This window comes from Deferribacter thermophilus (genome assembly GCF_049472675.1).
GTDB lineage: Bacteria > Chrysiogenota > Deferribacteres > Deferribacterales > Deferribacteraceae > Deferribacter > Deferribacter thermophilus.
Genome location: NZ_JAPNXM010000011.1, coordinates 1 through 57,671 on the forward strand (window position 1 = coordinate 1; position 57,671 = coordinate 57,671).

Consider the following 57,671-nt stretch of genomic DNA (forward strand, 5'->3'; position numbering starts at 1 on the left):
GAAGTTAAGCCCTCCAGCGCCGAGAATACTGCGGGAAGGTAACCCGTGGGAAGGTAGGTCGCCGCCAGAGCTTTTTTTTTATTTAAATACAGTTGCTTTATTTCTTCCTGTCTTCTTTGATTGATAAAGTGCTTCATCTGCTCTCTTATATAATGTTTCTTCTGTATCTTTACTTTTAATTTTTGTGACTCCAATACTTATTGTTACTTTACCTACTTTTTCAAATGTGTAATTCTCAGTAATAACTCTTATTTTTTCAGCAACTTGTGTTGCATCATTGATTTTTGTATTTGTTAATATAATAGCGAATTCTTCTCCACCTATTCTGAAAAGATGATCTGTTGCCCTTATTGAACTTTTTATGATAGAAGATAATTTTTTTAAAACTAAATCACCAGTATCGTGTCCATATGTATCATTAATTTTTTTAAAGAAATCGATATCAAAAAGTAGTAAACAACTATTAATATTGTATCTTTTAACTTTTTCTATTTCATTTTTAATTACAGTTTTAAAATATCTCCTATTGTATGTTTGAGTTAATTCGTCATATATTGCCTTTTTCATTAAATCACTGATTTCTTTTTCTTGTTCAGTAATGTCGTCTATAATACAGATTAATCCATCAATTTTTCCAAATTCATCAAAGTAAAGAGATTTATCTATTTTATATATTTTAGTTTTAAAATTTTCATTTCGTATAGTGATAGTTGATGAATCTTTTAATGAAGCAGATAAACCAATTTTTTTTACATTTTCTAAATCTTTATAAATTTCTATGAATATTTTATTTAAAACACCATTTTTTATCATATAAAAATATTTGTCAATTAATTCATCTTTTTTTACATTGAATGTTTTTTCGAAACTGCTGTTTAAAGCTTTTATCTTTTGATTAATAGAAATTATAATAATGGGTTTAGGAATAAGGTTTAATAGAAAGTTTTCTTTGTTAATGAATGAATTAATCAAAGTTGTATTTTTTTTTCTTAACGAGAGTATAATTAAAAATTCTAAAAAAATAAACATAATCAATAGAATTACTACCAATAACATAAAACAATTTTACTTAATTAGACTTAAAAATCAAATATTAGTTGACTATTTTAAATATTTTTATAAATTATGACTGATGAGTCAGTCAGAAGGTAACACATTAGACAAAATTATTGAAGCTGCTATTAAGATATTTGCTCAAAAGGGGTTCTGGAAAACTAAAGTTTCTGATATTGTTCGTGAGGCTGGTGTGGCACAAGGCACATTTTATCTATATTTCAAAAGTAAAGAAGACTGTTTTTATGACCTTTTAAGTTATTTGCATGAAAATATGATAAAAAAATTATTAGAGTGCTGTAATGAAGAAGATAAAAGGAAATGTTTGTCAACATATTGTAAAGTTTTCATAGAATATATTTATGAGTATAAAATGTTATCAAAGGTATTTTTGTTTGAAGCTTTAAGTAGCGGTGAAAGGTTTAAGGATCTATATTTTTCTTTTAGAAGTAGACTTAAAAATATTATTGCTGATTCGATGGGCTTACATTTTGATGATCCTAAAGTTATTTTATTAACTGGATTTTTAAAAGAGCTTATAGTTTACTATATAATTTATAAAGATTACAGCCTTGATAAAATATATCGCTTGCTTGATGAAGGTTTAAAAATAATATTAGGGGAAGAGATATGAATGTTATCTACCTGATAATATTAATATTAATTGTTTCTATCAATAGCTTTGCGATATCAATAGAAAATGCAGTTATTAAGGCATTGGAAAATAATTATGCACTCAAATATAAATCAAAATTAGTTGAGAGTAAGAAATTTGAATATGAGGCTTCAAAGGCTAATAGGTATCCATCTTTTATTTTTGATGGGAAATATACTTTGTTAGATGATAAAAAAACAGAGCCTTTTAATACCCCTTTTGGTGCACAAGATATTACAATTTTAGAAAAAGAATATTTTGAAATATTTACTGGTTTTAGGCTGAATTTATATACTGGTGGACTTGTAACTTCTTCAATTGAAGCTAAATCACATGAGCAAAAAATTGAAAAATTTAAATTTTTAGAAGAAAAAAATGAATTGATTTTTAAAACCAAAAAGGCTTACCTTGATATTTTGAAGTTATATTCTCATAAAAATGTACTAGAAGAGTATTTAAAAAGCCTAAATAAACACTTGAGTGATATAAAGATAATGTATGAACAGGGAATTGTTCCATATATTGATATTTTACAGACAGAAGTGAAAGTAGAAGAAGTTAAACAAAAAACAATAGATATTGAAAATAAGATTGATGTAGCAAAGTTTAATTTGGCAACATTGATGGGTGTTGATGATATCTCTTTTAATGTTGAAGATATTAATAACAATTTGATATTTAATTTGAATTTAGAAAATCTACTACGAATAGCAGAGGAAAATAGAGCTATTTTAAAGTCTTTTGATGAAAATATATTTTTAATTGATTCTCTCAAAGGTGTAACTAAGTCAGGTTTCTTGCCAAAAATATATATACAAGGCGGTTATCAATATTCAAATAGTGTAGATGAAGTTGAACCAAAGGGTAATTTTCTTATTCAAGTTGGAATTAATTATACTCTTGAATGGAGTAAACCTTTTTATGAGACAAAGGCTAAGAATTCTATGAAATATGCTTTAATAAAATATAAAAATGATACAAAGTTAAAAATATTTTTAGAGGTTCAAAATGCATATAAATCATTTGAAACAGCTAAGAAAAATTTAGAGCTAGCAAAGACACAAGAAAAAAAGGCTAAAGAATACTTTAGAATTATTGATCTAAAATATAAGGAAGGGCTGGCAAGTAACACTGATTTGCTTGATGCAAATGCTATGTTAGTTGAAGCTCAGATGAATATTAAGAATGCTCATTATGATATGTTAGAAAAATATTTTGCTCTTGAAAAAGCTATAGGTAAAGAATTGAGGTGATAAAATGGGGAAAAAGAAAAAGATTGTTTTAATTTTATTAATTGTTGGTTTAATTGTTTTTGCTTATTTTGCATATAATTACTTAACATTCATAAGAGATTACGCAACATCAGATGCTGTTTTCATAAGAAGTGATAAGATAACTAATGTAAGTTTTAAAAGAGTGGCAGGTAAAATTATAAAAATGTATAAAAAAGAAGGGGATTTTGTAAAAAAAGGTGAGGTAATTGCTGAAATAGATCCTATAGATTATCAATTAAAATATGATCAAGTTGCCAAAAAGATCGAGTCTTTAAAAAGTAAACGAGAACAGTTAAATATACAAATGTTAAAAGTTAAAGGTGAGCTTGATTTAAAGAAAAATATTGCTGAGAAAAAAATAAATTATTTAGACGATGAGATAAAATCCCTAAAATATTCTATCGCTGAATTAAATCAAAATATTAAACAGTTAAAAAGGGATTATAATAGATTTAAAAGTCTCTATGAAGCAAAGGCGGTATCAAAAAGGAAATTTGAAGATATTGAAACAAATCTTTTAGCACTTCAGAAAAAGAAGAAATCTTTGTTAAGCAAATTGGAAGGGCTTAAGAAACAAAAAAGTGTAGCTGAAGATGAGTTGAAAATAGTATATGTGGAATATAAAAATATTGATGAGCTTAAAAAAAGTATAGAGTCGTTGGATAGTGAAATTGCTGCAACAAAGAACCAACTTCAAGATTTAAAAAACTTAATCGATTATTGTAAATTAAGAGCCCCTTTTGACGGTAAAATTGGTAAAAAGTTTGTGGAAGTTGGCAGTGTTATTAAAAGCGGTTTTCCTATATATTCGATAGTGGATACGAGAAGTTTGTATGTGGAGGTTCTTTTAGAAGAGACAAAATTAAAAGGGGTAAAAGCAGGTTGTGAAGCAGAATTTTCGGTTGATTCTTATCCAGACATAAAATTTAAAGGCGAAGTAGAAGAGGTATATCCTGCTTCTGCAGCTACATACGCACTTGTACCTAGAGATATATCAGCTGGGGAATTTACTAAGGTTGCTCAGAGAATACCTGTAAGAGTAGCTATAAAAGAGGGTGATCTTTCTATTTTAAAAGTAGGTATGGGAGGAGAAATTAAAATAAAAAGAGTAAATTAATAATGATGGTAGAAAAAGATCCTTTGTATAAAAAAATAGATAATACAACCCGTATCCTCATTACATTTGTTGTAATGACTGGAACTTTTATGGCTATACTTGATACCACCATTGTTGATGTTGTAGTGCCCAAGATGATGGCTCCCTTAAAAACTGATTTGTATGGAGTACAATGGGTTATTACATCATACATGGCAGCTGCCGCTACTGGTTTATTATTAATTGAATCGTTAGTTAAGGTTTTTGGATTAAAAAATCTATTTTTAATTGGTGTGAGTTTATTTACTGTTTCTAGTGCAACATGTGGTTCTGCGACTGATTTACCACAGATGATAATATCAAGGTCTTTTCAAGGGTTAGGTGAGGCATTTATTGTTGCAACGGCTCAAACAATAATGTTTTCTATTTTTCCTCCAGAGAAAAAAGGGATTGCAATGGGGATTTTTGGAACTGGGGTAAGTTTTGCTCCAGCTCTTGGGCCTACAGCAGGTGGATATTTGACAGAACATTTCAACTGGAGATATGTATTTTATGTGAATCTGCCTGTAGGTTTGATGGTTGTAGTATTAGGTATATTAATTTTACCTAAGATTTTAGAGAAAAAAGAGAAACTTAAATTTAATTTTTTTAGTTATGCTTTTTTTGCAATATTTACAATACCTTTACTTATAATGCTGTCAAAAGGTCAGCAAGAAGGGTGGTTTCAATCCTCTTATATAGTTAAGTTGTTATTTTTGTCAATTTTAGGTTTGTTTTTATTTACAATATCAGAAATTGTAGGAAAGATTAAATTGATAGATTATGATATATTTAAAATAAAAGAGTACAGAGTTGCAGTTCTTATTTATGCTTTGACTCTTGGTTTGTCAATTTACCAATTGTTTTACCTTTTACCACTGTATTATGAAAATTTGAAGGGTTATACTACTTTGCAGACAGGTTTACATATGCTTGGTTTTGCCATTTTTATTGGACTTACCTCTTTTATCGCTGGAGTTTTATCTGATAAATATGGTGAGAAAAATATTTTGGTTGTTAATGCATTTTTATATATTACTACTTCTATTTTCTTAATGCCAAAATTAAATTATTATACTCCATCTATTAAAACAATATTGCTAACAATACCCCTTGGTTTTTCTCTTGGAACATTTTTTGCTCCAATATCTACTTTGGCTATGAGAAAGCTTGGTCCAAAAACTCAAATGGGGGTTAGCTTTTTACATTACATTCGTTTTATGGGCGGTTCTTTTGGAACTGCTATAGCGACCAACACATTACAATCAAAAATAAACTTTCATTATGATGAGATATCTGCAATACAAAATTATAGCTATGTAAATAATTATCTCAACACTGCAAAGCTATTCTTATCTCAGACTATGAATGAGCAGTTGGCCGCTATTAAATCCTATGCACTTTTGGGGAAAGTTCAATATCTAATGAGTGCTTCACACGCTTTTCAAGATACTTTCAGACATGCTGGATATTTTGGTATTGTTGGTCTTTCATTTTTGATATTTTTATTTGTTAATAATAAGAAAGAAGATAATAATAGTTAATCATTTGGTAATAACGTTTAGAACAATCCCAGAAAATACTAAGATAATCGCTATAAAATGATAAAAGAAGAATTGTTCTCCAAGTAGTAGAATTGACATTATGGTTCCAAAAACGGGCATGAGATGTATGAAGTTTCCACCTTTGTTAGCTCCAACTTCTTTAATACCTCTATTCCAGCAAATAAAAGCTAGTACAGAAGCAAAAATACCAACATATAATATAACAAAAATATTTTTTATATTTACTTCAAAAGATTTGTTTGAAAATAGATAAATAGGGAATAAAAATAGAAGACCGATAAATATAATAGTTTCTAAAAAAACTAATGGGTGTAGATCGTTATCTAAATTTTTTAATAAGACGGAATATAAAGCCCAACTTAGAGCTGCTATTAAGACTAAGATATCACCTGGATTAATTTTGAGAGTAATAAGGGAGTTTAAATCCCCTTTTGTAATGATTATTATGACTCCAATTAGTGAGATTATAGCTCCTAAAATTTGTAGTTTCTTTGCTATTAGTTTATGAATGAAGAAAGAGATTATAAAGATTAAAATTGGGACAAATGAGTTGATAAGTAAAGCATTTATTGCAGTGGTATAATGCATTGCTTTGTATATTAGAGTGTTAAATAATGTGACACCTAAGAAACCAAATGCCGCTAAAAGTTTAATATTTTTTTGGATTAGATGTTTTTGTTGATAAATTTTATTCGCAGTAAATGGTAATAAAATAATAAAAGCAACCACCCATCGCCAGAAAACCAAAGCAACAGGTGGTATAGATGCTGATATCCATTTGCCAATTACAAAGTTTCCAGCCCAAAATAATGCACTTAAACTTAGTAATATATAGGCCATCTACCGTGCTGATTCTACATACTCAACAATTTTTTCTGCCAAAGTTTTAACAGTGTGCTCAAACTTATCTGTATCTTTTTCAAGAAGTGTCATTCTAAAACCTGGCAATGGTGTAAAAAATGAAGTAAGTGGTACAACACAGATACCGGTAGAAGCCAAAAGATAATAAACAAACCTTTTATCATTTTCTATAGGTTCACTTGTTATCTTTTCAACATATTCTTTAACAGCATTGTTTTCAATAGGTAGAGTTTGTTTATTGTTGAGAACAGCTTCTATAAAAACTACGGACATATAAAATGCTCCGTTTGTCCTGTTGACAACAATATATGGGACATCTTTCAATATGTTATATGCGATATTGGATAGTTTTTCATAATGTCTGAGTCTTTCGTTTAAATAACTTTTATATTCAGGATGGCCTAATATCCTAGGGATTGCTTTTTGAGGAAAAGTAGTAGAGCAGACCTCTGCCATTTTTTGTTGTAAGATTGCATTTATATATCTTTCGAAAGCAATATCGTTTTTAATATTGTATACTTCAATCCATCCACATCTAGCACCTGGCCAAGGGACTTCTTTTGAAATACCCTTCATACTCATACCTGGGACATCACCTATTACTTCAGCAAGGGACACAGTCTCTTTACCGTTGTAAACCATATTATTATAAATCTCATCGAAAACTAAAAATAAATTATACTGTTTTGCTATATTAACAATCTTTTCTAATGTTTCTTTATCGTATACATAACCTGTGGGGTTGTCAGGATTAATCACAAGTATTCCAACAATTGATTTATGACTTTTTACTTTCCTTTCAAGCTCGTTTATATCAGGTGCCCAGTTATTGTAAGGATTCATTCTATATGTATTTGGTGGGAAAGATGCATGTAATACTTCTGCCAAAAGATGGGTAGAGTAGGTAGGTTCTGGCATTATAATCCTTGCATCAACCCTAATAGCGCTATAACTTCTTGCGATAGCATCACCTAAGCCATTAAAAAAAATGATGTCCTCTTTTGTAATTTGAGCTCCACCCTTTTTATTATTTAATTCTGCTAAAAATTCTCTTGTTTCATCTACACCTTTTGTTGGGCTGTAACCAAATGTTGAATCATCATCTATTATTTCTTTAAGAATCTCTTTTATCCATTCAGGTAGTTTTTCACCTTTTAGGATAGGATCCCCAATATTTTCCCAATATATTTCCATTCCATTTTCTTTTAATTTATTGGCAATATTTACGATATTTCTTATTTCATAAGTTAAACCGTTACCACTTTTTGCGATATCAAATCTCATAGTAAACCCCTTTGGTGTTTGTTTAAATTTTACTTTATTTATTCATTTTTAAAAATTTTACAAGAGTAAATTTTTTCTTTATATTCATAATATGCCATTGTTCTACCTCTTTTCTCCATTAAGATGTTAAATCTTAGTAATTTTTCGTTGAGTTTCTTTTTTAATTTTTTTCTTTCTTCTTCATCAAAGCAGTATTCTAATAAGTCTTCAATATTTTTTATTTCTTTTTGTAAATGAAGTTCTTCTGGAAGTATATTTGCGTTTTTTAAAATTTTGTATGCTGCTCTTAATTCTTCTGGAATCATGCTTAAATCCTCTATTTCTATCTTTTGACCTTTACATGAGAGATTATCAAGTTCACCTTTTTCAATGGCTTCTTTAATCTTTTGCTCTGCTAAAAATGTAATAGCGTCCATTAATTGCTCCTGATGATTTCTTTTATTATAAAACTTTTGTTCTCATATTGAAGATTAATAATATTTTTTTCATCGTGTAAAGTATAAGAAGATTTTATTAAGTCAAAGAGTTTTTTTATTAACAAATATATCAGTTTTTTATTTTCTGGTTTTAAGTAATTTTTTGCTACAAGCATGAAATTTTGGTAAATGTAAAAATAGTTTAAAATAAACAATAATAGGTTAAAAATAAACCATAAGTACATTATCGAAACTATAATTGTAGAGATAGAGCCGTATAAAAGATTGTAAATTGATTTATTAACGATTAAAAAGTATAATTTGCTAGTAATGATAATGGATAAAAGAGAAAATAAAGATGCTAAAATTAATAAATAAAATTTTATATTTTTTCTCAATATAAAGTATAAAAGTAAAATAATTATAACCCAGCTGATAATATAATAAAATATTTTAAATTGGAAAAATACATCGACCTTTAGATTAAGAAAATTGCTTAAATATTTTAGTAAAAAGGTTGAGAGTAATTTTATTGCAGTAAACAAAACTATGATTAAAACAAGTATAACTGATGAAAATAAAGGGAGTGCAAATTTGGTTTTTGATCTATGTTTGTTTATATTAAAGATGTAATGTATTGAATTGTATAAACCTTTTATGAAAGTATTTGAAAAAATTATGACCATTATAAAGCTTATACTACCATAACTTATAGCTATATTTTTAAAATTCGAAACGGAAATGCCTAAAAGTTTTATTAAATTTCCACTTATAAAATTATTTAATTCATTAATAAATGTTTGATAAAGTGTTGAGTTGATAAATAGTGCGTTTAAAATTATTAGTGTTATTAATATAGTTGGGAATATAGAAAGTATGAAATATAGAGCTAAAGATGAAGCATGAATTGATAATCGTTTTTGTTTAAAGCGTTGAAAAGCAAAAACCAATGTAAAGAGAGATTTCAATGTAAACTCCTTGAAAACTAAAACATTTTTTTACTAAATCGTTATTGATTTTTAGCATATTTCATTATAAAAATAAAGTGGGATATAGTTTATGATTAGAAAGTTTTTTAAAAAATTTAGATATAATAAAACAAATTCTAAAAATGACCCACTTGCCGTATATATAAAGAATCTTATTTCCAGTGTTAACAATGAAAAAATTTTTAATATGAAAATTGATGAGGCTAAATATTGTGTTATTGACACAGAAACAACTGGCTTAGATCTTAAGACTGCAAAATTAATTAATATTGCAGCTGTGAAAGTGGTTGGTTTTAAAATAGTTGACTTTTATGATGTTTTTATAAATCCAGGTATTTCCATTCCAGAAGATTCAATCAAATGGCACGGAATTACAGATGACATTGTAAAAGATAAACCGACTGCTGCTGAAATTTTACCAGATTTTTTAAAATTCATTAAAGACTCTGTGATTGTGGGGCATCATGTAAATTTTGATCTGGAAATGCTTAATAAAGAGCTTAGAGAAAATTTTAACTCTGAAATTAAAAATATATGGATTGATACAATGTTTGTTTATTCAAAAAATATTTTGTGTAGAGATGATCATGTAAGTCTCGATTTTTTGCTTGAAAAATACAATGTTAAATGTATTGGAAGACATACTGCTTTAGGTGATGCTTTAGCAACTGCTGAGGTTTTTAATAAGCTTGTTGTTAAGCTCAAAGATAAATTTAGAACAGTTAGTGACTTGTACAGATCACAATTTATAGATCCCATTACATAGTATTAATTTTCTATTAATAGTTTCTTTATGTCGTTTTCATCAAAGGGCGGTACATAAATAGTTTTATAATTATTATAAATAACGAACCCTTCTGGTGTATTTTTTGGTTTTTTAACATATTTCCTCTTTGTATAATCGATGGGTACTTTAAGTTCGTTTTTATATTTTGAGTAGTGCGCAACAATTCTTGCAGCAGTGATAATATCCTCATCGGTTATTTCTCCAGTTGCTCTCATGATCAAATGAGCAGATGGTATCTCATGTGCATGAAACCAGTAATCATCTGGGTTTGCAAGTTTGAATAAAATAAACTGATTAGATTTACTGTTTTTTCCCACATAAAAGATAGTGTTACCTTTTTTTAGAATCAGATATTTTGGAGCACTTTCATGCTTAATATTTTTCTTGGTTTTATTAAATAATGAGGAGTATATTTCTTCAATGAAATTTTCATCGTCAGATTCTATGTTAAATATCATTTCATTATAAAAGTTATTCAAATCTATTAAATTATTTATTCTTTCTTCTATTATTGGTATTGATCGTTTTAATTTTTCGGCTTTATTATAAAGCTTATTAATTTTGTCAATAATATTGATATTCTCATCTATAATATAATCTATTTCTTCTATACCATTTTCTGTGTACTTTTTTAATTTAACTTCCCCTTTTTTATCTTTCAAAATGTTTAGATTATTTTTTAATAAATCAGCTTCCTCTTTGTATTTGCTAAAATTATATGCAAGCTTTAAATCCTCTTTTAGCTTTTTTATCAGATTTTCATTTTTTTTAATCTGTTTTTCATAATATTTTGTGATTTTTAATTTTTTTGGATATATAGAATCATTGTTCGATTTTTCTAATAAAAAGTCATATAATTTTTCAATTGGTATCAATTTATGGTAATCTGGAATTTCAAAAGGGATTAATCTTCCGTTTTTATCAATGTAAAAGTATTTACTTTTTAGACTTTCCAAAATTAGTTGTTTTGTTTTATAACAATCGTTATTGTTTATTTTTAATAGATTATAAGCGTGTTTTTCTGTAATGCTATAAAATCCTTCAAAATTTTCAAATTTACAATTTTCACTAGTTGTAAGGTTAAATTTTTTGTTGCTTTTGAAAGGGGTATATAATTTACCATTAGATAATTCTCTGTCAGTATCTATATTGTTGTTATTCCAACAAAAAATTATACGACCATTTTCGTTTGTGATTATTACATTACTCATTTTTCCAACTAATTCAAAGATTATTTTGTATTTTATCAATTTACCACTTGGTTTTCTTTTTAATAGTGTTAAGTAAAATGCTCTATCAAAGCCTTTTTGCTTTATTTCTTTGATGCTAGAATTTGAAAGATATTCTATTCTATTTGTTAGTTTAAATTTTTTATCGGTTAATTGTAATGGTATTGGATTGTTTAAATCGATTATTAGTTGCTTTAACTTAGTAGAAGAATAAATATTGAGAATAAACTGGTCTTTGCTGTATTCGCAGCTGTTAATGCGAGACTTTAGAAGTATTTCATTGTAGTTATATAATAGTTTATAGAGAGTTAGACCATCCATTTATTTGTTATTTAAAAATCGCTCAAAGGCTTTTTTATCGTTTGCTTTTAAATAAGCCTCTTCAGGTGAAACAATTTTTTGCATTACTAAATCCATAATAGCTTGATCCATAAGCTGCATACCTTCCCCTTTGCCAGTCTGAATTACAGAGGGGATTTGAAATGTTTTACCTTCTCTAATAAGATTAGCAACAGCACTATTTACAAATAAAATTTCCAGTGCAGCAACTCTACCTGACTTATCAATTCTTTTTAAGAGCTGCTGAGCTACAACACCCTTTAGTGATTCTGATAGCATAGTTCTTATTTGTGCTTGTTGGCCAGATGGAAAAGCATCAATAATTCTGTCAACAGTTTTTGCTGCTGAGTTTGTATGAAGTGTTCCAAACACAAGGTGCCCAGTCTCTGCAGCAGTGATAGCTAATTCTATAGTCTCTAAATCCCTCATTTCTCCAACAAGTATTACATCGGGATCTTCTCTTAATGCTGCTCTTAGGGCAGAAGCAAATGATTCAGTATGATTACCAACTTCTCGTTGGTTAATGAGGCAACCTTTATTTTCATGAACGAATTCTATAGGGTCTTCAATTGTGAGTATATGGTCATGCCTGTTTCTGTTTATATAGTCTATTATTGCGGCTAAAGTGGTTGATTTCCCACTACCTGTAGGCCCAGTAACTAATACTAAACCTCTTGATAATTGAGCAAACTTTAAAATTTGTGGTGGTAATCCCAAATCTTCTACAGATAATATTTTAGCAGGTATTTGTCTGAAAACTGCACCAATCCCCCGTTTTTGAAAAAAGTAGTTAGCTCTAAATCGGGCAAGCCCTTTTATCTCATAAGCAAAATCCAAATCTTTTTTTTCTAAAAACTCTTTTTTAGCTTTTTCGTCTATAATTTCAAAAAGTAATGTTCTAAGTAATTCATCAGTAAGTGTTTGATATTTTATTTCGACTAACTCTCCATGTACCCTCATTAATGGTTTGCAACCTGCACTTAGATGTAGGTCACTTCCACCTTGTTCAATCATAAATTTGAAAAAAGCATCAATTTTTGCCATTCTTCTCATCCATTAACTTTATTAATTCTTTTTTATTTATAAAGGTTGAAAGATGAAAAGAATTATAACCTAAATTATTACATTTTTCACATCCGTTTCCATTACACTGGCACTTTTCTGGGATAAAACCATCGAAGTAAAATTCATTTTCAAAATTTATAAAATCAGGTGTTGTAATTAATGATATATTTGTAATGTTGGGAACTTCATTTAAACAGTAATGTGTATATCCAGGTATTATTGTATCAGATTTTAATAAATTATTCTTTTTGTCAAAAATGTTAGACTTATAAATAATAGATAAATCTTTCAAAACTAAACCGAACTTTGAAACGACTAAAATCTGATTGGTTTCATAGCTGTCGCTTACATTTTCTGTAGAAATTGGGTAAACTGATAAAAGTTGTTTGTTATTATTTTCTAAATAGTTATAAATTGTTGAATAACCTAATTCGAAGAAGGAGTTATTAACTTCGTCTACTAAATCACCTTGGAAAGAAAATTCGTCATATTTTTTTTGTATACCGCAGCCATAAATAAAAATTGATATTTTATTATTGTTTTTAAGAAAGTCTATTCTATAGAAGAATGTGTCGTTTAACTTTGTAATAAGGGTTTTTAGATGTAGTAAAATCTCAGATTTTGAGTCAAAAATTTTATTTAAAATTTCTTTAATTTTTTTACCATTTGCTACAGAAATAGATATCTCTTTATTTGTGTATCTCTTTAACTCAGAAATAAGCTCTTCTCTAAATGGATCATCTGTAACTATTTTTATTTCAGTTTCAGTTTCATATAAAGGTATAAAATTGTTTTTTATTAAAAGCTCTGAAGGGAAGGTTTTTATATATTGTACATCAAGCTCTTTTTCATTTAATATTACAAAAGGAAGGCTTAACTGCTTGCTCAGAACATATTCTATGTCATCATCAGTAATTTTCCCTAATTCTACTAAAGCCTCACCTAACCTAATCTTTTTCTTTTTTTGATATTCTAAACCCTCTTGAAGGTCTTTTTCTGTGATTAATTTATATTCTAGTAATAATTCACCAATATTTTTTCTATTCATCAAAATCACCAAGCTCTTCAGATATTTTGTCTAATTCGATATTATAAAAAAGGTTTATATCAGATAAAAATGATTCTATAGTTTCATTATAATTTTGTTCGATTAATTGAATATGTTTTTTTAGTTTATTTTTGCTTACATTATAAAAGCTTGCAATTGTGTTTAATGTGAAATCAGAGTCTGATATACTTATAGTGGTAAAATATTCACATATTGCTGCTAACATAGTACTATTATTAATAGGGTAGTGATTATCTTGTAAAATTTTTATAAGATCTAACCCTTTTTCAATTTCAAAATTAAAATAGCCTCTTATGCACATATTTTCTGTTAGTAAAGTGCCTGCTTTTACAAATGTTAAGTCATGAATATTTCTTAAAAAAGGGATAAGTAATGTTTTTTTTATCTCTTTTATGTTTAGTTCAATATCAGAAAACTCCTCATAAGCATCAATTAAAACAAAACTTTCTGGATATCTATTTAAGCCGTTTAAGATAATTTTTTTAGCTATATCAAATTGTTTATTTAAAATATATCCATAAGCATAATCAACAAAAAGCTGTTCATCTACAGAGTTTGTTGATAGCAGTTTTTCGAAAATAATTTTTGAATGAGTGATATCACCTATAAATGAATAACAAGAAATCAAAAGTTTTAAAATTTCTGTGCGATTAGGGGATATTTTAAGATGTTTTTTCATTAAATTTATTGCTTCAAAAAATCTATTTTCAATAATTAGTATATTTCCAAGATTTACTAATGAATTTATGTTATTGATATTGTATTTTAATGAAATGTTGTAGTATCTTTTTGAGAGGGGATAATTCCCAGTTTGATAATTGATAATTCCCAATAGCTCATATATTTTTGATTTTTCATTAATAGGTAATGATTCATCCTTAAGATAAGCTTTTAGTAACTTTTCAGCATGTGGATAATTTTCACTGTTTAAAAGTTTGTTTATCTTATTACTGTAAAAATATTTAACCTTTGTATTCATAAAAACCCTTATTTAATTTTATGTTATTATATTTATTTATCGTTTGTTGTCTATATTTTTATTTGTTAAATATAAAAGTTGTTTAATAAGTGATATGTTTAACATGATTTAATGGTTTTAAAATAAATGATTGCTCATTATAAATATATTATATTTGAGTTAACTTATTGATAGTGTAATAAATCTTGATTATCATAAAATTATACATCAAATTTTTCTTGACACTTATTTTTTTTTATTTATATTTAAAAATGATATTTTAAGGACCCTCCTCCCCCCTCCTTAAAATATATGTTTTGCCAGCCTTTTGGCTGGCTTTTTTATTTGATATTTTTATAAAATAAATTTATAATATGTGTTATGTATAAGACTAATTTTTTTGTTTATAGAGTTTGTGTAAATACGATAGCGATTGGTTTCGCAGCTATTATATTTAAACATATTGTAGTAAGTTCCTTTTTGTCTCTTTTTTTGGGCGCATTGTTATTAACTTTTCTTAATTTGGTATTGAAACCTATAATTTTAATATTAACTTTACCTATACAAATTTTATCTTTTGGTTTATTTTATATTATTACAAATGCATTTATGTTAAAACTTACATCTGCTATTACTGATGGATTTTACATTGATGGTTTTTGGGCTGCTGTAGGTGGGAGTATTGTGGTAGGAGTTGTTAATTTTATTTTTGATATTTTTGCTACAAATACAGATATAAGGTTTTTCGAATGGAAATAACAGAAATTAAAGAGGATTTGGAAAAGTTTGAAAATCTTATAAAAATGTATAATTTTGAGTTTCAAAATTATTTTTTAGGCCATATGAAATTTCCCCCAGTGGTAAGAGAAAGAGAAATAAATAAAATTATTAAAAAGTATAATATTAATCAGATAACAAATGCCACTTTAAGATTTAGATTTAACAATTTAGTTGCAAGGTTTTTGGTGTATCGAGAAAAATGGAATAAAAAATTAATGGAGCAAGAGGGGGTTAAAAAACCGCCTACAAAAATATACAACAAAACGACATATATACATGACAGAGAGTATGATATTGAAAAAGAAATTGAAAAAGAGCTTGCAAAACTGCCAGATTCTTATAATAAAGAAAAAATTAAATCTGCTATCAAGCAGAAAATTAATAGTTTAAAAAGCAAAAGGATTGAAAATATTGAAGTTAAAATAAAAGATGTTAATGGGAAGCCAAAACTGTTAATAAGGCAAAAGAAATGAAAAAGAAATTATATAGAATAACTTTTTTGAATGATAGAAAAGAGATAATGACTATTCATGCCAGTAATGTTAATACTTCATCTTTTTTAGGGTTAATTGAAGTATCAGATATCGTATTTCTTGATACATCAGAAATACTTTTTACCCCTAATGATGATAAGGTAAAAAATGAATTTAAAGATGTAGAAAGGACTTTTATCCCCATTAACTACATTGTTAGAATAGATGAAATTATTCTTGAAAAAGAAACTCCTGTAATTAGACTTTATAAAAATGATTCATGAAAATTATAGAAAGATATATTCTCAAAGAATTAGTTCCTGTTTACACTTTAGGTAATATTTTCTTTATATTCCTATTATTGTTAGATAAAATTGTTGATTTATCAGAATTGGTGCTATCTAAAAGCGTGCCATTTTTTTTTATTATTGAGCTGATAGTTGCTTATTTACCATCATTTTTGATTATAACTTTACCAACATCTGCACTGCTATCATCTCTTATTGTATATGGTAGGCTGTCAGACGATTCAGAATTGATAGCAATGAAATCACTTTCTGCGAAAAAGTTTAGCTTATATTTCCCTGCTTTATCATTAGGAATTATATCTTTTGTTTTCGCTATTGTAATTAGTTTGTATTTAATGCCAAAAGGGAATGATTTTGCTATCAAAAAATTATTAGATATTTCAAAATTTGTTTCAATAAATGATTTTAAAGAAAATGAACTGTATACTGAGATACCTGGATTTGTTCTATTTACAGAAAATAAGCTAGATAAAAATAGGTTTAAAAATCTTATCATTATTAATAAAAAAGAAAATATTATTATTAATGCTAAAGATGGTGAAATACTCAACTCTGCTGAAGGTAGTCTGATCTTTGATTTGCACAATGGGGTTTTGGTTAGAGTTGGGAAGGAGACCCCTTCTAAAGTGGAGTTTAAAAACTTTGCTGTAAATATTCCTGTTTCTTCATTTAAAAATATTAAAGTAAGAGATGAAAGGGTAATGGATATAAAAAGTTTGGTAAAAAATTTAATAAAAGATAAAATATATCAATTTGAATTATCTAAGAGATTCTCAATACCTTTTGCTTCTATAATAATGGCTTTATTTGGTGCAGTACTTGGTTCTTTTTTTCACAGAGGGGGAAAAGCTTTCGGACTGACTTTGTCAATTGTTATTGTCTTAATTTATAATACAATATTAATTTTTTCACAAAATATGCTAAATGTGATTAACCCTTATGTTTCTGCCTGGGTAGCAAATATAATTTTTTCATTTATGTTGATATATTTTTACAGAAGGGTATAGTATGAAGAAATTTCATAAATATGTTTTAAAAAATTATCTATATTATTTATTGATAATTCTAATTTTTTCGCTTATTATTTATACGATATTTCAGCTAGTTCAGCATACAAAATACATTTCAAGGTATAATACACCATTTTTGAATATATTAATTTTTGATTTGATGAAGATACCTTATTCAATTTATCAGGTGTTTCCTGTGGCGGCATCAGCAGCTTTAGTAGCTACAATGTTAAAATTGATTAAAAATAATGAGTTAATTGCATATTTGAGCTTAGGTGGTAGGTTAAAAAATCTTGCTATATTATTTTTATCAATCAACCTCTTTTTTACAATTGTGCTAATATATTATTCTGATGCAATAAACCCAAAGATACAGAAAATAAGAGCACGATATAAAGAAGAAAAAATTTTTTTTGAAAAGTATATAGAAAAGGCTTCTTTTACAGATTTTTACTTTAAAGATGGTGATAAAATAATAGGTATAGATTTGATTGATTATGACAAAAAGGAGTTGTTTGGAATAAATATTTTTCAATTAAATCAAAATAGAGTTATTGGATTAGCAAGTGCTAAAATAGGAAAATATATTGGTGATAATAAATGGTTATTATTTGATTATAAATATTTTGATTTATTAGATATTCCTACAATTAAAGAAAATTTGAATAAATATATTTTTAGGAACGATACGCTGACTAAATTTATAAAAGTTAAACCGGACAATCCAAAGGAGCTTAGTTTTAAAAATCTTAGAAAAGTTATAAAAATTTATGAATCTAAAAGGCTTTCAACAGATAGTTTTAAGTTAATCTATTATAATAAACTTGCAAATCCTCTGATTATTTTGGTTTTAACAATACTTTTGTTACCTGTTACTATTGTAATTTCTAGAAGTTATCAATACCTAAAGATTGCGGTAAAATCATTGACGGTCGTAATAGTTTTTTGGATTTTTTACTCTATTTTATATTCAATTGGAAAAAATGGGGTGATAGATCCTTTTGTTGCAAATTTTGGTGCGCATTTTATAGGTATACTGGTAGGGTTTTATATGATTTTCTTGAAAGAAAGATGGTTGTAGTTTAGTAATGTTAAACAATAGATGGTTAGAAACTAAAAAATATTTGATTTTTTCTTAAAATAACATAATAATTGTTTTATTAAAATATCGGAGGTATTAATGCCAAAGGTAATTATTGATATTGAAAGGTGTAAAGGGTGTGGACTTTGTATCAGTGTATGTCCTAAAGAAGTTCTTAGATATTCAGGGAAATTTAACATTTATGGATATGATTATGCTGAGTGTATTGATGAATCTAAGTGTATATTATGTAGAAGTTGCGCTCTAATTTGCCCTGATGTTTGTTTTACTTTATTAAAAGAAGAAAAGGTTAAGGAGTAATAAACATGAGTGAAAAAGTATTGATGAAGGGGAATGAAGCTATTGCTGAAGCTGCTGTGAGAGCTGGTCTTGTGGGGTATTTTGGATACCCAATTACTCCTCAAAATGAAGTTACGGCATATATGTCTTGGCGAATGCCAGAGTTAGGTAGAGTGTTTGTTCAAGCTGAAAGTGAGTTAGCTGCTATAAATATGGTATATGGTGCTGGTGCTACTGGGGTTCGTGTTATGACAACATCATCAAGTCCTGGTATAGCTTTAATGCAAGAAGGGATATCTTATATGTGCGGTGCAGAAATACCCGCTGTAATAGTTAATATTGCAAGAGGTGGCCCAGGTCTTGGAAATATAGGCCCTAGCCAAGGAGATTATAATCAAGCTACCCGCGGCGGTGGTAATGGAGATTATAAATTATTAGTTTATGCCCCTCATACTGTGCAAGAAGCTATTGATTTAGTATATAAATCTTTTGATAAAGCAGAAAAATATAGGAACCCTGTTCTTATACTTGGTGATGGTGCTTTGGGGCAGATGGCAGAGGCTGTAATTTTGCCAGAGATGAAAGAGATTGAAGATAAAGATAAAGGTTGGGAACTTAATGGGGCAAAAGGGAGAGCTCCAAGATCAATAAAATCATTAAGATTAGCTGAAGGCAAATTAAAAGAGCATAATTGGCATTTAAAAAGAAAATATGAAGAAATGGAAGCAAACGAAGTTGAATATGAATATATTGAAGATGAGTATGAGGTGTTGATTGTTGCATTTGGAACTGCTGCCAGAGTAGCTAAATCAGCTGTAAAACAACTTAATAGTGAAGGTGTAAAAGCGGGTTTATTTAGACCAATAACATTATATCCTTACCCATATACTTTCTTAAAAGATGCTGCAAAGAAAGCAAAAAAGGTGTTGGTTGCTGAAATGAATACTGGACAGATGTTGTTTGATGTCAGGTTGTCTGTATGTGATGATTCAAAAATTGAATTTTTAGGAAAACCTGGTGGAGAGGTATTTTCACCAGATGAAATTATAGAAAAAGTAAAAACGATGGTAGGTGTGTAGGATGAAAGTTGTATATGAAAAACCTAAAAGCTTATTATATAATAAAACCATATATTGCCCTGGTTGTAATCATGGGATTATTCACAGATTGGTGGCTGAATCTATTGATGAGTTAGGTGTTAGGGAGAGCACGGTTGGTGTTGCTCCAGTTGGTTGTGCCGTTTTATTATATGACTATTTTAATTTTGATATAGTTGAAGCCCCACATGGAAGAGCCCCAGCTATGGCAACGGCGATGAAAAGGGTTAGACCTAATTTAACTGTTTTTACATATCAAGGGGATGGTGATTTGGCTTCAATTGGTATGGCTGAAATAATGCATGCAGCAAATAGAGGTGATAGTTTAACTGTGGTTTTTGTGAATAATGCAAATTATGGAATGACTGGTGGGCAGATGGCACCAACCACATTGCCAGGTCAAAAAACAACTACTACCCCTATGGGGCGTATTGAAAAACAACATGGTTTCCCTTTTAGGATGGCAGAAATTATTGGGGGGCTTCCTGCGGTTGCTTTTTCTTGTAGAGTTTCTGTGACTAATCCTAAAAATATTATGAAAGCTAAAAAGGCTATAAAAAAAGCTTTTGAAAATCAGCTTAATGATAAAGGGTTTTCTTTTGTTGAGGTATTATCCACATGCCCTACAAACTGGGGCATGAGCCCAGTTGATGCTCTAAAGTGGGTGGATGATGTGATGACAGCTTATTATCCATTGGGGGTTTTTAAAGATATTGATAATGAGGTGCAAAAATGACATTTGATTGTATTATGGCTGGATTTGGTGGACAGGGTATATTGAGTGCTGGGATGATTCTTGCGCAGATGGCTGTTAAAAAGGGGCTGAATGTAACCTGGTGGCCATCTTATGGGGCTGAGCAAAGAGGAGGCACAGCAAACTGTACTGTTGTTATCTCAGATGAGGAAATTGGTTCTCCCATTGTAACAAAACCTAATAATGGGTTTATAATGAATCGTCCATCATTAGATAAATTTCAGCCAAGATTTAATAGTGGAGCAAATGTGATTGTTGATGTATCTTTAGTTGATAAAAAGCTATTGGTTAGAGATGATATTAATTTTTTTGGAATAGAAGCAACGGAGATAGCTAATAGTTTGGGTAATACAAAGGTAGCAAATATGGTTATGATAGGTGCTTTGTTATCAGTTTCCAAGTTATTTGAATTAAATGATGCAGAAGATGCTCTGTATTATGCTATTCCTGAAAAATATCACTCTTTACTACCTATTAATAGAGATGCTCTGAAAACTGGGTATGTGGAGGTTAAAAAAATATAGGGTAGAGTTATGATAAAGAGGTTGAAAGCTAAAGTTTTTGGAAGAGTCCAAGGGGTCGGATATAGGGCTTTTGTATATGATAAAGCCCTGTATCTTAATTTGAAAGGTTATGTTAAAAACTTACCTGATGGTACTGTTGAAGTTGATGTAGAAGGTGAAGAGGACAGTTTATTAAAACTATTAGATTATTTAAAAGTTGGGCCACCACTTTCAAATGTTACAAATGTTGATTATGAATTTGTAGATGAATTAGTAAATTATTCAGAATTTAAGATACGTTATTAATCTTTTTTTATTCATCTTAAGAAAATGTATTGGAGGTTATTGTGTTAGATATTTTATACTCTGAGTATGATTATGCCAAGAAATACATAGATAATTTGATCGAGTTATATAAAGAGGGGAATACAGTCCCATTTATAGCAAGATATAGAAAAGAAAAAACGGGTGGGATGGATGAAAATGTTATTAGAGAGATATTAGAAAGATACGAATATTTGGTAAAATTAGAGGAAAGAAAATCAGAGGTTATAAGGTTAATAGCTGAAAAAAATAAATTAACAGATGAATTAAAGGATAAAATAAATAAAGCAAAGAGCTTGAAAGAGGTAGAAGATTTATATGCTCCTTATAAAAGTAAAAGGAAAACTAAAGCTGATATTGCAAAAGAGATGGGGTTAGAACCTTTATCTATTTTTATTAAGCATGAGAAAGATGAAAACAAAATTATAGAAAAAGCAAAAGAATTTATATGTGAGAATATAGCTGATGAGCATGATGCCATATTAAAGGCAATGGATATTTTGATTGAAGAGATTGGTCATGATATTGAAATAAAGAATCGCTTAAGAGAGTATTTGTGGAATGAATCAAACTTAAGAAGTGTAGTAAAAAATGATTATTTAAATGAAAGAACTAATTATGAAGATTATTATAATTTTTCAGAAAATATTAAAACTATCCCACCACATAGGATTTTTGCAATTTTTAGAGGTGAAAAGGAAGGAGTTTTAAGAGTAAAGTTAGAAGTAAATGAGGATTTGTGTGAAAATATAATAAAAAGTAAATTAATATCTGAAAATATTGAGGTAAATCGTTTCGTAGAAGAGTCTTATAAAAAAAGCTTAAGAAAGGTTTTACTCCCCTCTTTAGAGTTAGAAATTCGAAAGGAATTAAAAGAAAAAGCTGAAGTTCAGGCAATAAAAATTTTTGCTGAAAACCTTAGAAAACTTTTATTGACTCCACCAGTAAAAGGTAAAAAGATTATGGGTATAGATCCTGCTTTTAGGACAGGGTGTAAATATGCATGTATAGATGAAACAGGCAAGTTATTGAGTTATGGAGTAATTTATCCAGTTGAGCCTCAAAATGATTATGAAAACAGCAAAAAAACTGTTTTAGATGAAATTAATAAACATAAAATTGATATAATAGCCATCGGCAATGGAACTGCAAGCAGAGAAACGGAAGAGTTTATATCAAAGGTTATAGAAGAAGAAAATCTAAAAGTAGTATATACTATAATAAATGAAGCAGGTGCAAGTGTATATTCAGCTAGCAAAATTGCAAACAAAGAATTTCCTGATTTAGATCTAACTATCAGAGGAGCAATATCTATTGCAAGAAGGGTTTTAGACCCTTTATCCGAGTTAGTCAAAATCGATCCAAAGTCTATTGGTGTTGGGATGTATCAACATGATGTTAATGAAAAAAAACTTTCTGAGAAACTTTATGATGTGGTTGAAGATGTGGTAAATCAAGTTGGAGTTAATCTAAACACTGCAAGTGTGTCTTTACTTAAGTATGTTTCAGGTATAAATGAGAAAATTGCTGAGTCAATTGTGTCCTATCGTGAAAAAAACGGCAAATTTAAAAAGAGAAGTGAGCTTTTAAATGTTGATGGAATAGGGGATAAAGTTTTTGAACAAGCCGCTGGATTTTTGAAGATTTATGATGGTGAAGAACCCTTAGATTCCTTATTTATTCATCCAGAAAATTATGAAAATGTATATAAACTTTTAAGTGTATTAAATCTTTCTATAGAAAATAAACATCTAATTAGACTTGCTTTAAAGGGGAAAAGCTTGGATTATTTAAGTGAAAAATGTGGAATAGGAAAATTAACATTGGAAGATATCATAGAAGATTTTGAAAAACCAGATAGAGATATTAGGGATAATGTTGATCCTTTGATTTTTAGACAATCGATTATAAATATAGACAATTTGACTGAAGGTGTAAAAGTAAAAGGGAAAGTTACAAATGTAACTGATTTTGGAGCTTTTGTAGATATTGGGCTTAAAAATGATGCCTTAATACATATATCAGAACTTGCAAACAGGTTTATTAAACACCCATTAGAGGTTGTTAATGTTGGCGATAACGTAGTTGCTACTGTAATAAAGGTGGATAAAGAAAGGAATAGGGTTTCTTTATCTCTTAAAAAATAATATTAATAAGGTTTGTAAAATCAGTTGATAAAGTGCTTGACAAAATTAAAAGATGAATATATTAAATAACGCCTGAAACAAGCGGGTGTAGCTCAGCTGGTAGAGCGTGACCTTGCCAAGGTTGAGGTCGCGGGTTCGAGTCCCGTCACCCGCTTTTTTTTATTTTCAAAATAATCCCCTTATTTTTATCTAAATACACCTTTTTGTTCACTAATTTAATAATTACTATTGTCTATTTCATTATTTTAGTGCATATAATTTTTGATTATGGTGTAATTATTAGAAATGATAGAGGAGTTCTACCTAATTAAAAAAGAGTAAAGGTAGGTATTATAACATTCTTATGATGTTGAAAATTTTAGTTGTACGATAACTATAAGTGATAAAAAACAAAAAGGGGGATTATGTATGAAAAATGATTTATTGTTAAGAGTTCTAAATGCTGAAAAGGTAGAAAGGCAACCAATATGGCTGATGAGGCAAGCAGGCAGGTATATGAAGGAATATAGAGATGTTAGAAGTAAAGTTACCTTTTTGGAGCTTTGCAAAACACCAGAGCTTGCTTGTGAAGTAACCCTACAGCCTATTAGGGCATTTGGACTTGATGCCGCTATAGTTTTTTCAGATATTTTAATACCGATTGAACCTATGGGTGTTGAGCTGGATTTTAATCCTGCACCTGTGATAGCTAATCCAATAAGAAGCAAAGCGGATGCGGAAAAGTTAACGGTTGTAGATCCTTATAAAGATTTAAATTTTGTTATTGAAACTGTTAAGTTGTTAGTAAGTAAGCTGGATGTTCCGTTAATCGGTTTTTCTGGTGCCCCATTTACATTGGCTTGTTATATGGTGGAGGGGAAAGGTTCTAAAAACTTTGATGTAATAAAAACATTCATGAGAAATGATGAAGATGGTTATAGAATTTTGATGGAGAAATTATCAGATAGTACTATCAAATACCTACAAGCACAAATTGATAATGGTTGCCCTGTAGTACAGATTTTTGATACATGGGCAGGTGTGTTGTCTCCTTATGATTATGAAAAATATGTTTTCCCTTATGTGGATTACATAATAAATAACTTGAAAAATGCAAAAGTAATATACTTTGCAAAAAATGGAGCCACTTTTTTTAATTCATTGAAAAAATTAAAATGTGATGCTCTTGGGGTCGATTGGAGCGTTACTTTAGAAGATTATGCAAAATTAACAGATGATAAGTTTGTTTTACAAGGGAATATGGATCCAACTTTACTATTTGCATCAAAGTATAAAATAAGGGAAATGGCTAAGACTATAATAAATGAAGGGAAAAATATAAAAGGGCACATTTTTAATTTAGGGCATGGTATTTTACCACAAACTCCTGTAGAAAATGTGGAATTTTTAGTGAAATATGTAAAGGGGGAAGTTGAGTGATGGATTTGCTCTATGTAATGTATATGGGAGGCCCTGATAATATTGATGGTATAGAAGAATTTTTATATAATCTATTCTCTGATAGGGATATTATTGATTTTAAAATCGGGAGCCTGCAAAAGTATTTAGCCAAAATAATTGCAAAAAGTAGGAGTAAAAAGATTGCCCCAGAATATATAAAAATGGGGGGCGGTTCTCCACAGGTTAAGTATTTGCTAAGTTTATTAGAAAAGGTAAAGATTTATTATAAAGGGATAACTAAACGAGAATTAGAAACTGAAATCGGGATGTGTTATTATAAACCTTATATTGAGGAAACTGCCAACAAACTTCAATATGGGGATTATGAAAATATTTATATTATGACTATGTACCCTCAATACTCTTATACTACAAGTGGAGTTTGTTTTAAAAGGTTGTTTCATGTTACAAATATAAAACCGATTAACAAGAGTTATAAGGTAATCCCTTTTTGGCATTTGAGTGAAGAATATAATAAGTGTATAGTTAAAAGAATAAAATCGGCATCTGAAAGGTTAGGTGTTAAGTTAGAAAATTGTCATCTGCTTTATTCTGCTCATTCTTTGCCAGAGTATACATTATCTAAAGGGGATGTTTATGTGGAACAATTAAAAGCACAGATTGACCTAATAAGCAGTATGCTTGGCAGTGTAAAAAGTTATGAGCTTGCATTTCAAAGTAGAACTGGCCCGATAAAGTGGTTGGGGCCAGAAACGAAAACAGTTATAGAGTCTTATGTTGAAAAGAGGGTTGATAATATAATAGTTGTTCCTATATCCTTTGTTTCTGATCATATAGAGACATTGATTGAGCTTGATGAACAATATATTAAATTTGCTAAAAAGAACGGTTTGAATATAGAAAGAATAGAGAGTCTAAACGATTCTGATGACTTTGCAAAAGCTGTAGTTAATATTATTAGGGGGTAGTTTTGGAAAAAGTTATTTCCTTTTTTAGAATGATAAAGATTGAGCATACACTGTTTGCTCTCCCTTTTGCATTTACAGGAGCCATAATAGCTGCAGATGGTATCCCTTCTATTGATAAAATCTTTTGGATAGCTGTTGCAATGCTTGGTGCGAGATCTGGCGCAATGGGTTTTAACCGTGTAGCTGATGCCGAAATAGATGCAAAAAATCCAAGGACAGCAAATCGTGAAATACCTGCCGGGAAAATAAGTAAAAAAGAAGCAATTGTTTATATAATAATATCCTTTTTACTGTATTTTTTAGCTGCTTACAAATTAAACCCTTTATGTTTTAAACTATCCCCAATTCCTGTTATAATTTTTATTTTATACTCATATACAAAAAGATTCACTTTTTTATGTCATCTAATTTTAGGTGTTGCTTTAGGGCTTGCTCCAATGGGCGCATGGGTAGCAATTACAGGAAATATCGATTTTAGGATTGTTTTGCTTGGTGTAGGTGTTATGTTTTGGGTTGCAGGTTTTGATCTGATTTATGCTATTCAGGATATAGATTTTGATAGAGAGCATAACCTTTTTTCAATTCCAAGATTTATAGGGGTAAAGAATAGTATTTATCTTGCAAGAGCTTTTCATTTAATTGCTTTTGTTTTGTTTTTATACGCAAAATTTATTTTTAATCTTGGTGTTTTATATTTAGTCGGTGTTATTTTATGCGGTTTGTTTATGATTTATGAACACTCCATTATAAAGCCAAACGATTTATCAAAGTTAGATATGGCATTTTTTAATCTCAATGCATACATTAGTCTTACGATATTTGTGTTTACATTTTTTGATGTGGTGGTTATATGAGAAAAATATTTATAGGGATGACAGGTGCAAGCGGTAGCCTATATACAGGGTATTTTTTGCATGAGCTTTGTAAATTAGATGATGTTATGTTATTTTTTACCTATACAGACGATTCTGTAAAAAATATTTATTACGAACATAATAATTTAAATAATATTGATGATTTTTTTTCATTTTACAAGATTGATAGGTCAAAGTTGACAGTTTACGATTATAGAGATTTTGCTGCTCCAGTTTCAAGTGGTTCGTTTAAAGTGGATGATTATGTCATTATCCCAGCATCAATGGGGTGTATTGGTAGAATTGCAAATGGTATCAGCTCAAATCTTATAGAAAGGGCTGCGGATGTGGCACTAAAGGAGAAGAGAAGGTTAACAATACTTTTTAGAGAAGCACCAATTAACTCTATCCATCTTGAAAATATGCTGAAATTATCCAATTTGGGTGCAAATATTATCCCTGCAGCTCCAGCTTTTTATCATAAACCAGAAGATATAAAAGATTTAATTTACTTTATTATTGGGAAAATATTTGATATAATGAATATAAAGCATAACCTTTTTAAGAGATGGAAAAGCACCTAAAAAAATAGGGGGCCAAAATGAAAGCAATATGTAAATCCTGCAATACTACTTTTGATTTCAAACCAAAAGGGGAAACAAAATGCCCTTCATGTGGTGCATTATATAAAAACACAAAAGAACCCAAGTCTTTTGAGATAAAATTATTGAATGGTACACTTTTAGACAAACTTTCATTTAATGATGTGAAAGATGGTATATTAAATGCAAAATTTCTATCTGTTGATTTTGTTTCTTATGAAAACACACCTTGGATTAAAATCAAAGATTCTATTTTTTCTAAGTTTTTAAAAGGTGGTAATATTGGGGTAAAATCTGAATCATCTTCTGGATTTTGGAAAGTAATGTTTTTCATCTCTTTGCTTTTGAATATTGGGATGCTTGCTGTATTGTATTATTTTAAATTAAAGATTGTAGGATAAAAGGGGGTAATTATGAGTAAAGATAAAAACCTTGACTGGCTTAAAAATACCTTTGAGAAAGGGAAACTTGAGGCTACAAAATTAGCAAAAATCAGCAAGTTGAAAATTGAAATAGCTTCACTTACCAAGAAGAAGGATGAGCGTTTGAAACTTTTAGGGAAAAAGGTTGTTGCATTGTTAGATGAAGGTGAGCTGGTAGAGGAAGAAATCAGGGCAGAATATGATGCAATCAAAGAGTTAGAAGAGCAAATAGAAGAATTAAATCATAAAATTGAAGAGATTAAAAATTTAAAATATGAGCCTCAAGAAAAAGATGTGTATGACGCAGATTATGAAGTATACGATTATGAAGAAGATAAAGAAGAGAATCTTAAGTCAGATAAAGAGGAAATAAAACAAGATGAAGTAGATAAAGAGGAAAAATTTTTTGATAATGAGATTAATCCTGAAAAAGAGAATGTAGAAGCTGAAAAAAGCAAAGAGGATAAGACCAAAAAAGAAATGGAGGAAAAGTAGTTTTATGAGTAGCGATATTATATCCAAATTAGAAGAATTAGATGATTTGCCTGCATTGCCTCAGACTGCTAAAAAGGTTATTGATATATTAAACAAGCCCGATTTTTCTTTTGCAGAATTAGTTTCGGTTATTTCCAAGGATATGAATATAACTGCATCTATTTTAAAACTTGCAAACTCTGCTCTTTATTCTCCAAAAAGTGAAATTAGAAATTTAACTCAAGCTATTACATTTCTTGGAGCGAATAATATAAAAAATTTGGTGATTGCCCTTTCTACAAAAACATTATTTGAAAACTTTAAGGCGAGTTTGCTTATACAAAAAGTATGGGAGCATTCTGTCGCTGTAGCAATATATTCTAGAATTGTGGCACTTAAAATCAGTAATAAGATAAGTGAAGAAGTATTTTTGATAGGGATGTTACATGACCTTGGTATAATAGTAATGAATCAATATATAAAAAATTATGAAGAGATGATTAGTGAAATTTATGGTTCAGATCTATCTTTACATGAAAAAGAGAAAGAGCTTTTTGATATTACTCATGCTGAGGTTGGAGCAAAGCTTGTAGAGCTATGGAATTTACCAGAGATTTATTCTGATTCGATAAGATATCATCATTCATCAGAGGATTCAAAATATAAGGAATATGCTAAAATAGTTGAATATTCAGACTTAGTCCTAAGTAAAAATAATATGAATATTGTAAATTATACCGACGAAGATAGAATTGAGCAGCTTAGAAATGAGTTTGGAATAGATGTTGAGACAAGCGATGAGATTGATGAGATGTTCAATGAAGTTTATCAATATGAAAAGGAGCTTTTTAAATTATGACAAAAAAAATTGGTTCGTTGTATCTTTTTTTAGTGACATTTTTATTATTGTTTGGTTGTTCTTTAAATTTCAATTTTAAATCAAATAAAACATTGCTGAAAGATTATAAATATTCGCAAAAAAACGATGATTTTATAATTTACTATAATATCTTAAGAGTTGGGGATAAGAAAAAACTCTATTTGGTTTTCAAAAATAGGAAAAATTATGTTATGGTAAATCTTAAAATAAGGATTACCGATTCTCGAAAATTTGATCGTTATTTTTATGTAAGTAGATTAAAAGCATCCAATATTAAAAATTATGAGCTCATAGTCCCTTCAAAAGTTGATTATGTAAAAATAGAGTATGAATATGAAATCGCTGCTGATGATACTTTTTTAAATCCATCAAACACCGGTCAAGATATTAAAAGTTATGAAAAAAAAGGGTTTTTAGAACTTTTAGTAAAATAGGAAAGGGGCATTTTGAATACCCCAATTTTGATTATGCCATAATTTGTAATGACTCTATAATTTCTTTATCTTTTTCAAAAGCTTCTAATATATCAACATACATCCTTCTTTTTAGTTCAGCATAGATACCTCTTGCTTTATTAAATGATTTTGCAAACTCTAATGTTGTGGCTTTTAACTCTTCTAAATTTTCACAAGCTTTGTGTATCCCGTTTAACTGCTCCATCTCTTTTGCTGTAAATCGTTTGCCTGTAAAAACCATCTTCTGAAAGTTTTGATATGGGATAGCCTTTTTTGCATATGCTATCATTGATGGTAAAAAAGGGATCCTTACATCGACTTCTGGAAAACAGAAAAAGCCTCTATCATTTCTCATAAACCTAAAATCACAACAGCATGAAAGTAACGCTCCATTTCCAAAGGCATGCCCTGTAATTTCTGCAATTGTTGGTATAGGATAGAAAATCAATTTTTTGAAAAGGTCATTCATTCTATATAAGAATTTTTTGATTGTATCAAAATCTTTTGATGTATAAGCTTTTTGTAGCCATTCTAAGTTTATCCCTTGTGACCAGTTTTTTTCATCATCAGAGGTGATAATGAGAGCTTTTATCCCTTTATCTGCTTCAATATTGTCAAGGGCTTCAATAAATTGGTTTGCAAAATCTAAATCTTGCTTATTTTCTTTGTTGCACATAATTAAATACGCAACTGTTCCATTTTTTTCTATTTTTACTCTATCCATTAATTACCCCCTTTTTTGCAGTGACTTTTGAAAATAATAAGCTACTTCCTCAAAATCTAAAAATGCAGAGTTGTGTGTAGCAATTTTTTCTAATTCTTCTTTTTTGATTTTTTCAGAAAGGTTGTTTATGAATTTTTTAGCACCACTTACAGCATCAAATGGGTTTTCTGCTATTTCTTTTGCAAGCTCTAATGTTTTTTTATCAAGCTCCTCTTTGTTTTCATAAAGTTCGTTTATTAAATGCATCTCTTTTGCTTCTTTTGCTGTAATATCTTTCCCGGTAAATGCTAAATATTTTGTGTTTGCAGAGCCGATTATAAAAGGCAAACGCTGAAGGCTACCAAGATCAGCAATAATAGCTAATTTTGTTTCTCTAAGTGAGAACTTGGCATCCATTGATGCTGTTCTTAAATCACAAGCAGCAATTAAATCTAATGCACCACCTATACAGTAACCGTTTACTTCTGCGATATAGATTTTTTTACCTTCTTCAATCATATTCATGCCAAGCTGCATTTTTTTGATTAAATTGTAGAGTTTCACTCTTTTTGCTTTAGTTTCAGTTTTTAAAAGATCTGGCATTTTCTGACCAAGATCAAACACGTCAAGCCCAACAGAGAAGTGCTTTGCATCGCTTCTAAATATGGCAACTTTTACAGATTCATCTTTTTCAATTTCTTCTACTAATAATGGTAATTCTTCAAAAAATGCTAAATTCATTGCATTCATTTTTTGAGTGTTGTTAAAAGTCACTATTAAAATATCTCCCTGTTTTTCTGTTTTGAAAAATTCAAAATTCATTTTCTCCCTCACTTGTTGAATTATTGTTAATCTTATTAATAACCATGTTTTATTATAACCAGAGTAAAAAGTCAACTCAATATTTCCTTTTACGCAAAGGTAATGTCAGGTTTTGTTATTAAAATATTGAGTGATAGAAAAAAGTAAGTTAGTCCAAATAGATTCGTTTTTTGTCTTGCATTTAGAAAAATGAGTGTGTATATAAACTCACTCCGAAATTAGAAAACAGGGTATAATGTGAAACTTTTAAAGAGAGTATGGCTTTATTTTAGGCCTTATAAATGGCATATATTCTTTTCTTTTGTTTTTTCATTATTTGTAGCTGCGAGTAATGGTGCTAGTGCATATATAGTAAAACCAGCTTTGGATGGAATATTCATTAATAAGGATAGAGAGAAATTAATTTTTATGCCCTTTGTTATTGTGGGTATTTATTTAATAAAAGGTGTCTTTAGATTTCTGCAGAATTATCTAATGAAAAAAACTGGTCAAAGGGTTGTTCAAGCTATTAGAAATGACCTTTTTGATAAAATTATCATGTTGCCAATTAGATTTTTTAGTGAAAGTTCAACTGGTGTTTTGATGTCAAGGATTACTAATGATGTAAACTTGGTTCAAAACTCGATTCCCTCATTTGTAACTGCTATTAGAGAAACATTTTCTATTTTAGGTCTTGCAGCTGTGGTGCTTTATCAAGACCCATATCTTGGAAGCTTTGCACTTTTTGTTTTGCCTCTAGTAGTTTTACCTTTAATAAAAATAGGGAAAAAAATTAAAAAATACAGCAGGCGTGGCCAAGAAAAGATGGGGGATATTTCTTCAGTCTTGCAGGAATCTTTTAGTGGAATCAGAGTTGTTAAAGCTTTTGCAAATGAAGATAAAGAAAAGGAAAAATTCAAAACTCATAATGAAAAATTGGTTAAAAATGAAATAAAAAAGATTGTTTATAACGAGATAAGTTCCCCTATGATGGAGTTAATTGGTGCTATAGGTTTGGCTTTAGTAATTTATTATGGGGGGCTTAAAGTTATAGAAGGGGTTTCAACACCTGGTACCTTTTTTTCATTTATTGCTGCAATTGCAATGATGTACGATCCATTTAAAAGAATAAATTCTGCTAATAACAATATTCAGAGTGCTATTGCTGCTGCTGAGAGAATTTTTGAGATTATGGATACAGAAAATGAAATTTTGGAAAATGATGGGGAATTAGAATGTGATGCAAAAGGGAAAGATGTGATTTTTGATCATGTTTATTTTCGGTATAAAGATAATGAAGATTATGTTTTAAAAAATATAAATTTATTAGTAAAACCGGGTACTACAGTTGCAATTGTAGGCTCAAGTGGAGCAGGCAAAAGTACTCTGGTAAGTTTAATTCCTAGATTTTATGATGTTATATCTGGATCCATAAAGATTGGTGAAACTGATATCAGGGATTTTAAAGTTCATTCTTTGAGAAAAAATATCGGGATTGTTTCTCAAGAACCTTTTCTTTTTAATGATACGGTATTTAACAATATAGCATACGGTATGGATAATGTGACAGAAGAGGATGTTATAAATGCAGCAAAAGCAGCTTATGCTCATGAATTTATTTTGGAGCTTCCAGAAGGTTATAATACTGTAATTGGGGAAAGAGGTGTTAGACTATCAGGTGGTCAAAGGCAAAGGATAACAATTGCAAGAGCTCTTTTAAAAAATCCACCAATACTGATTTTAGATGAAGCTACAAGTGCATTAGATACCGAATCTGAAAAGATTGTTCAGAAAGCTCTTGAAAATTTGATGAAACATAGGACAAGTTTTGTAATTGCTCATAGACTCTCTACAGTAATAAATTCGGATGTAATTGTGGTTTTGGATAAAGGGGAAATTGAATCAATTGGAAATCATCAAGAGCTTTTAGAAAAATCTAAGGTTTATAAAAAGCTTTATCAGATGCAGTTTCAAAATGGTGAATAGTTTATGAGGGTTCTCCATGTTGACACGGGTAAAGAGTGGAGAGGTGGGCAAAGACAGGCTCTGTTATTGCATAGAGGGTTGATTGAACAAGGTGTAGAAAGTTTTCTTGCAGCAAACAGCCATGGAGCATTAATAAAAAAATGTGAAAATAATATTGTTAGTTATGGTTTTAAAGGTGAAGTAAGTCCAGTAAGTTTATGGAATATTATTAGGATTATAAAAAAGATAAAACCAGATATAGTTCATTCGCATGATGCACATTCTCTTACACCTTTGATATTAGCAAAAATTATGAGATTTAAATTTAAGTTGGTGCACACAAGGAGAGTTGATTTTTCAATCAGAAAAAACAGATTGAGTAAATTTAAGTATGACAATAGATATATTGATAAAATTGTAGCAATATCAGAAGCTGTAAAAAAGGTTTTAGTGAGTGATGGGATAGATGAGAGTAAAATAGAGGTTATTTATAGTGGTGTAGAGTTTAAAAATCCTGATGATTATGAGTGTCCATCAGATTTGAAACCTTTGTTAGATGGATATAAGGTAATTGGATGTGTAGCAAATTTTGCAGATCATAAGGATCATAAGACATTGATAAAAGCCTTTAATAAAGTCTATGAAATTAGAAAGGATGTAAAATTACTGCTTGTGGGGGATGGCCCCCTTTTCTATGAAACTTTAGATTTTGCTAAGAAATATCCATGCTTTAACAATATTGTTTTTACTGGTTTTAGGGAAGATGTGTATTCTTGTTTGAAATGTATCGATATTTTTGCTATGACTTCAAAAGAGGAAGGACTTTGTACTTCTATTATAGATGCTTTAAGCTTTGGACTACCAGTAGTTGCCACAAAAGCTGGAGGGATACCAGAGATTGTGAAAGATGGAATAAACGGATACCTCGCTGAGGTTAAAAATAGTTCAAAAATAGCAGAACTTTTTTTGTACTCTTTAGATAGTAAATTTAATAAAAATAATTTAATTTATTCAGTAAAAGAATTTAGTTTTGAAAAAATGACCTTTAATTATAAAAAAATTTACAAAAGAATTATGGGATAAAATGAAAAAAATTGCATATTTAATGGGAAATTTTGGAATTGGTGGAGCAGAGGTTTCAACGCTAACTCTTTTAAACGGGTTCATTAAATTAGGTTATTTGGTTGACTTAGTCCTTGCTTATGGTAGTAAAGTTGAATGGGATAAACAGTGTGATTTTAATATTATTAAATTGCAACTTGATAAATACAAAAAACATCCTTTAAGATATATTATTTTAAAGAATAAGTTGGATAAATTTTTTGAAATAAGTAAATATGATGCAATATTAACAGCGCAAACATCAAAAAGTTGGGAAAAAATTCTTAATCAATTAGATAAGAAACACAATATTTCCTATATAATTAGAAATTCATTTACAAAAAAAAGAATAGATAGAAATAACAGCTTATTTTTGAAAAATATTAAAAGGAAGTATTTAGCTAATATTTATAAGGATAAGAATATAATATGTGTATCAAAGGGAGTTTATAATGATTTGGTAAAAAATATTGGTATAAAATCAGATAGTATCATAACAATTTATAATCCTTTTGATACTAATTATATTTTAAATAAGTCTAAAGAGCATTTTAATCTTCCTGTTGATGACTACATTATACATGTTGGTAGGTTTGAAATTAGACACAAAAGGCAAGATATTTTGTTAAAGGCATACAAAAAAGCAAATTTAAAAGAGAAATTATTACTTTTAGGTGAAGGTAGTGGCCAGCAATATTTAGAAAAGTTGATTGATGAATTACAATTAAATGGTAAAGTAATTTTGCACCCTATGGTCACTAATCCTTATCCTTTAATTAAAAATGCAAAACTTTTAGTTTTAAGTTCAGATTACGAAGGGTTGCCAAGAGTTTTGATTGAAGCTTTGATATTGAAGACACCTGTAGTTAGCACAAATTGTGAGAGTGGACCAAGTGAAATTTTAACAGGTGAACTTGCTAATTTTTTAGTTCCTACTAGAGATGTTGATGCATTGGCTGAGAAAATGAAGCAAGCATTAAGAAATTATCCTGAAATAAAGGATGAATACATTAAAAAATTTGAGCAATTAAATGTTTGCAGACAATATATAGAATTTTTAGGTTTGAATTGATGAGAAAGATTTCAGCAACTATTATAACTTATAATGAGGAAGACAACATTGAGAGATGTTTAAAATCTCTTGATTTTGCTGATGAAATAATAGTAGTGGATTCGGGTAGTAAAGATAAAACAATTGAGATAGCAAAAAAATACACCGATAAGATTTATTTTAAAGATTTTAATGGTTATGGTGAGCAGAAAAATTATGCTGCAAGTATGGCAAGAAATGATTTAATATTTTCAATTGATGCTGATGAAGAAGTTTCTGATGATTTAAAAAAATATTTGTTAGAAAACTTGGAAGTTGTTTTTTCAAAAGGTTTTTCGGCAATAGCTGTTCCAAGAAGAACATATTACCTTGGTAAATTTATTAAAAATAGTGGGTGGTATCCTGATTATAAAGTTAGAATTTATGATAAAAATAAATGTTACTGGGATAATAAAAAGGTGCATGAAGCTTTGAATTGTGAAGGTAAAGTTTTTTATGTGCCTAAAGGGAAGGATTTATATCACTATTCATATAAAAATATTTCAGATCATATAAATAAAGTTAATAAATATACTTCTTTGTTTGCTAGTGAAAATAAAGATATGGGTTTTATCTCTATAAGTTTTAAACTTTTGATGAAGCCTATGTTAAAATTTTTTAAGATGTATTTTTTAAAATACGGTTTTTTAGAAGGGTATAGGGGTTTTATTATTGCAATTATAGGTAGTTTTTACGAATTTTTGAAATATGCGAAGATATTAGAAAGGAGAATAAATGTTAAAAATATTTTTTAATTTTTTATCATTTTCTCATTTTATTTCTATTAGTATTACACAAATTCTTTTTTCTATCATTTTTTTATTTATAATTTATAAAGTATGGAAGAAAGATTTGAAGTTCTATAGTGAAAGAGTTTTGTATTTATTTTTGATATTTTTTATATTGTATGATATTTCATTGATTGTAAATTTTAATAATTTTCCTAACTTTAACAAATTTATTAAACATATTTTTGGATGGTGGCACTATCTATTTTTTGTTATATCTCTTATATTTATGAAAAATTTCAAGCCAAATTTTAAAAACATATTTAATTTTGTCTTAGCTGGCTCTGCAATTGCTTCATTTTATGGGTTTTATCAATTTTTCTTTTTACATAAAAGAGCTGAAGGATTTTATTCTCATCCGTTAACTTTTGGTAATAATTTAGCTATTGTTTTAATAGTTTTGTATTCATTAATTATAACTAAATATTATATAAATAAAAGAGAATTTTGGTTTTATATCATATTTTTTCTAGTGAATTTTACTGCACTCCTTATCTCATTATCTAGAGGTCCAATATTAGCTTTTTTAATAACTGTAATGGTAATAAATGTTCTAGTTTACAAATATAAAGGATTAATTGTAAATATAATTATTGTAGTTTTGTTTACATCTATCGTTTTGTTCACTCCTGCATTAAAACAAAGAGCTAATGATTTTTTTAATCATTCATGGAAAAATACAACTTCTTCGTTTGGTACGCGTGTTGTCTTATGGAAAACTTCTTTAAAAATTATAAAAGACAATCCTTTCTTTGGTATAGGTTATAATATAAAAAGAGAGTTTAAGAAGAGAATTAAAGTTCCAGTTGCTTCAACGGCTCATTCTCACAATTCTTATTTGACAATTGCTTGTTATTATGGTGTTCCAGCTTTAATTATTCTCTTATTAATATATTTTTATCTAATGAAATCATTTTGGATTAAAAATGATTTTTTTGTAAAAGTGTCAGGAATTGGGACAATTCTTGTTTATATGTTAGAAGGATTAACCGAATACAATTTTGGCGATTCAGAGGTTTTAATGTTTTTTTGGTTATTAATAGGGATATTATATTCATTAAACTCAAATAAAAATTATACTGATGCTGTAAATGAATAATTGATTGGTTTTAAAGGATATTAAATGGATAAAAAAATTATTCTTTTTATAAGGGTTTTTTCAAGGTATGGTGGTGTAGAGAATTTTTGCTATAGATTTTATCAGTTTTTAGTAGAAAAAGGGTATGAAGTTAAAGTGGTATGTGGTGAAAATAAGACTGATATCAAAAATGAAAATATCATTGAATTAGGTTTATGGAGACCAGGGAGATTTTTGAAAACCTTAAGTTATTATTTAAAAGCATCAAAGTTTGCAAAAAATAGTGATAATTCTCTGAATATAGCTCTTACGAAAGTTAACTACTGTCATGTAATTAGAGCTGGGAGTGGATCTCATTTGGATTTTTTAATAAGCTCTTTAAGAGGTTATAGAGGTTATAGTAAACTTAAGAAGATAATAAAAAGACTTTTTTCACCTGTAAATTACCTTACTGTATTTATTGAGAAAAAGATGTACAGAGATAATCCTAGTTTAAAGTTAGTTGTTTTTCAATCAAATATGGCAAAAAAAGAGTTTTTAAATAGGTATAAGTTAACAAATTTGAATTATAAAATCATTCCGAATAGCGTAAATAAAAATATTTTTAAGTTAATGCATGATGGCACTAACACTTTTTATGAAAAATATAGTTTATCAAAAGATAAAATTTATGTTGGTTTTGCTGCTTCAAATTTTGAGTTAAAGGGTTTGATTTATTTAATAGATGCTATTAAATATTTACCTGATAATGTAGAATTATTAATAGCTGGCAATAGAAATCCTAAGAAATACATAGAAAAAGCTAAGCAACTTAAAATAGAAGATAGAGTTCATTTTTTAGGTAAAGTGGAAAATATGAATGATTTTTATAATGTTTTAAATGTGTTTTGCTTACCTACGTTTTATGATACATGTGCAAATGTTGTTTTAGAATCTCTATCTGTTGGTACCCCAGTTATTACCACAACAAATAATGGAGCACAGGACTTTGTTTTAGATGGAAAAAACGGATTTTTGTTATCTGTTGATGAGTTAAGTGGTGCTAAATTGGCTGATTTAATTGTTAAAGCAATAAAAATTAATAAATATGATGTAATAAGATATTCTAAATTATACACAGATGAAGAAATTTTTAATAAATACTTGGAGGAAATAAAAGGGTTAATATGAAGATATTGATAGTTCAATTGTATCAAATTGGAGATGTGGTTTTGACTACTCCAATACCAAGAGAAATTAAAAAAAAGTATCCAGGTGCTGAAATTCATTTTCTAACAACTCCTTTGTCTGCATCAGTTTTAAAATACGATAAGAATATAGATAAAATAATTACTATTAATAGAGATAAAAACTTATTAAATACATTAAGATTAATAAATAAAATAAGAAAAGAAAAATATGATTATATCTTGGATTTTCAAAATAATCCTCGTACAATGTGGTTATCACTTTTTTCAAAAGCTAAGTATAAAGTAACTTATGCTTACTCAAAAAGGAAATTTGCATATAATAAACTTATAGAACCGGTTAAAGGGACTGCTACTGAGATAAAATGTTCTTTGTTAAAGGCATTAAATATTTCTGATTATGATATCAGGCCTGTTTTATATCCAGGTGAACAAGAACTCGCTAAAGTAAAAAACTATTTGGATGAAAACAATATTAAAGACTTTGTTGTAATATCCCCAACGCATAAAGGTGATACAAGGAGATGGCCTTTACAATATTTTATAGAACTTGCTGAATATGTTTATGAAAAAACAGGACTAAAAATAGTTTTTAATTATGCACCTAATGAAACTGATTATATTGAAAAAATTAGAGAGCATGACTTTCATAATAAAGCATTTTTTACACCACTGTTTAAACTACCAGAATTAATAGCATTATTAAGTTTTTCTAAGTTCCATGTGGGAAATGATTCTTCTCCAAATCATATGGCTGTTGCTTTAAAGAAACCTTCATTTGTAGTGCTAGGTGCATCAAGTGAAGGTTGGATTTTCCCTTCAAATGAATACAAGTGGGTAAGAAAAGGATTAGACTGTCAACCATGTAAAAGTAATAAGTGTAAATATGGAGATAAAATACCATGTTTAAAAGAATTAAGTTTTGCAGATATAAAAGATGAATTTGATAAATTTTTAAGTGAGGTAGTTGGTGTTTAAAAGTGTACCTGTATTATGTTATCACAAAGTGTCGTATGTCGGTGGGATTACTCCAGAACAGTTCGTAGAACATTTGGAGTTTTTAGCTCATAACAACTATACATCTATAACTGCAAACGAACTTTATGATTTTATGGTTTATAATAAAAAAATTCCAAAGAAATCTGTTGTAATTACTTTTGATGATTGTAGTTTAGATAACTGGGTCTATGCAATCCCTCTATTAAATAAATATGGTTTTAAAGCAATATTTTTTGCAATAACAGATTTTATAGGTAAAGGTTCTAAACGTTCTCAATATCCTGATAAGGATTTACCAAATATTGAAGATGCTACAACATCTTTTGTTAAAGCTCTTAGAGATTCGGATAATTCACAGTTTATGAATGAGGAGGAGCTTTATTCTACAGTGTATGATTATGGACACGAGGTTTATAGCCATTCTGCAAGACATCAGATGTGTTTTAAGTCATTAAAATTAAAAGGCGTATACCCCAAAAAGTGGCATTGGGGGATTTTTGGTATATACGATGAGGTTAAAGAGGGTTCTAAATATTATGATAGAGGTTCTGCGTATGCTTATGACGGTTATTGGCCGGTCATTCAAAATGGAGAATTAATATATAGAAAAAGAGAAACTGAAGAAAGGTACAAATTTTGCTTAGAAGATTTTACAAGAAGTAAAAAATACCTTGAAAACTTATTGGACAAGCCTTTAGTTTTTTTTTGCTGGCCATGGGGACATTACGATAAACTGTCTATGAAGGCTTTACAAGAAGCTGGATATAAAGGGAGTTTTACTCTTGAACGTTTTCCAAACTCATACGGAACAAATCCTTTTTATATAAACCGAATTGCTGTTGGCAATAAAAAAGATATAAAATGGTTAGAAAACAGGTTAAAAATGTATTCTAATAGAATAACAGCAACTATTTTTTTTAAGAAATTCAAAAAATAAAGAGGTTCTGTATGATTAATGATAATTATTTAATAAAACTTTATAACATATTATTTATATCAACTTCAATTTTAATTGTTTTTTCTCATAAGTGGTTAGGTAATATAAGAATAGTATTATTTGCTTTGTCAATATACATGTTTATAAAATATATACCAGATAAAACAAAAATTTATAAAAATAGAGTTTTTATTTATTTATTATTGTTTCTAATATATGTTTTAGTAATAAATTTATTATTTTTTGATCATATTAAAGGAGTAAATAGAATTTTAAATTGGACAATAATATTTTTTAATTCAATTATTTTTATGATTATTAATAAGAATAATAAAGTTTTAATAAGTTATTATTTTTTAATTTTATCCATTTCAATTGTTTCAGATTTTTTATTGAAAAATGGTTTCTCGGCTCTGTAACTAAAACTGTGTAAATCCTCTAAAAATATGTTAACTAAAGAAACATACAGAAGGAGGATTTATATGTTTATCGACAAAGACGAAATAAGAAGACTGTACAAAGAGGGCAAACTTAATTCTCAAGAAGATTTGCAAACAGTACTATCTACAATTATCAAAGATGTAGTAGAAACAATTTATGAGGGTGAATTAATAGAATTCTTAGGTTATTCCCGCTACGACAAATCATCTAAAGAAACAAACAATTCTCGTAATGGCTACAGTAATAAAAAAGTAAAGTCTAATTATGGCGAGATAGACTTATCAGTTCCATGAGACCGTAATGGAGAATATGACCCTAAAATAGTTAAAAAACGTCAAACAGATATCACAGGTATAGAAGAGCATATAATTTCCATGTATGCCAAAGGTATGACAACAAGAGATATTCAGTCTCACATGGAATCTTTATACGGTCTTGAGTTTTCAGCTGAGGCAATCAGTAAGATTACAGATAAAGTTCTTGAAAGAGCAAAAGAGTGGCAAAATAGACCATTAGACCCTATTTATTCAATTATATTTCTTGATGCATTATTTTATAAGATGAGGCTTGATGGTGTTATAAAAAATGTAGCAGTTTATGCAATAATAGGCATTACTCTTGAAGGTAGGAAAGAATGTCTTGGAATATGGATAATGGAGAACGAATCAGCTAAATTCTGGCTGTCAGTTTTAAATGAGCTTAAAAACAGAGGTGTTGAAGATGTCCTTATATTTAGTATAGATGGCTTGCCTGGTTTAAATGAAGCTATTAAAGCTGTATATCCTGAGTCAGAAATCCAAAGATGTATAGTTCATCAGGTAAGAAACTCTCTAAAATTTGTATCTTATAAAGACAGAAAAGAATTAGCGAAGGATTTAAAGAAAATTTATACCTCTTCAACAGAAGAAAGTGGAAAAATTGAATTAGATAAATTAAATGAACAATGGGGCAAGAAATATCCTAATATAATAAAATCATGGCAGAACAATTGGATAGAACTTTCAACCTTATTTAAATATCCACCAGAAATTAGAACTCTTATTTATACTACTAATCCTATCGAAAGTTTTAATAGTAAATTGAAAAAGGTCAGTAAAAATAGGGGTGTATTTCCTACAGAAGAATCATTGTTTAAATTACTATATTTAGCTATAAATGATATATCTAAAAAATGGGATGGCAGAATAAGGGATTGGTCGAAAATTTACCCACAACTATATATTTACTTTCAGGAAAGGATTGACAGGTTTACAAATGGTTAATATCATAAATAACAAAATTGGGATTTACACAAATAATGTTACAGGGTCTTTTTCTCAAATTAGATATTCTGGTTTTTTAAATTCACATAATCAATATGCTATTTTAATTGTATTCCCTTTAACTTATTTGCTTGAGAAAATGTTTGATAAACGAGATTTATTTAAACTTTTAGCAAATATTGTTTTATCTATATTTCTATTTTATATTTTTTTAAAAACTGGTGCTAGAACAACTTTTTTAAGTGCAGTTTTAGTATACTCTTTTTATTTCATAATTAAAGCTATCAAATATAATTATAGATACTCAATACTGTTTTTATTTATTTTGTTAATTTCTGGATATTTTATTGTTCATAACCAGTCATTTAAAAATAGATTTGTAGTCACTGTTCTAAATTTTAAGACTGATAGTTCATTTGTTACAAGATTTCCTATCTGGCATAGTGCTTTTGAATGTTTCAAGGATAAGCCTTTAATAGGATATGGTTTTAATAATTTTAGAAAATGCTATGAAAATAAGTTACCACAATATTTGAAAAAACATTACAAAGCTCCTCATGTAAATACCACTAATAATGCCCATAATTTCTTTTTGCATTTTTTGGCTGAAACTGGAATTATTGGAACAATACTTATTTCTATGATAATATTTATTGCAATTTATCATGGAATAAAAGTTAATTTGCATTTTCTAAGTATTGCATTATTGATATCTATTAGTGGTTTTATGATGAATATGAATCTTTATATTAGAGAAGTATCTTTTTTGTTTTTTACCTCCATAGGTTTTATCGAAGGATATTATTTGGCTATAAAAAATGAAAAAAGTATTGTTTAGAATTACAAATAACTTAAATATTGGTGGTGTGCAAAGACGGATATTTGATGTATTGAAAGAGCTTAAAAATGATTATGAATGTCATGTTGTTGTTTATAAAGAAGAAGGGATACTTGCTGATAAATTTATAAAAGAAGGTATACATGTTCATTATGTACCTATGGGGTCATTTGATCTTTCTGGTATTAAAACACTTTCAAATCTTTTTAAGAATTATAAAGCTGATATAGTTCATACACATTCTTATGGGGGAACAATTAGAGGGGTGTTAGCTGCAAAATTAGCAGGAGTGAGGAAGATATTTTCTCATATTCATGTAAACATGGGAAACCATTGGTATGGTAAATGGAGGATTAATAAAAAAAAGAAAGAATTTATTGAAAAATTACTTCATAAAGAATATGTAGATAAAATATTTTTTGTTTCAGATGCAATTAAAAAAGAATATTTACATGGAATGAATTTCAAAAATCTCAATGAAAAATCCGTTGTGCTTTATAATGGTTTTAACCTGGAAAAGATAAAAATTAAAAAAAATAACATGATAGGTGGGGTATTTAATATTGGTATAGCTTGTAGATTAAGTAAAGATAAAAATTTATTATTTATTGTTGAAGTTATTGAAAAACTTATTGAGTATGTTCAGAATATAAAATTTCATTTTATTGGAGATGGCAGTTATAAAAAATATTTAGTAAAAGAAATAGCTAAAAGAAGCTTAAATAATTATTTTATTTTTCATGGTATGGTTGAAAATGTTTATGATAAAATTAAAGATTTGGATTTAGTTTTAATGCCTTCTTATAATGAGGGATTACCTGCTTCTATAATAGAACCTTTACTGGCTAATATCCCTGTAATTGCAGTAGATAATGAAATTAATAGAGAAATTCTCAATATTGACAAGGGGGGGTGGGTTTTACAAAATTCATATGAAGTTTTTGTTGAGAAAATACTCCAACTTTATGAAAAATATGATTATTTATATCAGAATATGACTTTTAATAAATATAAAGAAGTTTTTTCTATGGAAAACCATATCAATCAATTAAGGTATTATTATGAATCATAAGTTTAAGATATTATTTATTACTGATTCTAAAAAGAAATCTAGTGGTGGTATTAAACAATTGCTGTATAATGCTGAAGCGCTAAAAGAGTTAGGGTATAAAATATATCTATCTGCAAATAAAGAGTCCTTTGTCGCTAAGAAAAAAGATATTTTTGAAGAAATTCATTTTATAGATTCAAAAAGTAAATTAAAATCTGCGTTATCTTTGAAAAAGTTTGTAAGTGAAAAAGAAATTGATATTGAACATACTTTTCATAATGGTGGTCACAAAATTGCTTTTTTAGCAAAACTTTTTGGTGGTAAGTTTAAGCTTTTTATAAATAGAGGTGTTTTAAAAGTTCCAACCAATATTTTTATCTATAAAAACTTTTTGATAGATGGTTTCATTTGTAACTCTTATGCCTGTAAAAATAGTCTAAAAAGGATTTTTGTTAGTGATAAAAAAATAAATATTATTTTTAATTGTATCAAATCAGTTGCTTCTGATAAAAATTTTAAAAAAGATTATAATAGATTTAAAGTTTTATACATAGGAAATTCAAGTAAAATTAAGGGTTTTGATATTTTTAATGAAATTGTAAAACGAGTTCCTACTAATCTTGATATAGAATTTGTAGCTCTTGGAGTGGAAAAAGATAAGCTGAGCATTAAAGTTGATAAAAGAATTAATCTGCCAGGTACTGTAAAAAATGTTTCTGACTATTTAGAAAAAGCACATCTTTTTTTATTAACATCAAGATCAGAAAGTTTTCCTAACTCTCTATTAGAAGCTATGGCTTTTGGGTTGGGAGTTGTGGCACACAATGTTGGGGCTGTAAACGATTTAATAAAGGATGGGGTAAATGGGTTTAAAATCAATAGGTTAGCTGTGAATGAGTTTGTGGATAAATTAATTTATTTATATAACAACAGGAATTTGATAGAAAAAATGGGGCATAAGAACAGGCTTATTGTAGAAAAGTTGAATTGTAAAAATAAAGCGTTAAAACTACTCAAAGTATATTCTGGGGAATATTATCTTGATACTTTTGATGTAATTTTAGAGAATAATAATGATTGTTGACAAGTTGGTTTTAATAGTATTTTGATTTAGAATAAAAAAATTTTTTGAGAGGTTGGATACTTGAATATTGCATTTATAACTTCTACTCATAGGTGGGGTGGAGTTAAAACTTGGATGTTAAATTTTGCCAAAGAGTTAGAATCTTTAGGACATAGATGTTTTTTGTTCAGCTCTGATAAGAGTTTTCTAAATAAAGGTTCTAATTTTTCATTAAAAGGTTTTTATGTAAAATTTGGGTTTGATTACAACCCATACGTGATTAGTTATTTTTATAAGATGTTCAAAAGTCTAAAAATTGATATTATTATTTGCAATGTTTATAAAGAAATAAGAACCGCTGGGGTTGCTGCAAAATTATTATCTATTCCAGTTGTACACAGGGTGGGGTTATCAGGTGATTTTAAAAATAAATTTGACGTAAGATTGGCTCATAGGTTTATTGTGGATAAAATTATTGTTCCTTGCGAAGGGATGAAAAACGATTTGATAAATAATTTTGAATTTATAGAAGATAACGATGTGGAATTCGTTTATAATGGTAGAAAACTTATTGGAAAAGTTAAGAATATTAGTAAACCGGTTAAGTTTGTTATAAGTTCTAAGGTACAAAAAAGCAAAGGACATCTGGATTTATTAACTGTTTTCAAAAAGTTATTAAAAAATGGTATTACAGATTTTACTTGTGATATATATGGTGAAGGTAATTTGTCTTCATATATCAATGAAGAAATAGTCAAAAATGGACTTGAAAATTGGATAAAAATAAAAGGGTTTTGTTATAATTTAGAAGATGTTTTAAATGCTTATCATTTTGGTTTATTAACTTCTTATTCAGAAGGATTACCAAATGTAGTGTTGGAATATATGGCGTGTGGTTTACCAGTTATTGCTACAGATGTTGGTTGTACGAAAGAAATGATAGAAGATGGTTATAATGGTTTTATATACAACGCTGGGGATGTTGAGACTTTATATAAATTGATATATAAATGTATTAATATGAGTGAAAATATTTATATGAAAATGGCTAAAAATAGTTTAAAAATGATAGAGGAAAAGTTTAATCTTACAAAAAATGCTAACACTCTGGAAACTATATTAACAAACTTAATTGAGAGGTAAATAATGAAAATAGCGGTGATTGGTTTAGGGTATGTGGGGCTACCGTTGGCAGTAGCTTTTGCAAAAGAGTTTGATGTTATAGGTTTTGATATAAAAAGAGAAAGGATAGATGAGCTTAAAAACGGTATAGATTCTACAGGAGAAGTTAGTAGTGAAAAATTGAAAAGTGTATCAATAAAATTTACAAATAACTCGGATGATTTAAAAGAAGCTAATTTTTATATTGTTACTGTTCCAACCCCTATAGATAATCACAAAAATCCTGATTTGGGACCGCTTATTAAAGCAAGTGAAACTGTTGGTAAGTATTTGAAAAAAGGTGATTATATCGTTTATGAATCTACAGTTTATCCTGGAGTTACTGAAGAAATATGTGTGCCAATTTTAGAAAAAAAATCAGGACTTAAATTTATAATTGATTTTAAAGTAGGTTATTCCCCTGAGCGTATAAATCCTGGTGATAAAATTCATACTTTTGAAAATATAATTAAAGTTGTTTCAGGTTGCGATAAAGAGAGTCTTGAAAAAATAGCGGAGGTTTATGGCAAGGTTGTTAAAGCAGGTATTTACAAAGCTGAAAGTATAAAAGTAGCCGAAGCTGCAAAAGTTATAGAAAACACTCAAAGGGATTTAAACATCGCACTGATGAACGAGTTAGCACTAATCTTTGATAAAATGGATATAGATACAAAAAATGTTCTTGAAGCGGCTGGAACAAAATGGAATTTTTTAAAATTTGAGCCTGGTCTTGTTGGTGGTCATTGTATAGGTGTTGACCCATACTATTTAACCTTTAAAGCACAAGAGATTGGTTATCATCCTCAGGTAATTTTAGCTGGAAGAAAAATTAATGATTATATGGGAAAATTTATTGCTGAAAAAACTGTGAAACTTTTAATTAAAAATGATAAGCTTGTCAAAAACGCTAAAATTCTTATCTTGGGTTTTACTTTCAAAGAGAATGTCCCTGATATTAGAAATACAAGAGTAATTGATATTTACAATGAATTAATCGAATATGGTACAAATCCTATTGTTTATGAGCCAGTAGCTTCGAAAGAGGATATTGAGAATGAATATGAAATAAAAATGTTGGATAGTATAAATAAAATTAATAAAGAGTTTGATGCAATAATTATGGCAGTTAAACATGATATATTTTTAAAAGAGCTGAATAACGAGGTTATTGAAAATTTACTGACAGAAAATGGTGTTTTTGTAGATGTAAAAGGTGTTATGAAAGATAAATTGAGCGATGCAAGATTTACTTATTGGAGATTATAAGAGGTGATAAATTATGGAGAGCTTAAAAAATGTGGGAGAGTTTGCTTATAATTTGATTTGTAAATGGCATGAGGATGATGACTATATGCCTAATTTAAATGATGATAAACTTAATTTATTGGTTTTACAACTTACAAGGTACAATTATGATCTTTGGCATGAAGAGGATAAAGCAAGAGACCCAGATGCTACAGATTCCATTATAGCTAATGTGAAAAGAAAAATTGATAAGCTAAATCAAAGTAGAAATGACACCATCGAAAAATTGGATGAAGAGATTTTAAACAATTTGAAAGATGTAAAACTACTTGAAAATGCAAAAATGAATAGCGAGACACCAGGAAGTATTATCGATAGAATTACTATAAATGCCTTAAAGATATACCACATGGATGAGCAAACAAAAAGGGAAGATGCTTCAAGGGAGCATATCGAAAAGTGCAAATATCGATTGTTAATACTTAAAGATCAGGCTAAAGATCTACAACAGTGTTTAAATGAATTAATGGATGATTTGTTAAGTGGTCGAAAATTTATGAAAGTTTATCGACAGATGAAAATGTATAATGATCCAAATCTAAATCCTGTATTGTATAAGAAAAATAAAAAGTAGGTAAAATTGCCAAAGATAGTTTCGATTGGAAATATTTCTTTAGGTGGAACAGGGAAGACCCCTTTTACTATTTTTTTAGCCAATAAACTTATTTCAAAAGGGTACAATGTAGCTATACTGTCAAGAGGGTATAAAGGGAAAATAGGGTATGATACAAATCTGATATCAGATGATAAAAAAATATTATTAAAGCCACCTTTAGCTGCTGATGAGCCTTATATGATTGCTGTTAACTGTAAAGGAGTTATAGTAATTACTGGCAAGGATAGAAATAAAAGTTATCAATTTCTCTTAAAAAATTTTAAAAATATAGATTTTGTTTTATTGGATGATGCTTTTCAGCATCGAAAGATGAAAAGGGATCTGGATATTTTACTTTTAGACCATAAAAACCCTATCTCCACAGGATTACCATTCCCTTTTGGATATTTGAGAGAATTTCCTTCTGCTATCAAAAGAGCAGATATTATTATTTTTACAAGAGCTAATAGTTTTACAATCCCTGCAAATGTTAAAAAATATATAAAAGATAAGCCAACATTTTTTTCTAAAACCAAGCCTGTCGGTGTTTTTTATCAAAATAATTTATACGATTTAGAATTTTTAAAGGATAAAAATGTAGTTGCCTTTGCAGGTATTGCTAAAAATAGAAATTTTTTCAAGTTGTTAGAATCGCTTGGTGCTAACTTGGTTTATACTAAAGGTTTTATGGATCATCATCTTTACAAAGAGAGGGAAATAAGTTTTTTACTTAAAATAAAAGAGAGATACAAAGCAGATTTATTGATTACTACAGAGAAAGATTTTGTCAAAATGGATGAAAATTTAAAAAATTTAGTTTCTTATTTAAAAATTGGCATAGAAGTTAATGAAGAAAATAGGTTAATAGAGATGATAGAAAAAGAGGGTGGGAACCCTCTTGATTAGATTACATTTCTACGGAAAACTCCATTGTATCAAACCAGAAACCATCATTTCTGATTGTATCAAGCTCAGCCTGAATAATGTTGTAATGTTTTTCTTCCACTTCAGCTAATTTTTCAAAGAATTCTTTTACTTCGGGAGATTCTGCTTTGGCAGCTTCACTTTTATAAAATTCATAAGCTTTTCTTTCATGTTCTAAAGCGATTTTTAATGCCTCTTCATCTCCCAATTCTGCTTTATCTATTTTTTGAAGACTAACATCTTTTACATCTGGCATGAATTTTGAAAGTCTACCCTTTGGTACTTCTATTACTTCTACCTTTTGTCCTTCCATAATTTGGTTTGTAAATCTTTCAATAAGTTCCATGTGGTCAACTTCATCCAAAGCTAACTGTATAAACATATTTTTGCCAGAAGAAACCTTAGTTTGTTTTGCAAACTTTAAATAAGTCCTCAACCCCTCTTTTTCAGCCTCATAAGCTGTCTTTAGAGCTTTAAGTAATTCGTTTGACATCTTGTCACCTCCTAAAATTTAACATAGTTTTATTATAATCTTTCTAAATTTCATTTCAACATAAATATTGAGTTTTAATAATAATTGAAGTATGTATAAAAGCGATTTACTAAAACAATGGAGGTCTTAAATGAACCCTTTAGCTCAAGAATTAAATGAACTTATCAAAAAAGATAACCCAGCAGTTGTAGAAATGTTGTCAGCATTGGGGAAAAATCTATTTATGCCAAAAGGCATTTTGACTCAATCGGCAGAAGCAAAAGAGAAAGCACATAAATTTAATGCAACAATCGGTATTGCCACAGAAGGTGACAGGCCTATGTATCTTGATTGTATTTATGAAGCTCTTGATGAATTTGAACCAAAAGATTTATTCCCTTACGCACCAGCTACTGGTAAACCAGAGCTTAGAAAAGCATGGAAAGAAAAGATGATTAAAGAGAACCCTTCTTTAAAAGGGAAATATATAGGAACACCAATAGTGACTAATGCTTTAACACACGGTTTGAGTATAGTTGCTGATATGTTTGTAGATGAAGGTGACTATGTGGTTACACCAGATAAATTTTGGGGAAATTATAGATTAACTTTTTTTGTAAGAAGAGGTGGCGAAGTAGCTACATTTGATACTTTTACTGAGGAAGGTGGCTTTAATGTTGATGCTTTAATAGAAAAGGTTAAAGCATGTGGTACTGCAAAAGGTAAAGTTGTTGTATTACTTAATTTTCCAAACAACCCTTCTGGATATATGCCGACTGTGGAAGAAGCTAAAAGAATCGCTGATGGTTTAGTAAAAATAGCAGAGGAAGGGGTAAAAATTGTTGCTGTTACAGATGATGCTTATTTTGGACTCTTTTATGAAGATTCGATAAAAGAATCTATTTTTGGTCTTTTGGCGAATAGATCTAACAATCTTCTGGCAATAAAACTAGATGGTGCTACAAAAGAAGAGTATGTTTGGGGATTTCGTGTTGGTTTTATCACTTTTGCTGCGACAGAACCAAAAGAGCAAAATAACTTATTGATTGCTTTAGAAAAGAAGGTGGCGGGCTTAATAAGAGGTACTATTTCTAATTGTCCGCATCCATCTCAAACTTTTGTTTTAAGAGCACTAAATCATCCTGATTTTGCAAAACAGAAAGCTGAAAAGTATGAAATTATGAAAGCAAGAGCTTTAAAAGTTAAAGAAGTTTTAAGTAGTGGAAAATATAGTGATGAATTTGATTATTATCCATTTAACTCTGGTTATTTTATGTGTTTAAAACTGAAAAATGTTGAAGCTGAGGCGTTAAGAGTGCATTTACTTGATAAATATGGTGTTGGTACAATATCAGTGAATAAAACAGATTTAAGGATTGCTTTTAGCTGTATTGATGTAAATGATGTAGAAGAATTGTTTGAGTTGATATACAAGGGTTGTAAAGATTTGAGATAAATAGGGGAGGATACTCCCCTTTAATTAAATGGAGGTTGTATGGTAGTAGATGCAAGAGGGGAAGCTTGCCCAACTCCTGTTATTTTGACTAAAAAAGCTCTTGAGAGTATTGAAGAAGGGGTTATCACAGTTTTAGTTGATAATCTTGCTTCAAAAGAAAATGTATCAAAGTATGCTTCAAGTCAGGGGCTTCATTATGAAGTTAATGAGAAAGATGGGTATTTTGAGATTGTTATAACTAAGGGTTATACTTGTGATATAGATTCTGAAAAAAAAGCTGAAAAGTCTAATAAAAATAAAATCGTTTTGCATGTTGTGAGTGATTCAATTGGTTTAGGCAACGAAGAGCTTGGTAAAATTTTAATGAAAGGTTTTATTGAGAATATTATTAACTTGGATCGGCTACCAACTTCAATTATTTTTGTAAACAGTGGAGTATTTTTGACAACTAAAAATGAAGATACTATAAAAGCATTAAAGGAGCTTGAAGCAAAAGGGGTAGAAATCCTAAGTTGTGGAACATGTTTAAATTATTATAATCTAATTGATGAACTAAAGGTTGGTGAAATAACTGATGGTTTTAAAGTTATGCAAAGGCTTTTTGAAGCTGACAAGGTAATTAGAGTTTAGTTAAGGGGTTAAAGTGATTAAGTTAACTCATTTAGCAAAAGCTGCAGGGTGAGCAGCTAAAATAGGTCCGGAGGACCTAAACGAAGCACTCAAAGATTTAAAAATATACAAAGATAACAATGTAATTGTGTCTTTTGAAACAAATGATGATAGTGGTATTTATAAAGTTAGTGATGACATATATTTAGCTCAGACTGTTGATTATATAACCCCTGTTGTTGATGAGCCTTACACTTTTGGAAGAATTTCTGCAATAAATTCTTTGAGTGATATTTATGCTATGGGAGGAGATCCAATAACTGCTCTTTCTATTTTAATGTATTCTTGTGAAATAGATAATGAGATAATAAAAGCTATGATGCAGGGTGCCTGTGATGAGCTAGCAAAAGTAAAGTGCAATTTACTTGGTGGGCATACAATTTCAGATAATGAAGTAAAATTAGGGTTTGCTATAACAGGTATGATTAATGATGGTAAAATATATAAAAATTGTACTGCAAGAGAAAATGATAAAATCATCTATACTAAGCCCTTAGGAATTGGGGTGTTATCAACAGCTTTAAAAGGTGAAATGACAAATAATGAGGAAAATAAGATTTTAGAAGATGTTATGCTTTTTTCAAATTATTTAGCTAGCAAAATTATGAAAAAGTATGATGTATCAGCATGTACAGATATTACAGGGTTTGGCTTGGCTGGTCATTTATTTGAAGTTGCTAAAGGTTCGAATAAGACATTAAAGATATATTATAATGAATTGTCCTATTTGAAATCTGCTATTAAATATGCTGAAATGGGTATTATCCCTGCTGGTGCTTATTTTAATAAACAGTTTTTAGAAAATTATGTGGATTATTCAAAAGTTGAAGAAAAATATAAAATGCTTCTTTTTGATCCTCAGACTTCTGGTGGGCTTGCCATATTTGTTTCAGAAAAGGTTGCCGATAGTTTACTAAATGAACTTATAGAAAGTGGTTATATTTATTCTAAGATAATTGGTGAAGTAAAAGGGTATAAAGATAAATATATTATATTTTGCTAAATAGGGAGCATTGAAGCTCCCAGAATAAGTTTATTTAGTTAAGATTTCCATAATTTCCAAATATCTTTTAGATGTTTGTTCAATGATATCTTTTGGAAGTTCAGGTCCAGGTGCTTTTTTATCCCAGTCTAAGGTTTCAAGGTAGTTTCTAACAAACTGTTTGTCCATACTCTCTTGTGGTTCACCTACTTTATAAGTTTCTTTAAACCAGAATCTTGATGAATCAGGGGTGAGTAATTCATCTATCAAGATGATTTCACCATCTTTGTTACCAAACTCCATTTTAGTATCTGCTATTATTATCCCTTTCTCTTCGGCAATTTTAGAGCAAAAAGTATATATTTTAAGAGTGTAATCTCTTAATTTTTTAGCTGTTTCCTCCCCTACTATTAAACACATCTGTTCAAAAGATATATTTTCGTCGTGTTCACCAACCTCTGCTTTTGTAGCAGGGGTAAAGAGAGGTGGTTCTAATTTTTGAGATTCTTTTAAATTTTCTGGTAATTTTATTCCACAAACTTCCCCTGTTTTTTTATAATCTTTCCAACCTGATCCTGTAATATATCCTCTGACTACACATTCTACTGGATAAGGTTTTGCTTTTTCTACAAGCATACTTCTTCCTTCTAATATATTTCTATATTTTTTACATACCTCAGGCATTTCATCTATATCTGTTGTAATTAAGTGGTTTTTTATAATGTGTGAAGTTTTTTCAAACCAAAATTTAGAAAGTTGAGTAAGTACATAACCTTTGTATGGTATCCCATTTGGTAAAATGACATCAAAGGCAGAAATTCTATCTGTTGTCACAATCAGTAAATAATTTCCGAGATCGTAAATATCTCGTACTTTGCCTCTGCCGATTAAATTTAAATCAGGTATTTCAGTTTTTAAAACTACATCCATTAGACCCTCCTGATTTATATGCATTTTATTCTATTTATTGCTTCTAAACCACCAATTATATTGTAAGCTTCATAACCTAAATTCCTGAGAAACCTTGTTGCTAAATAACCTCTAAATCCAACAGCACAATGTATATACACAGGCTTATTTTTATCTATTTCATCCAAGTGGTCTCTTATATCATTTACATAAATATTTTTTGCCTTTTCAAGTTTGTAGGCTTTATATTCTAATTTGGTTCTAACGTCAATAACTTGTATTGAATTCTCATTATAAATTTTTAAAAAATCTTGTGGCTTAATACCAAAGCCTTCTCCTCTATCCTGATTTGCAGCTACAAAGCCAGCTTTATTAATATTATCTTTAGCAGAACCATAGGGTGGTGCGTAGCAGTAATCTATATTTTCAAGGTCATAAATTGTTAAATCACCATATATGGCTGAAGCAATAGCATCTACTTTCCTAGCAGTATTATAGTTTCCACTTGCTTCTACTCCAAGTATTTTCTTAGATTTTTTGTCATAGATTAATTTCATGAAAATTTGTTCGTAGCCTGGGTAATATTCTGCATGATCTGGATCTTCTGTATAAACAAAATCAGCATCAAAACCAGCTGCTAACGCATCTTCATAGCTCAAACCAGTTTTTGCTACAACTTTATCTAAAAACCCTACAACACTAGTACCTATGACTCCTGGATTTTGTAGCATGCCTCCAGCTGCATTACATCCAGCTATTCTACCTTCTCTATTTGCAGGTCCAGCTAATGGTAAAAAAAGATGTTTTTTTGAAACAATATGAAATTTTTCCACTGCGTCACCAGCGGCATAAATAAAATCATAATTTGTTTGCATATATTCATTTACTTTGATTGCACCTGTTTCACCTAAAGTTATTCCTGCTTTTACAGCTAGTTCAACATTTGGTTTAACACCTGTTGCCAAAAAGAGTATATCAGCATACAGAACAGTATTGTCATTTAGTATTACTATATATTTCCCATTATCGAATTTAACTTCAGTAACTAATCTATTTGTTAATATATCAATACCAGAGGCTTTAATTTTATCTTCTATAGAAAGAGCTATCTCTGGGGAGTAATTAGGTAAAATGTGATTTTTAGCTTCTATAATTGTTGTTTTAATCCCTGTGTGATACATAGCTTCAGCAATTTCAACACCTATATACCCTCCACCTATAATTATAGCTGTTTTTGGATTGTTTCTTTCAATATAATTTTTTATGTTATCTACATCTTCAACAGTCCTCATCTGGAAAAATGGTGTTCTTTCAATCCCTTTGATTTTTGGAATAATTGCATTAGCTCCAGTAGCAATAATAAGCTTATCAAAATTATCTTCAAAAGTTTTGTCTCCATGTTTTACGAGTAAAGTTTTATTCTTAGGGTTTATTTCAATAACTTCATGGTTAGTGAAAATATTTAGGTTAAATCGCTTTCCTAAACTTTTTGGTGTATGTAAAAGTAATCTGTTTCTGTTATTTATTAAACCTCCTATATAAAAAGGTAGTCCACAATTTGCATAGGATACATTAGAGGTTTTTTCATAAATTGTAATATCCATAAATTCATTAGTTCTTCTAGCCTTTGCTGCTGCACTTGCACCTGCTGCAACACCACCTATAATAATCAGTTTTTCTTTATTCAATTACGCCTCCTATCAATCTATTATTTTTTCTACCAAGTATTTTTATTTCATAAAAATTGTTGCTTTGTAGGTTTTCATTAACAACTTTTACATAGTGATAGTTAGATAGATGTCCAAAACCGTTACTTTCTAATAGTATTTTAGCTTTTTTACCTATCATCTTTAACTCAGAATCTTTTTTTAGCATTTCTCCTAATTTCCTAAGTTTTTTTGCACGTTCTTTTTTTATACTATCAGGGATTTGGTTTTTCATTTTGCTTGCTTGAGTCCCTTCTCTCCTTGAATAATTAAAAACATGTAGGTAATCTACTTTTGCATCTAACAAAGTGTCTATTGTGTCTTGGAAATCGTTTTCTGTTTCAGTTGGAAATCCTACAATAACATCAGTGCCGATGGTGCAATCTTTTATACTATCTTTTACTTTTTTACAGATTTCAATAAACTCTTCAGCTGTATGTCTTCTTTTCATTAATTTTAAGATTCTATTTGAACCATTTTGCAAGGCAATATGAAGATGATTACAGATTAATCCTTTTGAATTTGCTATAAGTGATACTAACTCATCATCTATTTCATCAACATCTAAAGACGATAATCTAAATCTAATATTATAGTTTGTATATCTTTTGGTAATAATTTTTAACAGTTCTTTTAGATTTGAGTTAAGATCAATGCCATACTTGCCTATGTGAATACCTACTAAAACGATTTCTTTATAATTTTTTTCTATTAAAGAATCTATCTCTTTTAGTATTTGTTCAGAAGGCTTTGAGCGGGGTTTTCCTCTTAGAAAAGGTATTATACAATAAGTGCAAAATGCATCACAGCCATCTTGGATTTTTAAAAAAGCTCTTGTTTTAAGTTTTAGTTTTTGGTTTTGGGTTGAAACTAAGTTGATATTTAAGTGTTTTTTGAGATTTTCTATCAAAGATTCTTTACTTTCATTATCTATAACAACATCGATATAATTTTTAATTTCATCTTTGATTATGGATGCATAACAGCCTGTTATAACTATTTTTGGATTATATTTATTTTTAACCTTTTTAATAAAATCGTTACACTTTTTTTCGGCAAGCTCTGTAACAGCGCAGCTATTTATTAATACAATATCGGCGTCTTCAATATTATCAACTACATGTAATCCAATTTTATTGCTTTCAAGTTTAAAATTTTCGCTTTCAGAAAGGTTGACTTTACATCCAAAAGTATGTATATATAATCTATTCATATTTCCCCTTGAACTATTTTATTTTTAACCTATCAATATAAGTGTCCCCTGTAGGTTGTCAATATACATTAGTTTTTGCGCCTGTAAAGGCGCTTTTTTTTTGTAAAATTTTATGTTATTATTTTTTTATGAAAAAGTTTTGGGTTATATTTGGAATAATAGTTTTAATTATAGTCATTTTATTGATATTAAAGAGTTATTTTCAAATCTCTTTTGAACCGTTAGTTTCAAATATTAAACTTAAAAAAAAGAGCGTTTTTGAACAATATATTGTAAAGGAGATTAAGATTGGTGATGATTATGGGGTTTTTATTGAAAATGTTGTAGCTACAAGTGCTGATTTAAATAATAGACATATCAAGATTGATTTATATATAATAACTGTAAATAAAAATGTTGCTAAGTTATTGTCAAAGAATAACAAACAAACAGCTATTACTATATCTAATATATTAACAAATTTTAAGATTTCTGATTTAATAACAGAAAATGGAAAGAAATTTTTAAAAAATGAGATTAAAAGAGCGCTTGAGCTAAAATATGGCAAAGGTTTGATAAAAGAGATTTATTTTCATAATATGGTGTTTTCATAATGAAAAAAGAAGACTTGAAAAAGTTTTATTGGAACAGATGGTATGATATAAAAGAGAATAGAAAGAAATTCCCTACATCCTGGCAACTTTTATCTGAAATCTCAAAATTATCTTATGAAACTGTAAAATATGCATTGGATATTTTGGGATTTCCATTAGAAAATATTGTTTTTATTTCAATAGGTAGTCTTGCAAGAGAGCAGATGTCGCCATTTTCTGATATTGATGTTTTATTATTGCACGAAAAAGATTTAAATAAGATTGAGCAATCAAAAATTTATGAACTAACAACATTATTATGGGATATTAATTTAAACCCAGCTATACAGATTAAATCAATACAGGATATTACTAATACTACAAATTTAGATACTATAGAAAAAACTGCTTTAATTGATTATAGATATTTGGAAGGTAATAAAAATTTGTTTAAAAGCTATGAGCAAATAGTTAACTCATATATTATAGAAAAAGGTAAAACGAATTTTTTATTAGAACATATTAATGTGGCTATTAAGAGGGGAGAAAAATTTAGAGATTCCATTTATAAGTTAGAACCAAATTTAAAAGAAGGGTTAGGAGGTATTAGAGATTTTAATTTTATATGTTGGATCAATAGGATTTTATTTGGTGGAAGTAGTCTGACAACACTTGTTAAAAAAGGGATAATATCTGTACAAGACTTTGATAATCTGATGAAAGGGATAGAGTTTATATTTAGAGTAAGGAACGAGTTGCATTACTATTTTAATAGAAAAAGTGACATCTTAACTTTGGAAGCTCAAAAAGCGATAGCATCTGAGCTTGGATATATTACTACTTCTACATCGCTTAATGTGGAGCATTTTTTGAGAAACTTTTATCAGCATG

Annotated in this window: 60 protein-coding genes, 1 tRNA gene and 1 pseudogene (1 of these 62 running past the window's edge); 47 read left to right on the top strand and 15 right to left on the bottom strand. The window is 28.8% G+C overall.

Annotated features, from left to right (window positions below):
- Window positions 1-78: 78 nt before the first annotated feature.
- Window positions 79-1,056 carry a GGDEF domain-containing protein gene (locus OWM07_RS09270; RefSeq protein WP_423303435.1) on the bottom strand — a complete coding sequence of 326 codons (978 nt, stop codon included), beginning with the start codon at window positions 1,054-1,056 and terminating at the stop codon, window positions 79-81.
- A 76-nt stretch (window positions 1,057-1,132) separates the two neighbouring features.
- On the opposite strand from OWM07_RS09270, the gene OWM07_RS09275 reads away from it, so the two are divergent.
- Genes OWM07_RS09275 through OWM07_RS09290 form a run of 4 tightly spaced genes read left to right on the top strand, consistent with a single transcriptional unit; the run spans window position 1,133 to window position 5,661 of the window.
- Window positions 1,133-1,687 (top strand): TetR/AcrR family transcriptional regulator, encoded by a 555-nt coding sequence (locus tag OWM07_RS09275; protein WP_423303436.1) that lies wholly within the window; start codon window positions 1,133-1,135, stop codon window positions 1,685-1,687.
- Window positions 1,684-2,961 (top strand): TolC family protein, encoded by a 1,278-nt coding sequence (locus tag OWM07_RS09280; protein WP_423303437.1) that lies wholly within the window; start codon window positions 1,684-1,686, stop codon window positions 2,959-2,961. The genes OWM07_RS09275 and OWM07_RS09280 overlap by 4 nt, the downstream gene beginning before the upstream one ends.
- 4 nt (window positions 2,962-2,965) lie before the next feature.
- Entirely contained in the window at window positions 2,966-4,099 is a 1,134-nt protein-coding gene (locus OWM07_RS09285; protein ID WP_423303438.1) for an HlyD family secretion protein, read from the top strand.
- Between the two features lie 2 nt (window positions 4,100-4,101).
- On the top strand, window positions 4,102-5,661 hold the full coding sequence (locus OWM07_RS09290) for a DHA2 family efflux MFS transporter permease subunit (protein ID WP_423303439.1): 1,560 nt from the start codon (window positions 4,102-4,104) through the stop codon (window positions 5,659-5,661).
- Here OWM07_RS09290 and OWM07_RS09295 read toward each other — a convergent pair whose 3' ends face one another.
- The 4 genes from OWM07_RS09295 to OWM07_RS09310 are packed head-to-tail and all read right to left on the bottom strand — an operon-like array spanning window position 5,662 to window position 9,211.
- Entirely contained in the window at window positions 5,662-6,522 is an 861-nt protein-coding gene (locus tag OWM07_RS09295) for a DMT family transporter (protein WP_423303440.1), read from the bottom strand.
- On the bottom strand, window positions 6,523-7,827 hold the full coding sequence (locus tag OWM07_RS09300; RefSeq protein ID WP_423303441.1) for a pyridoxal phosphate-dependent aminotransferase: 1,305 nt from the start codon (window positions 7,825-7,827) through the stop codon (window positions 6,523-6,525).
- A gap of 38 nt (window positions 7,828-7,865) precedes the next feature.
- Window positions 7,866-8,243, bottom strand: coding sequence for a DnaJ family domain-containing protein (locus OWM07_RS09305; protein WP_423303442.1), 378 nt, complete (start codon window positions 8,241-8,243; stop codon window positions 7,866-7,868).
- On the bottom strand, window positions 8,243-9,211 hold the full coding sequence (locus OWM07_RS09310; protein ID WP_423303444.1) for a YihY/virulence factor BrkB family protein: 969 nt from the start codon (window positions 9,209-9,211) through the stop codon (window positions 8,243-8,245). The genes OWM07_RS09305 and OWM07_RS09310 overlap by 1 nt, the downstream gene beginning before the upstream one ends.
- A gap of 91 nt (window positions 9,212-9,302) precedes the next feature.
- Here OWM07_RS09310 and OWM07_RS09315 point away from each other — a divergent pair, with 91 nt between their 5' ends.
- Window positions 9,303-9,998, top strand: coding sequence for a 3'-5' exonuclease (locus OWM07_RS09315; protein ID WP_423303445.1), 696 nt, complete (start codon window positions 9,303-9,305; stop codon window positions 9,996-9,998).
- Window positions 9,999-10,000: 2 nt separating this feature from the next.
- Here the strand turns inward: OWM07_RS09315 and OWM07_RS09320 are convergent, their stop codons facing one another.
- From OWM07_RS09320 to OWM07_RS09335, 4 genes are read right to left on the bottom strand one after another with little or no spacing between them, the layout of a single operon-like run.
- Window positions 10,001-11,569, bottom strand: a complete 1,569-nt coding sequence (locus OWM07_RS09320) for an NFACT RNA binding domain-containing protein (RefSeq protein ID WP_423303446.1) — start codon at window positions 11,567-11,569, stop codon at window positions 10,001-10,003.
- Window positions 11,570-12,631, bottom strand: a complete 1,062-nt coding sequence (locus OWM07_RS09325; protein WP_423303447.1) for a type IV pilus twitching motility protein PilT — start codon at window positions 12,629-12,631, stop codon at window positions 11,570-11,572.
- Entirely contained in the window at window positions 12,618-13,700 is a 1,083-nt protein-coding gene (locus OWM07_RS09330) for a cyclic di-GMP-binding domain-containing protein, MshE-related (protein ID WP_423303448.1), read from the bottom strand. Before OWM07_RS09330 ends, OWM07_RS09325 begins: the two co-directional genes overlap by 14 nt.
- Window positions 13,693-14,700: a tetratricopeptide repeat protein gene (locus OWM07_RS09335; protein WP_423303449.1), complete on the bottom strand. Its 1,008-nt coding sequence runs from the start codon at window positions 14,698-14,700 to the stop codon at window positions 13,693-13,695. The genes OWM07_RS09330 and OWM07_RS09335 overlap by 8 nt, the downstream gene beginning before the upstream one ends.
- 360 nt (window positions 14,701-15,060) lie before the next feature.
- Between OWM07_RS09335 and OWM07_RS09340 the strand changes: the two genes are divergently transcribed.
- The 20 genes from OWM07_RS09340 (at window position 15,061) to OWM07_RS09435 (ending at window position 29,491) form a co-directional block, all read left to right on the top strand.
- Window positions 15,061-15,438, top strand: a complete 378-nt coding sequence (locus tag OWM07_RS09340) for a phage holin family protein (RefSeq protein ID WP_423303450.1) — start codon at window positions 15,061-15,063, stop codon at window positions 15,436-15,438.
- On the top strand, window positions 15,429-15,932 hold the full coding sequence (locus tag OWM07_RS09345) for a hypothetical protein (RefSeq protein ID WP_423303451.1): 504 nt from the start codon (window positions 15,429-15,431) through the stop codon (window positions 15,930-15,932). The genes OWM07_RS09340 and OWM07_RS09345 overlap by 10 nt, the downstream gene beginning before the upstream one ends.
- Window positions 15,929-16,216, top strand: a complete 288-nt coding sequence (locus OWM07_RS09350; RefSeq protein WP_423303452.1) for a DUF1820 family protein — start codon at window positions 15,929-15,931, stop codon at window positions 16,214-16,216. The genes OWM07_RS09345 and OWM07_RS09350 overlap by 4 nt, the downstream gene beginning before the upstream one ends.
- A complete protein-coding gene (locus OWM07_RS09355; protein WP_423303454.1) occupies window positions 16,213-17,247 on the top strand; it encodes an LptF/LptG family permease in 1,035 nt (344 codons plus the stop codon). The genes OWM07_RS09350 and OWM07_RS09355 overlap by 4 nt, the downstream gene beginning before the upstream one ends.
- Before the next feature lies 1 nt (window position 17,248).
- Entirely contained in the window at window positions 17,249-18,331 is a 1,083-nt protein-coding gene (locus OWM07_RS09360) for an LptF/LptG family permease (protein WP_423303455.1), read from the top strand.
- 99 nt (window positions 18,332-18,430) lie between these two features.
- Window positions 18,431-18,652, top strand: a complete 222-nt coding sequence (locus OWM07_RS09365; RefSeq protein ID WP_423303456.1) for an indolepyruvate ferredoxin oxidoreductase subunit alpha — start codon at window positions 18,431-18,433, stop codon at window positions 18,650-18,652.
- A 5-nt stretch (window positions 18,653-18,657) separates the two neighbouring features.
- Entirely contained in the window at window positions 18,658-19,710 is a 1,053-nt protein-coding gene (vorB, locus tag OWM07_RS09370; protein WP_423303457.1) for a 3-methyl-2-oxobutanoate dehydrogenase subunit VorB, read from the top strand.
- A 1-nt stretch (window position 19,711) separates the two neighbouring features.
- Entirely contained in the window at window positions 19,712-20,464 is a 753-nt protein-coding gene (locus OWM07_RS09375) for a thiamine pyrophosphate-dependent enzyme (RefSeq protein WP_423303458.1), read from the top strand.
- A complete protein-coding gene (locus OWM07_RS09380) occupies window positions 20,461-21,006 on the top strand; it encodes a 2-oxoacid:acceptor oxidoreductase family protein (RefSeq protein WP_423303459.1) in 546 nt (181 codons plus the stop codon). Before OWM07_RS09375 ends, OWM07_RS09380 begins: the two co-directional genes overlap by 4 nt.
- Window positions 21,007-21,015: 9 nt before the next feature.
- Window positions 21,016-21,291, top strand: coding sequence for an acylphosphatase (locus OWM07_RS09385; RefSeq protein WP_423303460.1), 276 nt, complete (start codon window positions 21,016-21,018; stop codon window positions 21,289-21,291).
- A 41-nt stretch (window positions 21,292-21,332) separates the two neighbouring features.
- On the top strand, window positions 21,333-23,456 hold the full coding sequence (locus tag OWM07_RS09390) for a Tex family protein (RefSeq protein WP_423303461.1): 2,124 nt from the start codon (window positions 21,333-21,335) through the stop codon (window positions 23,454-23,456).
- A gap of 81 nt (window positions 23,457-23,537) precedes the next feature.
- Window positions 23,538-23,610, top strand: a tRNA-Gly gene (locus OWM07_RS09395).
- A gap of 254 nt (window positions 23,611-23,864) precedes the next feature.
- Window positions 23,865-24,875, top strand: coding sequence for a uroporphyrinogen decarboxylase (gene hemE, locus OWM07_RS09400; protein WP_423303462.1), 1,011 nt, complete (start codon window positions 23,865-23,867; stop codon window positions 24,873-24,875).
- Window positions 24,875-25,825 (top strand): ferrochelatase, encoded by a 951-nt coding sequence (gene hemH, locus OWM07_RS09405; RefSeq protein ID WP_423303502.1) that lies wholly within the window; start codon window positions 24,875-24,877, stop codon window positions 25,823-25,825. Before hemE ends, hemH begins: the two co-directional genes overlap by 1 nt.
- Window positions 25,826-25,827: 2 nt before the next feature.
- Window positions 25,828-26,679: a UbiA-like polyprenyltransferase gene (locus OWM07_RS09410; protein WP_423303463.1), complete on the top strand. Its 852-nt coding sequence runs from the start codon at window positions 25,828-25,830 to the stop codon at window positions 26,677-26,679.
- Complete coding sequence (locus OWM07_RS09415; protein ID WP_423303464.1) at window positions 26,676-27,263, top strand: UbiX family flavin prenyltransferase; 588 nt, start codon at window positions 26,676-26,678, stop codon at window positions 27,261-27,263. The genes OWM07_RS09410 and OWM07_RS09415 overlap by 4 nt, the downstream gene beginning before the upstream one ends.
- 17 nt (window positions 27,264-27,280) lie before the next feature.
- A complete protein-coding gene (locus tag OWM07_RS09420; RefSeq protein ID WP_423303465.1) occupies window positions 27,281-27,682 on the top strand; it encodes an Rpo12/RPC10 RNA polymerase subunit family protein in 402 nt (133 codons plus the stop codon).
- 12 nt (window positions 27,683-27,694) lie between these two features.
- Window positions 27,695-28,198 (top strand): hypothetical protein, encoded by a 504-nt coding sequence (locus tag OWM07_RS09425; RefSeq protein ID WP_423303466.1) that lies wholly within the window; start codon window positions 27,695-27,697, stop codon window positions 28,196-28,198.
- A 4-nt stretch (window positions 28,199-28,202) separates the two neighbouring features.
- Window positions 28,203-29,036 (top strand): HDOD domain-containing protein, encoded by an 834-nt coding sequence (locus OWM07_RS09430; RefSeq protein WP_423303467.1) that lies wholly within the window; start codon window positions 28,203-28,205, stop codon window positions 29,034-29,036.
- A complete protein-coding gene (locus OWM07_RS09435) occupies window positions 29,033-29,491 on the top strand; it encodes a hypothetical protein (protein WP_423303468.1) in 459 nt (152 codons plus the stop codon). Before OWM07_RS09430 ends, OWM07_RS09435 begins: the two co-directional genes overlap by 4 nt.
- Before the next feature lie 31 nt (window positions 29,492-29,522).
- On the opposite strand, the gene OWM07_RS09440 is transcribed toward OWM07_RS09435, so the two are convergent.
- The gene (locus tag OWM07_RS09440) at window positions 29,523-30,236 is read right to left on the bottom strand and encodes an enoyl-CoA hydratase/isomerase family protein (RefSeq protein ID WP_423303469.1); all 714 of its coding nucleotides are present in this window, start codon (window positions 30,234-30,236) and stop codon (window positions 29,523-29,525) included.
- A 3-nt stretch (window positions 30,237-30,239) separates the two neighbouring features.
- On the bottom strand, window positions 30,240-31,037 hold the full coding sequence (locus tag OWM07_RS09445; protein WP_423303470.1) for an enoyl-CoA hydratase-related protein: 798 nt from the start codon (window positions 31,035-31,037) through the stop codon (window positions 30,240-30,242).
- A 237-nt stretch (window positions 31,038-31,274) separates the two neighbouring features.
- Between OWM07_RS09445 and OWM07_RS09450 the strand changes: the two genes are divergently transcribed.
- The 17 genes and pseudogenes from OWM07_RS09450 (at window position 31,275) to lpxK (ending at window position 48,783) form a co-directional block, all read left to right on the top strand.
- On the top strand, window positions 31,275-33,002 hold the full coding sequence (locus tag OWM07_RS09450; RefSeq protein WP_423303471.1) for an ABC transporter ATP-binding protein: 1,728 nt from the start codon (window positions 31,275-31,277) through the stop codon (window positions 33,000-33,002).
- 3 nt (window positions 33,003-33,005) lie between these two features.
- Window positions 33,006-34,064 (top strand): glycosyltransferase, encoded by a 1,059-nt coding sequence (locus tag OWM07_RS09455; protein WP_423303472.1) that lies wholly within the window; start codon window positions 33,006-33,008, stop codon window positions 34,062-34,064.
- Window position 34,065: 1 nt separating this feature from the next.
- Complete coding sequence (locus OWM07_RS09460) at window positions 34,066-35,154, top strand: glycosyltransferase (RefSeq protein WP_423303473.1); 1,089 nt, start codon at window positions 34,066-34,068, stop codon at window positions 35,152-35,154.
- Window positions 35,154-35,927 (top strand): glycosyltransferase family 2 protein, encoded by a 774-nt coding sequence (locus OWM07_RS09465; RefSeq protein WP_423303474.1) that lies wholly within the window; start codon window positions 35,154-35,156, stop codon window positions 35,925-35,927. The genes OWM07_RS09460 and OWM07_RS09465 overlap by 1 nt, the downstream gene beginning before the upstream one ends.
- Window positions 35,908-37,059 carry an O-antigen ligase family protein gene (locus OWM07_RS09470; RefSeq protein ID WP_423303475.1) on the top strand — a complete coding sequence of 384 codons (1,152 nt, stop codon included), beginning with the start codon at window positions 35,908-35,910 and terminating at the stop codon, window positions 37,057-37,059. Before OWM07_RS09465 ends, OWM07_RS09470 begins: the two co-directional genes overlap by 20 nt.
- A 24-nt stretch (window positions 37,060-37,083) precedes the next feature.
- Window positions 37,084-38,208: a glycosyltransferase family 4 protein gene (locus OWM07_RS09475; RefSeq protein ID WP_423303476.1), complete on the top strand. Its 1,125-nt coding sequence runs from the start codon at window positions 37,084-37,086 to the stop codon at window positions 38,206-38,208.
- Entirely contained in the window at window positions 38,205-39,203 is a 999-nt protein-coding gene (locus OWM07_RS09480; protein WP_423303477.1) for a glycosyltransferase family 9 protein, read from the top strand. The genes OWM07_RS09475 and OWM07_RS09480 overlap by 4 nt, the downstream gene beginning before the upstream one ends.
- A complete protein-coding gene (locus OWM07_RS09485; RefSeq protein ID WP_423303478.1) occupies window positions 39,196-40,161 on the top strand; it encodes a polysaccharide deacetylase family protein in 966 nt (321 codons plus the stop codon). Before OWM07_RS09480 ends, OWM07_RS09485 begins: the two co-directional genes overlap by 8 nt.
- A gap of 11 nt (window positions 40,162-40,172) precedes the next feature.
- Complete coding sequence (locus OWM07_RS09490; protein WP_423303479.1) at window positions 40,173-40,580, top strand: hypothetical protein; 408 nt, start codon at window positions 40,173-40,175, stop codon at window positions 40,578-40,580.
- Window positions 40,581-40,643: 63 nt separating this feature from the next.
- A pseudogene (locus OWM07_RS09495) lies at window positions 40,644-41,864 on the top strand (IS256 family transposase).
- Window positions 41,857-42,702 (top strand): O-antigen ligase family protein, encoded by an 846-nt coding sequence (locus tag OWM07_RS09500; RefSeq protein ID WP_423303480.1) that lies wholly within the window; start codon window positions 41,857-41,859, stop codon window positions 42,700-42,702. Before OWM07_RS09495 ends, OWM07_RS09500 begins: the two are co-directional and overlap by 8 nt.
- A complete protein-coding gene (locus OWM07_RS09505) occupies window positions 42,683-43,774 on the top strand; it encodes a glycosyltransferase (RefSeq protein WP_423303482.1) in 1,092 nt (363 codons plus the stop codon). Before OWM07_RS09500 ends, OWM07_RS09505 begins: the two co-directional genes overlap by 20 nt.
- Window positions 43,764-44,837 (top strand): glycosyltransferase family 4 protein, encoded by a 1,074-nt coding sequence (locus OWM07_RS09510; protein WP_423303483.1) that lies wholly within the window; start codon window positions 43,764-43,766, stop codon window positions 44,835-44,837. Before OWM07_RS09505 ends, OWM07_RS09510 begins: the two co-directional genes overlap by 11 nt.
- 60 nt (window positions 44,838-44,897) lie before the next feature.
- A complete protein-coding gene (locus OWM07_RS09515; protein WP_423303484.1) occupies window positions 44,898-45,959 on the top strand; it encodes a glycosyltransferase in 1,062 nt (353 codons plus the stop codon).
- Between the two features lie 3 nt (window positions 45,960-45,962).
- Entirely contained in the window at window positions 45,963-47,243 is a 1,281-nt protein-coding gene (locus tag OWM07_RS09520; RefSeq protein ID WP_423303485.1) for a nucleotide sugar dehydrogenase, read from the top strand.
- Window positions 47,244-47,256: 13 nt separating this feature from the next.
- Window positions 47,257-47,856 carry a DUF4254 domain-containing protein gene (locus OWM07_RS09525; RefSeq protein ID WP_423303486.1) on the top strand — a complete coding sequence of 200 codons (600 nt, stop codon included), beginning with the start codon at window positions 47,257-47,259 and terminating at the stop codon, window positions 47,854-47,856.
- Between the two features lie 6 nt (window positions 47,857-47,862).
- Complete coding sequence (gene lpxK / locus OWM07_RS09530) at window positions 47,863-48,783, top strand: tetraacyldisaccharide 4'-kinase (protein ID WP_423303487.1); 921 nt, start codon at window positions 47,863-47,865, stop codon at window positions 48,781-48,783.
- A 1-nt stretch (window position 48,784) separates the two neighbouring features.
- On the opposite strand, the gene OWM07_RS09535 is transcribed toward lpxK, so the two are convergent.
- Entirely contained in the window at window positions 48,785-49,294 is a 510-nt protein-coding gene (locus tag OWM07_RS09535; protein ID WP_423303488.1) for a ferritin family protein, read from the bottom strand.
- Between the two features lie 130 nt (window positions 49,295-49,424).
- On the opposite strand from OWM07_RS09535, the gene OWM07_RS09540 reads away from it, so the two are divergent.
- The 3 genes from OWM07_RS09540 to selD are packed head-to-tail and all read left to right on the top strand — an operon-like array spanning window position 49,425 to window position 52,401.
- Window positions 49,425-50,729 (top strand): aminotransferase class I/II-fold pyridoxal phosphate-dependent enzyme, encoded by a 1,305-nt coding sequence (locus OWM07_RS09540; RefSeq protein ID WP_423303489.1) that lies wholly within the window; start codon window positions 49,425-49,427, stop codon window positions 50,727-50,729.
- A gap of 39 nt (window positions 50,730-50,768) precedes the next feature.
- Entirely contained in the window at window positions 50,769-51,359 is a 591-nt protein-coding gene (yedF, locus tag OWM07_RS09545; protein WP_423303490.1) for a sulfurtransferase-like selenium metabolism protein YedF, read from the top strand.
- A gap of 13 nt (window positions 51,360-51,372) precedes the next feature.
- Window positions 51,373-52,401: a selenide, water dikinase SelD gene (gene selD, locus OWM07_RS09550; RefSeq protein WP_423303491.1), complete on the top strand. Its 1,029-nt coding sequence runs from the start codon at window positions 51,373-51,375 to the stop codon at window positions 52,399-52,401.
- Between the two features lie 30 nt (window positions 52,402-52,431).
- Here selD and OWM07_RS09555 read toward each other — a convergent pair whose 3' ends face one another.
- From OWM07_RS09555 to mtaB, 3 genes are read right to left on the bottom strand one after another with little or no spacing between them, the layout of a single operon-like run.
- Complete coding sequence (locus tag OWM07_RS09555; RefSeq protein WP_423303492.1) at window positions 52,432-53,310, bottom strand: phosphoribosylaminoimidazolesuccinocarboxamide synthase; 879 nt, start codon at window positions 53,308-53,310, stop codon at window positions 52,432-52,434.
- A gap of 14 nt (window positions 53,311-53,324) precedes the next feature.
- Complete coding sequence (locus tag OWM07_RS09560; protein WP_423303493.1) at window positions 53,325-54,977, bottom strand: FAD-dependent oxidoreductase; 1,653 nt, start codon at window positions 54,975-54,977, stop codon at window positions 53,325-53,327.
- Window positions 54,970-56,208, bottom strand: a complete 1,239-nt coding sequence (gene mtaB, locus OWM07_RS09565) for a tRNA (N(6)-L-threonylcarbamoyladenosine(37)-C(2))-methylthiotransferase MtaB (protein WP_423303494.1) — start codon at window positions 56,206-56,208, stop codon at window positions 54,970-54,972. The genes OWM07_RS09560 and mtaB overlap by 8 nt, the downstream gene beginning before the upstream one ends.
- Window positions 56,209-56,336: 128 nt before the next feature.
- Between mtaB and OWM07_RS09570 the strand changes: the two genes are divergently transcribed.
- Window positions 56,337-56,801: a flagellar basal body-associated FliL family protein gene (locus OWM07_RS09570; protein ID WP_423303495.1), complete on the top strand. Its 465-nt coding sequence runs from the start codon at window positions 56,337-56,339 to the stop codon at window positions 56,799-56,801.
- A protein-coding gene (glnD, locus tag OWM07_RS09575; RefSeq protein WP_423303496.1) for a [protein-PII] uridylyltransferase crosses the window boundary here: on the top strand, window positions 56,801-57,671 show its beginning. Its footprint extends 1,691 nt past the window's final position; 871 of the gene's 2,562 nt are visible here — the first part of the coding sequence; it begins with the start codon at window positions 56,801-56,803; its stop codon lies off the right edge, out of view. The genes OWM07_RS09570 and glnD overlap by 1 nt, the downstream gene beginning before the upstream one ends.

Coding starts and splice junctions, on each gene's coding strand:
- OWM07_RS09270 (WP_423303435.1), bottom strand. CDS start 1,056: ATGTTATTGGTAGTAATTCTATTGATTATGTTTATTTTTTTAGAATTT.
- OWM07_RS09275 (WP_423303436.1), top strand. CDS start 1,133: ATGAGTCAGTCAGAAGGTAACACATTAGACAAAATTATTGAAGCTGCT.
- OWM07_RS09280 (WP_423303437.1), top strand. CDS start 1,684: ATGAATGTTATCTACCTGATAATATTAATATTAATTGTTTCTATCAAT.
- OWM07_RS09285 (WP_423303438.1), top strand. CDS start 2,966: ATGGGGAAAAAGAAAAAGATTGTTTTAATTTTATTAATTGTTGGTTTA.
- OWM07_RS09290 (WP_423303439.1), top strand. CDS start 4,102: ATGATGGTAGAAAAAGATCCTTTGTATAAAAAAATAGATAATACAACC.
- OWM07_RS09295 (WP_423303440.1), bottom strand. CDS start 6,522: ATGGCCTATATATTACTAAGTTTAAGTGCATTATTTTGGGCTGGAAAC.
- OWM07_RS09300 (WP_423303441.1), bottom strand. CDS start 7,827: ATGAGATTTGATATCGCAAAAAGTGGTAACGGTTTAACTTATGAAATA.
- OWM07_RS09305 (WP_423303442.1), bottom strand. CDS start 8,243: ATGGACGCTATTACATTTTTAGCAGAGCAAAAGATTAAAGAAGCCATT.
- OWM07_RS09315 (WP_423303445.1), top strand. CDS start 9,303: ATGATTAGAAAGTTTTTTAAAAAATTTAGATATAATAAAACAAATTCT.
- OWM07_RS09320 (WP_423303446.1), bottom strand. CDS start 11,569: ATGGATGGTCTAACTCTCTATAAACTATTATATAACTACAATGAAATA.
- OWM07_RS09325 (WP_423303447.1), bottom strand. CDS start 12,631: ATGGCAAAAATTGATGCTTTTTTCAAATTTATGATTGAACAAGGTGGA.
- OWM07_RS09330 (WP_423303448.1), bottom strand. CDS start 13,700: ATGAATAGAAAAAATATTGGTGAATTATTACTAGAATATAAATTAATC.
- OWM07_RS09335 (WP_423303449.1), bottom strand. CDS start 14,700: ATGAATACAAAGGTTAAATATTTTTACAGTAATAAGATAAACAAACTT.
- OWM07_RS09340 (WP_423303450.1), top strand. CDS start 15,061: ATGTATAAGACTAATTTTTTTGTTTATAGAGTTTGTGTAAATACGATA.
- OWM07_RS09345 (WP_423303451.1), top strand. CDS start 15,429: ATGGAAATAACAGAAATTAAAGAGGATTTGGAAAAGTTTGAAAATCTT.
- OWM07_RS09350 (WP_423303452.1), top strand. CDS start 15,929: ATGAAAAAGAAATTATATAGAATAACTTTTTTGAATGATAGAAAAGAG.
- OWM07_RS09355 (WP_423303454.1), top strand. CDS start 16,213: ATGAAAATTATAGAAAGATATATTCTCAAAGAATTAGTTCCTGTTTAC.
- OWM07_RS09360 (WP_423303455.1), top strand. CDS start 17,249: ATGAAGAAATTTCATAAATATGTTTTAAAAAATTATCTATATTATTTA.
- OWM07_RS09365 (WP_423303456.1), top strand. CDS start 18,431: ATGCCAAAGGTAATTATTGATATTGAAAGGTGTAAAGGGTGTGGACTT.
- vorB (WP_423303457.1), top strand. CDS start 18,658: ATGAGTGAAAAAGTATTGATGAAGGGGAATGAAGCTATTGCTGAAGCT.
- OWM07_RS09375 (WP_423303458.1), top strand. CDS start 19,712: ATGAAAGTTGTATATGAAAAACCTAAAAGCTTATTATATAATAAAACC.
- OWM07_RS09380 (WP_423303459.1), top strand. CDS start 20,461: ATGACATTTGATTGTATTATGGCTGGATTTGGTGGACAGGGTATATTG.
- OWM07_RS09385 (WP_423303460.1), top strand. CDS start 21,016: ATGATAAAGAGGTTGAAAGCTAAAGTTTTTGGAAGAGTCCAAGGGGTC.
- hemE (WP_423303462.1), top strand. CDS start 23,865: ATGAAAAATGATTTATTGTTAAGAGTTCTAAATGCTGAAAAGGTAGAA.
- hemH (WP_423303502.1), top strand. CDS start 24,875: ATGGATTTGCTCTATGTAATGTATATGGGAGGCCCTGATAATATTGAT.
- OWM07_RS09415 (WP_423303464.1), top strand. CDS start 26,676: ATGAGAAAAATATTTATAGGGATGACAGGTGCAAGCGGTAGCCTATAT.
- OWM07_RS09420 (WP_423303465.1), top strand. CDS start 27,281: ATGAAAGCAATATGTAAATCCTGCAATACTACTTTTGATTTCAAACCA.
- OWM07_RS09425 (WP_423303466.1), top strand. CDS start 27,695: ATGAGTAAAGATAAAAACCTTGACTGGCTTAAAAATACCTTTGAGAAA.
- OWM07_RS09430 (WP_423303467.1), top strand. CDS start 28,203: ATGAGTAGCGATATTATATCCAAATTAGAAGAATTAGATGATTTGCCT.
- OWM07_RS09435 (WP_423303468.1), top strand. CDS start 29,033: ATGACAAAAAAAATTGGTTCGTTGTATCTTTTTTTAGTGACATTTTTA.
- OWM07_RS09440 (WP_423303469.1), bottom strand. CDS start 30,236: ATGGATAGAGTAAAAATAGAAAAAAATGGAACAGTTGCGTATTTAATT.
- OWM07_RS09445 (WP_423303470.1), bottom strand. CDS start 31,037: ATGAATTTTGAATTTTTCAAAACAGAAAAACAGGGAGATATTTTAATA.
- OWM07_RS09455 (WP_423303472.1), top strand. CDS start 33,006: ATGAGGGTTCTCCATGTTGACACGGGTAAAGAGTGGAGAGGTGGGCAA.
- OWM07_RS09460 (WP_423303473.1), top strand. CDS start 34,066: ATGAAAAAAATTGCATATTTAATGGGAAATTTTGGAATTGGTGGAGCA.
- OWM07_RS09465 (WP_423303474.1), top strand. CDS start 35,154: ATGAGAAAGATTTCAGCAACTATTATAACTTATAATGAGGAAGACAAC.
- OWM07_RS09470 (WP_423303475.1), top strand. CDS start 35,908: ATGTTAAAAATATTTTTTAATTTTTTATCATTTTCTCATTTTATTTCT.
- OWM07_RS09475 (WP_423303476.1), top strand. CDS start 37,084: ATGGATAAAAAAATTATTCTTTTTATAAGGGTTTTTTCAAGGTATGGT.
- OWM07_RS09480 (WP_423303477.1), top strand. CDS start 38,205: ATGAAGATATTGATAGTTCAATTGTATCAAATTGGAGATGTGGTTTTG.
- OWM07_RS09490 (WP_423303479.1), top strand. CDS start 40,173: ATGATTAATGATAATTATTTAATAAAACTTTATAACATATTATTTATA.
- OWM07_RS09500 (WP_423303480.1), top strand. CDS start 41,857: ATGGTTAATATCATAAATAACAAAATTGGGATTTACACAAATAATGTT.
- OWM07_RS09505 (WP_423303482.1), top strand. CDS start 42,683: ATGAAAAAAGTATTGTTTAGAATTACAAATAACTTAAATATTGGTGGT.
- OWM07_RS09510 (WP_423303483.1), top strand. CDS start 43,764: ATGAATCATAAGTTTAAGATATTATTTATTACTGATTCTAAAAAGAAA.
- OWM07_RS09520 (WP_423303485.1), top strand. CDS start 45,963: ATGAAAATAGCGGTGATTGGTTTAGGGTATGTGGGGCTACCGTTGGCA.
- OWM07_RS09525 (WP_423303486.1), top strand. CDS start 47,257: ATGGAGAGCTTAAAAAATGTGGGAGAGTTTGCTTATAATTTGATTTGT.
- OWM07_RS09535 (WP_423303488.1), bottom strand. CDS start 49,294: ATGTCAAACGAATTACTTAAAGCTCTAAAGACAGCTTATGAGGCTGAA.
- OWM07_RS09540 (WP_423303489.1), top strand. CDS start 49,425: ATGAACCCTTTAGCTCAAGAATTAAATGAACTTATCAAAAAAGATAAC.
- yedF (WP_423303490.1), top strand. CDS start 50,769: ATGGTAGTAGATGCAAGAGGGGAAGCTTGCCCAACTCCTGTTATTTTG.
- OWM07_RS09555 (WP_423303492.1), bottom strand. CDS start 53,310: ATGGATGTAGTTTTAAAAACTGAAATACCTGATTTAAATTTAATCGGC.
- mtaB (WP_423303494.1), bottom strand. CDS start 56,208: ATGAATAGATTATATATACATACTTTTGGATGTAAAGTCAACCTTTCT.
- OWM07_RS09570 (WP_423303495.1), top strand. CDS start 56,337: ATGAAAAAGTTTTGGGTTATATTTGGAATAATAGTTTTAATTATAGTC.